Source organism: Sphingomonas sp. P3_C5, assembly GCF_056402635.1.
On sequence record NZ_JBFUHA010000014.1, the window covers coordinates 57,672 to 115,342 of the forward strand.

47 protein-coding genes (2 of these 47 cut by a window edge) are annotated in these 57,671 nt (G+C 64.8%); 20 read left to right on the forward strand and 27 right to left on the reverse strand.

What is annotated here, in order from left to right; all coding sequences use genetic code 11:
* A protein-coding gene (locus AC1DVS_RS24375) for a VOC family protein (protein WP_478027089.1) crosses the window boundary here: on the reverse strand, positions 1 to 101 show its 5' portion. 262 nt of this gene lie to the left of the window's left edge; only the first 101 of its 363 coding nucleotides appear in the window; its start codon is at positions 99 to 101; its stop codon lies off the left edge, out of view.
* Between the two features lie 99 nt (positions 102 to 200).
* Here AC1DVS_RS24375 and AC1DVS_RS24380 point away from each other — a divergent pair, with 99 nt between their 5' ends.
* A complete protein-coding gene (locus tag AC1DVS_RS24380) occupies positions 201 to 860 on the forward strand; it encodes a TetR/AcrR family transcriptional regulator (RefSeq protein WP_478027090.1) in 660 nt (219 codons plus the stop codon).
* Positions 861 to 881: 21 nt separating this feature from the next.
* Here AC1DVS_RS24380 and AC1DVS_RS24385 read toward each other — a convergent pair whose 3' ends face one another.
* Both AC1DVS_RS24385 and AC1DVS_RS24390 read right to left on the reverse strand, forming a co-directional pair.
* Positions 882 to 1,370 carry a hypothetical protein gene (locus tag AC1DVS_RS24385; protein ID WP_478027091.1) on the reverse strand — a complete coding sequence of 163 codons (489 nt, stop codon included), beginning with the start codon at positions 1,368 to 1,370 and terminating at the stop codon, positions 882 to 884.
* Complete coding sequence (locus AC1DVS_RS24390) at positions 1,367 to 1,636, reverse strand: hypothetical protein (protein ID WP_478027092.1); 270 nt, start codon at positions 1,634 to 1,636, stop codon at positions 1,367 to 1,369. The genes AC1DVS_RS24385 and AC1DVS_RS24390 overlap by 4 nt, the downstream gene beginning before the upstream one ends.
* A 127-nt stretch (positions 1,637 to 1,763) precedes the next feature.
* Here AC1DVS_RS24390 and AC1DVS_RS24395 point away from each other — a divergent pair, with 127 nt between their 5' ends.
* From AC1DVS_RS24395 to AC1DVS_RS24425, 7 genes are all read left to right on the forward strand, one after another.
* Positions 1,764 to 2,648 carry an AraC family transcriptional regulator gene (locus AC1DVS_RS24395; RefSeq protein WP_478027093.1) on the forward strand — a complete coding sequence of 295 codons (885 nt, stop codon included), beginning with the start codon at positions 1,764 to 1,766 and terminating at the stop codon, positions 2,646 to 2,648.
* Positions 2,649 to 2,827: 179 nt separating this feature from the next.
* Entirely contained in the window at positions 2,828 to 3,469 is a 642-nt protein-coding gene (locus AC1DVS_RS24400) for a class I SAM-dependent methyltransferase (RefSeq protein WP_478027094.1), read from the forward strand.
* A gap of 9 nt (positions 3,470 to 3,478) precedes the next feature.
* The gene (locus AC1DVS_RS24405; protein WP_478027095.1) at positions 3,479 to 5,095 is read left to right on the forward strand and encodes a tetratricopeptide repeat-containing sulfotransferase family protein; all 1,617 of its coding nucleotides are present in this window, start codon (positions 3,479 to 3,481) and stop codon (positions 5,093 to 5,095) included.
* 123 nt (positions 5,096 to 5,218) lie between these two features.
* Positions 5,219 to 7,690, forward strand: a complete 2,472-nt coding sequence (locus AC1DVS_RS24410; protein ID WP_478027143.1) for a TonB-dependent receptor — start codon at positions 5,219 to 5,221, stop codon at positions 7,688 to 7,690.
* Between the two features lie 155 nt (positions 7,691 to 7,845).
* Entirely contained in the window at positions 7,846 to 11,637 is a 3,792-nt protein-coding gene (locus AC1DVS_RS24415; RefSeq protein WP_478027096.1) for a LamG-like jellyroll fold domain-containing protein, read from the forward strand.
* Positions 11,638 to 11,664: 27 nt separating this feature from the next.
* Positions 11,665 to 13,164 carry a DUF885 family protein gene (locus AC1DVS_RS24420; protein WP_478027097.1) on the forward strand — a complete coding sequence of 500 codons (1,500 nt, stop codon included), beginning with the start codon at positions 11,665 to 11,667 and terminating at the stop codon, positions 13,162 to 13,164.
* On the forward strand, positions 13,161 to 14,780 hold the full coding sequence (locus AC1DVS_RS24425; RefSeq protein WP_478027098.1) for a family 43 glycosylhydrolase: 1,620 nt from the start codon (positions 13,161 to 13,163) through the stop codon (positions 14,778 to 14,780). Before AC1DVS_RS24420 ends, AC1DVS_RS24425 begins: the two co-directional genes overlap by 4 nt.
* 95 nt (positions 14,781 to 14,875) lie before the next feature.
* Here AC1DVS_RS24425 and AC1DVS_RS24430 read toward each other — a convergent pair whose 3' ends face one another.
* The 8 genes from AC1DVS_RS24430 to AC1DVS_RS24465 all read right to left on the reverse strand — a co-directional run bounded on the left by AC1DVS_RS24430 (position 14,876) and on the right by AC1DVS_RS24465 (position 25,895).
* On the reverse strand, positions 14,876 to 17,722 hold the full coding sequence (locus tag AC1DVS_RS24430) for a TonB-dependent receptor (protein WP_478027144.1): 2,847 nt from the start codon (positions 17,720 to 17,722) through the stop codon (positions 14,876 to 14,878).
* Between the two features lie 377 nt (positions 17,723 to 18,099).
* Entirely contained in the window at positions 18,100 to 19,095 is a 996-nt protein-coding gene (locus tag AC1DVS_RS24435; protein WP_478027099.1) for an alpha/beta hydrolase, read from the reverse strand.
* A 3-nt stretch (positions 19,096 to 19,098) separates the two neighbouring features.
* Complete coding sequence (locus tag AC1DVS_RS24440; protein WP_478027100.1) at positions 19,099 to 20,673, reverse strand: carboxylesterase/lipase family protein; 1,575 nt, start codon at positions 20,671 to 20,673, stop codon at positions 19,099 to 19,101.
* A gap of 5 nt (positions 20,674 to 20,678) precedes the next feature.
* Positions 20,679 to 22,007, reverse strand: a complete 1,329-nt coding sequence (locus AC1DVS_RS24445; RefSeq protein WP_478027101.1) for a methyl-accepting chemotaxis protein — start codon at positions 22,005 to 22,007, stop codon at positions 20,679 to 20,681.
* A gap of 64 nt (positions 22,008 to 22,071) precedes the next feature.
* Positions 22,072 to 23,079, reverse strand: coding sequence for a sugar kinase (locus tag AC1DVS_RS24450; RefSeq protein WP_478027102.1), 1,008 nt, complete (start codon positions 23,077 to 23,079; stop codon positions 22,072 to 22,074).
* Complete coding sequence (gene kduD, locus AC1DVS_RS24455; protein ID WP_478027103.1) at positions 23,079 to 23,834, reverse strand: 2-dehydro-3-deoxy-D-gluconate 5-dehydrogenase KduD; 756 nt, start codon at positions 23,832 to 23,834, stop codon at positions 23,079 to 23,081. Before kduD ends, AC1DVS_RS24450 begins: the two co-directional genes overlap by 1 nt.
* A gap of 130 nt (positions 23,835 to 23,964) precedes the next feature.
* Complete coding sequence (gene kduI, locus AC1DVS_RS24460; RefSeq protein WP_478027145.1) at positions 23,965 to 24,804, reverse strand: 5-dehydro-4-deoxy-D-glucuronate isomerase; 840 nt, start codon at positions 24,802 to 24,804, stop codon at positions 23,965 to 23,967.
* A gap of 71 nt (positions 24,805 to 24,875) precedes the next feature.
* Entirely contained in the window at positions 24,876 to 25,895 is a 1,020-nt protein-coding gene (locus AC1DVS_RS24465; protein ID WP_478027104.1) for a LacI family DNA-binding transcriptional regulator, read from the reverse strand.
* A 165-nt stretch (positions 25,896 to 26,060) separates the two neighbouring features.
* Between AC1DVS_RS24465 and AC1DVS_RS24470 the strand changes: the two genes are divergently transcribed.
* The 10 genes from AC1DVS_RS24470 to virB11 all read left to right on the forward strand — a co-directional run bounded on the left by AC1DVS_RS24470 (position 26,061) and on the right by virB11 (position 36,450).
* Positions 26,061 to 26,855, forward strand: coding sequence for a 2-keto-4-pentenoate hydratase (locus AC1DVS_RS24470; protein ID WP_478027105.1), 795 nt, complete (start codon positions 26,061 to 26,063; stop codon positions 26,853 to 26,855).
* A 25-nt stretch (positions 26,856 to 26,880) separates the two neighbouring features.
* Positions 26,881 to 28,185 (forward strand): MFS transporter, encoded by a 1,305-nt coding sequence (locus tag AC1DVS_RS24475; RefSeq protein ID WP_478027106.1) that lies wholly within the window; start codon positions 26,881 to 26,883, stop codon positions 28,183 to 28,185.
* A gap of 420 nt (positions 28,186 to 28,605) precedes the next feature.
* Entirely contained in the window at positions 28,606 to 28,899 is a 294-nt protein-coding gene (locus AC1DVS_RS24480) for a TrbC/VirB2 family protein (RefSeq protein WP_478027146.1), read from the forward strand.
* 3 nt (positions 28,900 to 28,902) lie between these two features.
* Positions 28,903 to 29,187, forward strand: coding sequence for a VirB3 family type IV secretion system protein (locus AC1DVS_RS24485; RefSeq protein ID WP_478027107.1), 285 nt, complete (start codon positions 28,903 to 28,905; stop codon positions 29,185 to 29,187).
* Positions 29,166 to 31,538 (forward strand): VirB4 family type IV secretion/conjugal transfer ATPase, encoded by a 2,373-nt coding sequence (locus tag AC1DVS_RS24490; RefSeq protein ID WP_478027108.1) that lies wholly within the window; start codon positions 29,166 to 29,168, stop codon positions 31,536 to 31,538. Before AC1DVS_RS24485 ends, AC1DVS_RS24490 begins: the two co-directional genes overlap by 22 nt.
* On the forward strand, positions 31,538 to 32,803 hold the full coding sequence (locus AC1DVS_RS24495) for a type IV secretion system protein (protein ID WP_478027109.1): 1,266 nt from the start codon (positions 31,538 to 31,540) through the stop codon (positions 32,801 to 32,803). The genes AC1DVS_RS24490 and AC1DVS_RS24495 overlap by 1 nt, the downstream gene beginning before the upstream one ends.
* Positions 32,800 to 33,651 (forward strand): VirB8 family type IV secretion system protein, encoded by an 852-nt coding sequence (locus AC1DVS_RS24500; protein ID WP_478027110.1) that lies wholly within the window; start codon positions 32,800 to 32,802, stop codon positions 33,649 to 33,651. The genes AC1DVS_RS24495 and AC1DVS_RS24500 overlap by 4 nt, the downstream gene beginning before the upstream one ends.
* Complete coding sequence (locus tag AC1DVS_RS24505) at positions 33,648 to 34,346, forward strand: TrbG/VirB9 family P-type conjugative transfer protein (protein ID WP_478027111.1); 699 nt, start codon at positions 33,648 to 33,650, stop codon at positions 34,344 to 34,346. The genes AC1DVS_RS24500 and AC1DVS_RS24505 overlap by 4 nt, the downstream gene beginning before the upstream one ends.
* The gene (locus AC1DVS_RS24510; protein WP_478027112.1) at positions 34,346 to 35,458 is read left to right on the forward strand and encodes a TrbI/VirB10 family protein; all 1,113 of its coding nucleotides are present in this window, start codon (positions 34,346 to 34,348) and stop codon (positions 35,456 to 35,458) included. Before AC1DVS_RS24505 ends, AC1DVS_RS24510 begins: the two co-directional genes overlap by 1 nt.
* Positions 35,455 to 36,450: a P-type DNA transfer ATPase VirB11 gene (gene virB11 / locus AC1DVS_RS24515; RefSeq protein WP_478027113.1), complete on the forward strand. Its 996-nt coding sequence runs from the start codon at positions 35,455 to 35,457 to the stop codon at positions 36,448 to 36,450. Before AC1DVS_RS24510 ends, virB11 begins: the two co-directional genes overlap by 4 nt.
* Here the strand turns inward: virB11 and AC1DVS_RS24520 are convergent.
* From AC1DVS_RS24520 to AC1DVS_RS24545, 6 genes are all read right to left on the reverse strand, one after another.
* Entirely contained in the window at positions 36,425 to 37,168 is a 744-nt protein-coding gene (locus tag AC1DVS_RS24520) for a DUF72 domain-containing protein (protein WP_478027114.1), read from the reverse strand. The two genes, virB11 and AC1DVS_RS24520, sit on opposite strands and share 26 nt — an antisense overlap.
* 199 nt (positions 37,169 to 37,367) lie before the next feature.
* Positions 37,368 to 38,336, reverse strand: coding sequence for a M48 family metallopeptidase (locus AC1DVS_RS24525; protein ID WP_478027115.1), 969 nt, complete (start codon positions 38,334 to 38,336; stop codon positions 37,368 to 37,370).
* A gap of 10 nt (positions 38,337 to 38,346) precedes the next feature.
* Positions 38,347 to 39,513 (reverse strand): glycosyltransferase family 4 protein, encoded by a 1,167-nt coding sequence (locus AC1DVS_RS24530; protein ID WP_478027116.1) that lies wholly within the window; start codon positions 39,511 to 39,513, stop codon positions 38,347 to 38,349.
* Positions 39,510 to 40,682 (reverse strand): hypothetical protein, encoded by a 1,173-nt coding sequence (locus tag AC1DVS_RS24535; RefSeq protein ID WP_478027117.1) that lies wholly within the window; start codon positions 40,680 to 40,682, stop codon positions 39,510 to 39,512. The genes AC1DVS_RS24530 and AC1DVS_RS24535 overlap by 4 nt, the downstream gene beginning before the upstream one ends.
* Positions 40,679 to 42,685 carry a WecB/TagA/CpsF family glycosyltransferase gene (locus tag AC1DVS_RS24540; RefSeq protein WP_478027118.1) on the reverse strand — a complete coding sequence of 669 codons (2,007 nt, stop codon included), beginning with the start codon at positions 42,683 to 42,685 and terminating at the stop codon, positions 40,679 to 40,681. Before AC1DVS_RS24540 ends, AC1DVS_RS24535 begins: the two co-directional genes overlap by 4 nt.
* Entirely contained in the window at positions 42,682 to 43,575 is an 894-nt protein-coding gene (locus AC1DVS_RS24545) for an O-fucosyltransferase family protein (RefSeq protein ID WP_478027119.1), read from the reverse strand. Before AC1DVS_RS24545 ends, AC1DVS_RS24540 begins: the two co-directional genes overlap by 4 nt.
* Before the next feature lie 59 nt (positions 43,576 to 43,634).
* Between AC1DVS_RS24545 and AC1DVS_RS24550 the strand changes: the two genes are divergently transcribed.
* Positions 43,635 to 44,369, forward strand: coding sequence for a class I SAM-dependent methyltransferase (locus AC1DVS_RS24550; RefSeq protein ID WP_478027120.1), 735 nt, complete (start codon positions 43,635 to 43,637; stop codon positions 44,367 to 44,369).
* Here the strand turns inward: AC1DVS_RS24550 and AC1DVS_RS24555 are convergent.
* From AC1DVS_RS24555 to AC1DVS_RS24600, 10 genes are all read right to left on the reverse strand, one after another.
* Positions 44,333 to 45,466, reverse strand: a complete 1,134-nt coding sequence (locus AC1DVS_RS24555) for a glycosyltransferase family 4 protein (RefSeq protein ID WP_478027121.1) — start codon at positions 45,464 to 45,466, stop codon at positions 44,333 to 44,335. The two genes, AC1DVS_RS24550 and AC1DVS_RS24555, sit on opposite strands and share 37 nt — an antisense overlap.
* Positions 45,467 to 45,474: 8 nt before the next feature.
* On the reverse strand, positions 45,475 to 46,647 hold the full coding sequence (locus AC1DVS_RS24560) for a hypothetical protein (protein ID WP_478027122.1): 1,173 nt from the start codon (positions 46,645 to 46,647) through the stop codon (positions 45,475 to 45,477).
* A gap of 49 nt (positions 46,648 to 46,696) precedes the next feature.
* Positions 46,697 to 48,931: a GumC family protein gene (locus AC1DVS_RS24565; RefSeq protein WP_478027123.1), complete on the reverse strand. Its 2,235-nt coding sequence runs from the start codon at positions 48,929 to 48,931 to the stop codon at positions 46,697 to 46,699.
* 54 nt (positions 48,932 to 48,985) lie between these two features.
* The gene (locus AC1DVS_RS24570; RefSeq protein WP_478027124.1) at positions 48,986 to 49,669 is read right to left on the reverse strand and encodes a polysaccharide biosynthesis/export family protein; all 684 of its coding nucleotides are present in this window, start codon (positions 49,667 to 49,669) and stop codon (positions 48,986 to 48,988) included.
* Between the two features lie 8 nt (positions 49,670 to 49,677).
* Positions 49,678 to 51,099, reverse strand: coding sequence for an O-antigen ligase family protein (locus AC1DVS_RS24575; RefSeq protein ID WP_478027125.1), 1,422 nt, complete (start codon positions 51,097 to 51,099; stop codon positions 49,678 to 49,680).
* A 105-nt stretch (positions 51,100 to 51,204) separates the two neighbouring features.
* On the reverse strand, positions 51,205 to 51,459 hold the full coding sequence (locus AC1DVS_RS24580; protein ID WP_478027126.1) for a hypothetical protein: 255 nt from the start codon (positions 51,457 to 51,459) through the stop codon (positions 51,205 to 51,207).
* A 37-nt stretch (positions 51,460 to 51,496) separates the two neighbouring features.
* On the reverse strand, positions 51,497 to 52,984 hold the full coding sequence (locus AC1DVS_RS24585; protein WP_478027127.1) for a sugar transferase: 1,488 nt from the start codon (positions 52,982 to 52,984) through the stop codon (positions 51,497 to 51,499).
* Positions 52,977 to 54,155, reverse strand: a complete 1,179-nt coding sequence (locus tag AC1DVS_RS24590; RefSeq protein ID WP_478027128.1) for a glycosyltransferase family 4 protein — start codon at positions 54,153 to 54,155, stop codon at positions 52,977 to 52,979. Before AC1DVS_RS24590 ends, AC1DVS_RS24585 begins: the two co-directional genes overlap by 8 nt.
* Complete coding sequence (locus AC1DVS_RS24595) at positions 54,152 to 55,282, reverse strand: glycosyltransferase family 4 protein (RefSeq protein ID WP_478027129.1); 1,131 nt, start codon at positions 55,280 to 55,282, stop codon at positions 54,152 to 54,154. The genes AC1DVS_RS24590 and AC1DVS_RS24595 overlap by 4 nt, the downstream gene beginning before the upstream one ends.
* A complete protein-coding gene (locus AC1DVS_RS24600) occupies positions 55,279 to 56,328 on the reverse strand; it encodes a phosphoenolpyruvate carboxykinase (ATP) (RefSeq protein ID WP_478027130.1) in 1,050 nt (349 codons plus the stop codon). Before AC1DVS_RS24600 ends, AC1DVS_RS24595 begins: the two co-directional genes overlap by 4 nt.
* A 195-nt stretch (positions 56,329 to 56,523) precedes the next feature.
* Between AC1DVS_RS24600 and AC1DVS_RS24605 the strand changes: the two genes are divergently transcribed.
* Positions 56,524 to 57,671: the 5' portion of a B12-binding domain-containing radical SAM protein gene (locus AC1DVS_RS24605; protein WP_478027131.1), read on the forward strand. It continues 250 nt past the right edge of the window; 1,148 of the gene's 1,398 nt are visible here — the first part of the coding sequence; its start codon is at positions 56,524 to 56,526; its stop codon lies beyond the right edge, outside the window.

The window sequence follows — 57,671 nt, forward strand, 5'->3', positions numbered from 1 at the left end:
ATCGGTGCGTCTGCCGCCACCGTGCAGCCGAGATTGTGGACATAAAATCGTTTTGCCCGCGCTTGGTCTCGCACCGGAAGCTCAGCGAACTGAATATGCATGGCGCACTCCGCAACAAACTGGACGGTCCAGTCTAGTTATCGAAACTAGACTCGTGAGTATGGTAATGTCAATCAGGAGCCTTGAGGGACCCGATATCCATGACGAGCGGCACCACGGGGAACGATCAGCCCGCCAACGAAGGCGGCGGACGCACCGCGCGAAAACGCAAGGCGATCCTGGAGGCGGCGGCCACGATCTTCCTCAGGGACGGCTATCTAAGCGCCGGCATGGACGAGATTGCGCTGCTCGCCGATGTTTCGAAGCAGACGGTCTACAAGCAGTTCACCAGCAAGGAGGCGCTTTTCATCGAGATCGTCACGGGCCTGACCAACGAGGCCAGCGACGTGGTGCATGGCGTCTTTCCGGAGTTGGATCCGGGCGATGACCTGCGCGCCCATCTCGAGGATTATGCCTGCCGGCAGCTCGGCATCGTCCTCACTCCCAGGCTCATGCAGTTGCGCCGCGTCGTGATCGGCGAGGTCAGCCGGTTCCCGGAACTCGGCAAGGCCCTGTACGAAAGCGGTCCAAAACGCGCGATGGCGGCTATGGCGACGACGTTCCGGCGCCTGGCCGATCGCGGACTGCTGCGGATCGAAGACGCGGCGGTCGCTGCGTCGCACTTCAACTGGCTGGTGATGTCGCAGCCCTTGAACCAGGCCATGCTGCTTGGCGACTCCGGAATCCCGGAGCCGGCGGCGCTGCGCAATCATGCCGCCGACGCGGTACGCGTATTTCTGGCGGCCTACGGGACGCGCTGAGCCGCGGTCACGGGAAATGCCTCAGCGCTGTGCCTCGAGAGCCGCCGCGATAGCCGATCGCCACTCCTCCGCGCTCGCGGCGTCCTTCTGTCCAAGCGCCATCACCTCGGCGCTTGCCTGTGCGGTCAGTGCGGTGCGTGTATAGCTGACCCGGGCCCGTGTGCCGGCTCCTTCCTGAAACAGGCGCACGTCGATCACCGTGGCCACCATTCCGGGGATGACGGCGACATATTGCATGCGGCCATGATCGAGATCGAACAGGGTGTTGACCCAAACGCTGTCATGGGCGCCGTGCCGGACGGTGAAGACCGCGCCTTCCCGATCTTCGGCCGGGCGCGGATACAGGAAAACCGGATTCCATGACGGTCCAGCCCAGCTGCGCTCGCCCTCGGGCCCGAACAGCGGCGCGGCGCGCGCCAACGGCGCATCGATGGTGAATTCGAAGCTGTTGCTGACATGGGCGGGCATCTCGGCCGGGGCGATGATTACCGGGGGCGTTGCGGGGATCATGGAGCTTCCTTGAGGCTATGGCTGTCCACTGCACGCAGCTGCAGGCCGTATAGGTCGGTAAATTGGGCAATCACGGCGACGCTTTCGGCCGAGAAGGCGCATTTGCCTTCGAATGCGTGGAGCACGATGCCTTCGAGCAAGTCGCCAAGGGACATGTCGTTCAACTCGGCCACGGCTTTGAGCACCTTGAGCAGCCGCTTCTCCAGCCGGACGCCGGTCTGCACGCGCTCCACCAATATGGGGGAATGGGGTTTGTTCTCGCTCATCACGCTATCTTGGTACATTGGTACCAAAGGCATGTCCAGCGAGCTTTGGGCCTGGGCGCAGTTCAGCAAGATCGATCGAGCGCCGTCCTGTGGTAGCGGTCTAACTGGCCGCGCCACGGAGGATGGAATGACGAAAACGGCGCTCGAACACTATCACGCGCGGATGCAGCGTGTGCTCGATCATATCGAGCGCAATCTGGACGATGATCTTCGCCTGGACGTGCTGAGCGGTGTCGCCGCTTTCTCGAAGCATCATTTCCATCGCCAGTTCGCGGCGCTGTTCGGCGTTTCCGTCCATCGATATGTCCAGCTCGCCCGCATGAAGCGGGCATCCTATCGGCTGGCGTTCAGGGACGGCGATGCCATCACCGATATCGCGATGGACGCCGGCTATGAAGCGCCGGAATCCTTCGCCCGTGCCTTCAGGCAGCGGATCGGACAGCTGCCCTCGGACTTCCGGAAATCTCCCGATTGGGAGCCGTGGCTTGCGGCCTTCGGGCCACTCACGCAAGCAAGGAGCACCCGGATGAAGACCAGTTACACCAATGCCGATGTGGCGATTATCGACACGCCGTCGATCAATATCGCGCTGATGGAACATCGCGGCGACCCGGCGCGGATCGGCGATACCATCCAGCGCTTCATTGCCTGGCGCAAGGCGGAGGGATTGTCGCCGCGGACAAGCGCGACCTTCAACGTCTTCCATACCGATCCAAGAACCACGCCTGCGGAAGAGACTCATATCGATCTCTGCGCGGCGACCGATCGGCCGATCACCGGCACCGCGCACGGCGTGGGACAGGGGCTGATTCCGGGCGGGCGTTGCGCCAGGCTCCGTGTGACCGGCTCGAGCGACGATCTCGAGCCGGCCGCATCCTGGCTCTACCGCGATTGGCTGCCCGCGAGCGGGGAGGAGCCACGCGATTTCCCCTTTTACTGCCAGCGCGTCAGCTTCTTTCCCGATGTGCCGGAACATGAGGCGATCACAGATCTGTTTTTGCCGCTCTCCTGATCTGCCACATTTTATGTCAGACGCGATTTGCGCATAGATTGTAAGTAAGATACTGTAAATTAAAGGAATATGTATAATATCTATGCCGTCCGGCGTCGTTGGAACTGTCAAGACCCTACTGACATTTCCAACGCACGCGTCGATTCAATGTATCGCCGCCGCCGCTCTATAAGGCTCGCATGGCAAGCATGGACGCGATCGACTTCATACGAACCAATCTGCCGCTCGCGCCCGTGCCGGGCGTGCCGGAAATTGAACTGCACAAGGCTTCGCCCTCAAGCGGCCTAGGGCGGCTCGCGGCGCAGGATGCTGGATTCGGCTCGCCCTATTGGGCCTATTATTGGGCGGGTGGACTGGCGCTGGCCCGCCATATTCTCGATCACCCGGAGATCGTTGCTGGTCGCCGGGTGCTCGATCTTGGCGCCGGCTCGGGGCTGGTCGCGATTGCGGCAGCGAAGGCGGGCGCAAGGGCGGTAGTCGCGGCCGAGGTCGATCCTTATGCCGTTGCCGCGCTCGGCCTGAATGTCGCGCATAATGAGGTAGCTGTCTCGATTGACCATTCGGACCTGACCGCCGGCCCGTCGCCCGCCGCCGAGGTCGTGCTGGTCGGCGATCTCTTTTACGAGCCCAATCTTGCGGAGCGGGTCACTATGTTCCTCGATAGATGCGTTGCAGACGGCGCGAACGTCCTTGTCGGCGATCCGTGGCGCGCCTGGCTTCCCCAGTCACGCCTGCGGCTGCTCGCCGAGTATGAAGTCGCTGAGACGGACAGCCGCACCAAGGCGAGTGCGGTCTTTGCCTTCGAGCCCAAGCCTGCCTAGGAAGCCGGCATGGCATTCCTCGATCCCAATGAGCCGAACTGGCAGCAGGAAGGCAATCGCTGGCCGCCGCATCTGATCGAAGCGGCGCTTGCGTTGCACGACAACAAGCTTTCGGTCGCCGAGCCGTTGCTCCGCTCCTATCTCAAGGCCGATCCGTTCGACGTCCACGCCATCCGGATGCTGGCCGAGCTGGCCGGCCGGCTGGGGCGCTACAAGGACGCCGAGACGTTGCTGCGCCGCGCGCTCGAACTGAAGCCGGGCTTCACTGCGGCGCGGGCGAACCTAGCCGTTGCGCTGTACCGGCAGAACAAGTCGGCCGAAGCGGTCACCGAGCTCGACCGGGTGCAGAAGGACGAGCCCGACAATATCGGCCATGCTAATCTGAAGGCTGCGGCACTCAGTCGCATCGGTCGCTTCGACGAGGCCGCTTCGCTCTACCGGCAAGTCCTCGAACAGGCGCCGATGCAGCCCAAGGTGTGGACCAGCCTCGGCCATATCCTGAAGACAGTCGGCCGGCAGGCGGAGGGGATCGCGGCTTATCGCCGCGCGATCGAGATCATGCCCGAGCTGGGCGATGCGTGGTGGAGCCTCGCCAACCTCAAGACCGTGCGGTTCGACGATGCCGATGTCGCCGCAATGCAGGCGCAGCTCGCCCGTGACGATATTTCAGACGAGGACCGCTTCCATCTCGATTTCGCGCTCGGCAAGGCGTTCGAGGATCGCAAGGACGCAGCGCGGGCGTTCGATCATTATGCTGTTGGCAACGCTCTGCGGCGGACCAAGATCGTCTATGATGCCGAGGAGACCGGCAGGTTCGTCGCCGATAGTGTCGTCCTGTGTACGCCCGCATTCTTCTCCGCGCGAAAAGGCGCCGGGTGTCCGGCGCAGGACCCGATCTTCGTCATCGGCATGCCGCGGTCTGGATCAACGCTTGTCGAGCAAATCCTGTCCAGCCATCCGCTCGTCGAGGGAACATCGGAACTGCCCGATATCCCGGCAATTGCCCGCCGGATCGCGGACTATCCGAACGGCATCGCGGCGCTCACGCCCGCTCAACTCCGTGAAATGGGAGAGGAATATCTTCAACGTGCTGCGGTGCAGCGCCAGACGGACAAGCCCTTCTTCATCGACAAGCTGCCCAACAACTGGGTGCACCTGCCGTTCATCCACCTGATCCTGCCAGGCGCGAAGATCGTCGATGCGCGGCGTCATCCGCTCGGCTGCTGCTTCTCGAACTTCAAGCAGCATTTCGCGCGCGGCCAGGCGTTCAGCTATTCGCTTGAGGATATGGGGCGCTATTACCGCGACTATGTGCGGCTGATGGCGCATGTCGATGCGGTGCGGCCGGGCCTCGTCCACCGCGTGATTTACGAACGCATGGTCGACGATACCGAGGCTGAAGTGCGCGCATTGCTCGCGGCATGTGGCCTCGAGTTCGATCCCGCCTGCCTCGATTTCCACAAGACCGAGCGTGCCGTCCGCACTGCCAGTTCGGAGCAGGTGCGCCAGCCGATCTTTCGTGAAGGCACTGAAAGCTGGCAGCCTTTCGAGACCTGGCTCGGTCCGCTCAAACTGGCGCTTGGCGATGTTGTCCAGGCCTATCCGGAGGCGCCGCGCTTCGCTTAGGAACGTTGCAAAACTGTCACGATTGCGGACGGAAATGATTTCGCTGCCGTGTTGAGATTGACGAATGTTGCGCCTGCGAACACGTTCTTGTTCGCTCATGCCATGTCGTATCGGGGGCTCACGATGCACGCTACCAATCGCCGTTTCGCAATCGCCGCTTTGCTCGCATCCGCAAGCTTCGCCACGCCCGCCTTGGCGCAGTCAACGCCGTCGGCTGATACACAGGAAGCGACCGCGGGCAGCGAGCGCGACGACATCGTCGTCACCGCGCAGAAGCGCGAAGAGAGCATGCAGGATGTGCCGATCAGCATCCAGGCGATCGGCACCAAGAAGCTCGATCAGCTCAACATCACCAACTTCGCTGAATATGCGCAGTTGCTGCCGTCAGTGTCGTTCCAGGCGCTGGGCGGAACGCCCGGCACCAATGTCGTCTATATGCGCGGCGTCGCGTCGGGCGGTGACGGCAACCATTCGGGCTCGCTACCCTCGGTCGGCGTCTATCTCGATGAGCAGCCGGTCACGACGATCGGCGGTAACCTCGACGTCCATGTCTATGACATTGCCCGCATCGAGAGCCTCGCCGGGCCGCAGGGCACACTCTACGGCGCTTCGTCCGAAGCCGGCACGATCCGCATCATCACCAACAAGCCCGATACGACCGGTCTTTATGGCCGCGTCGACGGCGAGGTGAACACAGTCAACAAGGGCGGCGTCGGCGGCAAGCTGGAGGGCATGATCAACATGCCCTTCTCGCAGGATATCGCGCTGCGCGTGGTCGGCTTCTACCAGAAGGACGCCGGCTTCATCGATAACGTCGCGGGCACTCGGAGTTTCCTGCCCATTCCGGGAGGCATCACCGTCAACAACAATGCCTTCGTAAAGAAGGACTATAACGACACCGAACTCTGGGGCGGTCGCGCTGCACTGAAGATCGATCTGGACGACAATTGGACCGTCACGCCTGCGGTAATCTACCAGGACGAGCGCTCGCACGGCAGCTATGGCTTCGATCCCAGTCTCGGCGACCTCAAGGTCCAGCATTTCTTTCCGGAATTTCGCCGTGATCGCTTCATCCAGGCGGCGCTGACGATCGAAGGCAAGCTGGGCAATTGGGACCTGACCTATGCGGGCGCCTATCTCGACCGCAAGGATTTCTCCTCGAGCGATTACACCGACTATTCAGAGGCTTATGACTCGCTTTACTCGTCGGTTGGCGGACTTGCCGGTTATTTCTACTTCACCAACGCTGCCGGCCAGACGATCGACCCGCGCCAGAAGGTGATCGGCAGCGATCACTTCAAGAAGATGAGCCAGGAATTCCGCGTCGCTTCGCCGCAGGACGAGCGTTTCCGGATTGTCGCGGGTGCCTTTTATCAGCGTCAGAGTAACGACATCCATCAGGATTATCAGGTCGCGGGGCTTGCGCCGGCAATGTCGGTCAACGGTGTTCCGGGCACCTTGTGGCTGACCCAGCAGCACCGCGTGGACAAAGACTACGCCATGTTCGGGGAGGCGAGCTTCGACATCCTGCCGAACCTGACCCTGACGGGCGGCGGTCGTGCCTTCATCTATGACAACTCGCTGGTCGGCTTTTTCGGCTTCGGCCGTGATCCGAACGGCCCGCCCTACAATGCGGCCGGCAGCTCGCGCACCGGCGTCGCGGGCTGCTTCACCACAACGGGCGTGCAGCTGCGCGACAATCCAGGCGGCACGCTGCTTCCGGCCGCGGTGGCGGGTTCGCCCTGCACCAACCTCGGCACCATCTTCAACGGTCAGATTGTTCCCAAGGAGACTCAGGGCCAGGGCTTCACCCATAAGCTCAATCTGACCTGGAAGCCGGTCAAGGACGTGCTGTTCTACGGTACCTGGTCGCGCGGTTTCCGGCCGGGCGGCATCAACCGGCGCGGCACGCTGCCGCCTTATGCCGCTGATTATCTGACCAATTTTGAGATCGGTTGGAAGACGACCCTGTTCGATGGCAAGCTGCGATTCAATGGCGCGGTCTATCAGCAGGAATGGGATAAGTTCCAATTCTCCTTCCTCGGCCAGAACAGCTTCACCGAAATCCATAACGGCCCGGATGCGCGCATCCGCGGTGTGGAAATGGACGCGAACCTCAATCTCGGCCACCTCGTCCTGACAGCGGCGGGCTCCTATACCGACGCGAAGACGAAGAAGAATCTGTGCGCGACCGATGATCCGACCTACGTCTGTGCCGGGGGCATCGCCGCACCGGCTGGAACCCGGCTGCCGATCACGCCGCGATTCAAGGGGAACGCCACCGCGCGTTACACCTTCAATCTCGGCGACCTGAAGCCCTATCTCCAGGCCGTGGTCGCTCATCAGAGTTCCGCGTCATCCGATGTCCGGGTCGTCCAGGCCGCCCTCCTGGGCAGGATTGGGGGATATACGACAGCCGATTTCTCGGGCGGTATCGAGTTCGGTAAATACACCTTCGAACTGTATGTCGCGAATGCCTTTGACGAGCGCGCGCAGCTCTCGCGCTTCGAGGAATGCGGGGCCTGCTCGCAGCGGCCCTATATCGTGCCCAATACGCCGCGCACGATCGGCGCCCGGGTTGGCGCGAAGTTCTGATTTTGGACGGCGGGCTTCGGCCCGCCGCCTTTTTTCACGTCATTGATTCAAGCGAACGGGCATAGCGCGTATATCGCGTTGATACCGGTGTCATTCACTGCCATAGTCGTGCCGGGAAGAGCGAGGATAATCGCTTGCCGTCAGGAGAGCAGCGCGTGAATCAGGCCTTTCGCACATCCTTGAAGGTCGCCTTGAGCGTGTCGGTCGCGCTCGGCGCGATCGCGCCCGCCTGTGCGGCACCGGATCCGACGGGATTGCTGTTCCGAGCCTCCGCCGACAAGAGCCTCGCCGCTGAGACCGCCGGCGGCGACGCGGTGCCCAATTTCCAGAGCGACGTCGCCATCGTGCCGACCGGCAAATCCGGCGGCGCGATCCAGTGGCAGGATGGCGGCTATGTCGCCTGGCGCGCGCCCGGCAACATCTATGCGCAACGCGGCACGCTCTCCTTCTTCTGGCGGCCACGCACCCCGGTTGGCGAAGCGCCGTTCGTCCTGTTCCGCGCCGGCTTTGCCGATCACACAAGCTGGGACATGGCGTTCCTCCGGATCGACTGGAACGGGCACGGCTTCGACGCCTTCGTCACCGACGCGAACCTGGCGCGAAGCCGGGTGTCCTTTCGCATCGACCAGTTCCCCGCCGCCGACCAGTGGAAGCATATTGCCTTCGCTTGGGACGAGGCGGTCGGCGTGCGCCTGTTCGTCGATGGCAAGGAGGTCGCGCGCAAGGACGGCAAGGCTGATCTCGATGCCGGGCTCGACCAGTTCGGCCTCGCCGGCCGCATCATCTCGCCGCATCAGGTTCAGAGCCGCTATAACTTCATGCGCGGCAGCGATGTCGACGAGATCCGCGTCTATGATCATATGCTCGAAGGAGCGGACGTCGCCGCGCTGGCGGAGAACCGCGAGCCAACGCCCGCGCAGGCACCCGCTGAGTCGGCCCGCCGTGTCGAATGGTTGCACCGCTTCGGCTGGGATGCCGCGTCGCCGCCGGTGTTGGCAAGCGACCCAACCCGCATCCGCAAGGTCGAGTTCTCCGATGCGAAGGATTTGAAGGAATGGATGTGGAAAGGCGTCGATGGCATCGCCGAGACGACCTGGCCCGGCGTCTACAACCGTTCGCGCCTGCCCGGCCGCGATGACTATTTCGAGCTGCCGGACTGGAACACCTATGTCGAAGGCGGCAAGAATTACGACCTGACGGTGCCCGCCGGCGAGCGCTTCAACCGGATCGAGATTCGCGGCGCAGCCTACGGTACGCTGAGCTATTCGGCAGACGGCGCGGCCTACAACCCACTCGCGAAGCGCCCGTCCGGCGAAGTCCGCAGTGTCGACAGCTTCACCGAGAAGACCGGCGGCAGGCTGCGCTTTGCCAATGTGGCGCAGGAGACGCCGATCCAGGAAATCTGGGCCTACGACGTGGACAAGGGCGCTGAACCCGAGGGCTCGTTCAAGCTCAGCTACACGGTGCAGTCGAACGCGGCGCCAGCCTATGCAGCGCTCGCTTCGCTCAACACCTATATCGCCGGCCGCTATCCGGCCGATGAGCGCACCACCGTGGTCGCGCTGCCGGCAGGCGCGTCCGCCGGTCGTGCTGCGGCCGGGGCGGGAAATGCTGCAGCTGCGACCGCAGCAATCCGCGGCGAAGATGCCGCGCCGGTCGTCCATATCCTGATCCCCTCAGGCTTTGGCGACGCTCTGCCCGGCAAGCCGCTCGCCCGCGCCTGGAACTATGGCTGGGAGAATGTCCATGACGGGCTCGACGGCATCGCGCTGGATGTCCCGGCGCTGAAGGCGACACCGGGTAAGGACGGGCTCATCCCGCTCAATATCCGTATCAAGGACCCAATCTGGCCCGGCCGCGACATGATCGACGTATCGGTCTCGGTGCGCCCTGGCGAGAAGCGAACGCTGTGGCTCGATCTGCGCGACCGCATCCTGACGGCTGACAGTCTGTTCCTGACTATCGCCTCCGCCGCGTCCGATTTCGGCGCCAATTCGCTCGACGGGATGAACATCCGCCTGGTCTTCAAGGACCGCGCCGCCGCACTCCCCGAGCATATTGCCGACCGCTTCAACCAGGTGAAAGACAATTGGGGCTTCCTCGTCGAGGAACATACCGCCTCCAAGCGCGAAGGCCTGTTCCGCCGCCTCTATGGCGACATCACTGATCTGTTCCGCGTCGATCCCGACAATCTCGAGGCGCGGCGCTACTGGGCCGATATCAGCTATGGCGCGACCGGCTTTCCGCCCTTCACTCAGCCGACCCCGCCCGCCGGCGTGCCGCTCTGGGCCTTCCGCCAGCTTGAGGACCTGAAGCTGGTCAAACAGTTCGCCGACTGGTGGATCGACAAGCGCCAGGTGCCCTATGGCGATTTCGGCGGCGGCATCTCCGACGATGTCGACCTGACCCAGCAATGGCCTGGCCTCGCGCTAATGGGAGTTGAGCCCGACAAGGTGAATGCCTCGCTCCGCGCGCTCTCCGACGCGGTCTACACCAACGGCATGCGCACCAACGGGCTGGGCACGATCACCACTGACGAGCTCCATGCCTATGAGGAGGGGCTCAACAGCGACGCCGCACGGCTCTACCTGAACTGGGGCGAGCCCAAATCGGTCGAGCGGCTGATGGCGACGACCAGGGCGCTGACCGGCGTGATCCAGCCCAATCCAGCCGGGCACATGCACTTCGTCTCAAACTGGTATGGCGGCCGCAAGATCTACCGCGAGGGCGCGTGGGAGTGGCAGAAGCCTTACAGCTTCACTGTGATGCACGGGCCGATCCTGATGGGCCTCTACAACGCCAACCCGACCGCGCGGGGGCTTGTGACGGGGGTGATCGATGGCTGGATGGCGCACGGCAAGCAGGATGCGCAAGGCAACTGGAGCTACCCCAACGAGATCAACTGGCGCACCGATGCCGAGCGTGTCGGCGATGGCGGCGGCGTCTCGACACCGCTGCAATCGGCCTGGGCAGCGTGGCGCTTCACCGGGGACGAGAAATATCTGCGGCCCGTGCTAGGGCGCACAGCGAAGAGCGGCCCGGGCTCGCTGTCGGATCTCAACGAGAATGTCGTCGATGTGCTCGGCCATGCCAAAGACTGGGGCAAGAAGCTGGTCGACAAGGCCGATGATGGTGGCGCGTTCGAGCGCTACTCCGCCTGGAACCAGACTGGCGACGCCAAATGGCTCGAGGCGCTCCACGCCGACGCGATCGCCGACAAGAGCCAGCACATGTACATGTACACCGAGGGCCATTGGTGGTCCGACCGCGTCGACCAGCCCAATGAGATCCTCCAGCGCGAACGCCTCGGCGGCATCGCGCTGCGGCGGAACCAGACCTGGCCCGGCAACACGGTGAGCTGGCGGTTCGCTGAGGCCGGCGGCGCCGAGCAGGTCGCGATTCTCGTGCCTGGCGCGACGCCCGATCACTTCAAGGTTATCGCTCATAATGTCGGCGATCGGCCGCAGCATGCCGATATGTCGGCCTGGAATGTCGCGGCCGGGCGCTGGAAGATGAAAGGCCCAGGCGGCGAGCGCGAGCTCGATCTCGAGCGCAGCGCATCGGTGCCGGTCGATTTCGCGCCGGGTGCAACGACTCTCGAATTCACATTGGTCAAGGCCGGTGCGCCGACAGACCAGCGCGCCGATCTCGGCATCGGGGCCGACGATGTGGTGGTGAAGGGACGGGCGGTTACCGTCACAGTCCACAGCCTCGGCGCGCTCGATGTCGCCGGTGGCACGGCGAGGCTTGAAGACAGCGCGGGGAAGGTGCTTGCCACTGCCGCGGTGCCCGCCCTTGCCGCGCCGCGCGACCTGTTGCCGAAGACAGCGCAGGTGCGGTTGACGATTCCGGCCGGTGGCACTGCGGGCCTGCGCGTCCGCGTTACGCTGGCGGAAAATGCGCCTGAGACGACGATGCTGAACAATGTCGTCTCCTTGCCTCGATAAGCCGCGCGATGTGCGCGCGATAGCCCAGTGAACCGCCGCGAGCTCCTCGCGGCCGGCGCATCCGCGGCGCTGATGGCGCGGGTGCCCGCCTTTGCGGCGGCATCGGACGACCGCGCGCTTCGTGCCGCACTCGATGGGCTCGGCAACGCGACCCCGGAGGCGAAGCTCGATCGCCTCAAATCCTTCTCGTCCGCCTCGCTAACGCTGCCATCGGCGCTCGATCTCCTGACGGTGCGATCGGGGCTGGCGATCGACACGCAGCTTGCCCGGGCCTTCGCATTCGGCAGGCTTGGCCGCAGCCCTTATTCCGTCAGCCTGACGAGCGGCGCCTGGCGCGATTCAGGCGTGACGCCCGCGAAGATCGATGCCGATAGTGCAGCGATCTCGGCGGATGCGGCGAGCGGCGTTGTGCTGCCAACCTTCCTTCTTGGCCGCACGATTGCCGCTGTCCGCAATGCCGCCACGTCGCGCGACGTCGAGGTCAAAGCGGCGATGATGCGTCAGGCGTCGGTGATCGAGGGGCTGGGGTCCAAAAGCAGTGCCACGCCCGGCGTTGGGCGGCTGCGTGACGGCGAGACCTATTTCGCCCTCATGCTCGAACGCCAGTCTGGTGAGCAGATCGACCCGGCCGCCGCGCATCAGCGCTTTATCGACACCGCGCGCGCGCTCCATGCTCGCGCTGACACAATCCTGCGGCGCCTCGGGCTGACGCGCGGCGCGGTCGGCGAGCGGATCGTGGCACTCTATCGCCAAGAGAAATGGCTCTATCCCGACAATGATGCGGGGCGAGATCGCGCGGTGGCAGATATGAACCGCTGGCTGGACCGGGCCCGTGCCCGCTTGCCGGCGTCGTTCGGCACCGTTCCCCGCGAATGCCTGGATGTCAGCGCCCGGCGGATGTCGCCCAAGGATGAGGCTGAGCGCCGTCAGGGTTACCGCGTCGTCGCCGCACCGGGCAAGTCAGGCGTCTATTTCGTAGACCTCGCCGATATCCGCCGCCGCCCAAACTGGAGCCTGGCGAGTGTCGTCCATCACGAGCTGCTGCCCGGTCACATGATCCAGATGCCGATCGAGCAACGCGCTGATCCGCATCCTCTGAGGATCGAATATGCGTCCGGTTTTGCCGAGGGCTGGGCGGTCTATGCCGAGCAGCTTGCCGCCGAACAGGACGCCTTTGATGGCGACGACCTCGCCTTGCTCGGCCATCTGCACTGGCTGTTGTTCCGGATCGCGAGGGCGGCGATCGATACCGGTATCCACATCAGAGGCTGGTCGGTCGACAAGGCCTTGCACACGCTGCGAGAGATCCAGGGAGAGCCGGCCTATTTCGCGTCGTTCGACAGCGAGATCGACCGGGTCTGCGTCGAGCCCGGCGTGCGCGCTGCCGAGGCGCTCAACTGGCTGGCGATCGCGGACGGAGCAGCCCGGGCGCCGCACCGCATCGCCTTTCACCGCGCGGTGCTCGATCCGGGACGACGGCGCATCGAGCATTTCGATTTCCTCCATCGCAACAAGGTGCCCTCATGACTGAACAGGAATCCAGCGGGATCAGCCGGCGCGATGCGTTCGGCGCCGCTTTCGTCGGCACCGCCGCGGCGCTGATCGGCACTGGACCTGCCGCAGCCGAAGCGCCGGCTGCGGCACGCCGCCAGACCGACTGGCGGCGCGGCTATGACAACCAGCGCGTCGCCGATCTCGGCGACGGCCGATTCCTCAACCCCGTGCTCTCCGGCGATCACCCCGACCCCGCGATCCTGAAGGACGGGGACGATTATTATATGAGCTTCTCCAGCTTCGATTCCTATCCGGGCGTACCGATCTGGCATTCGCGCGATCTGGTGAATTGGCAGCCTCGCACCGCTGCTTTGACCCGGAAAATCGGCTCGGTCTGGGCAGTGTCGCTCGCCAAGCACGGTAATCGCTATTTCATCTATATCCCGGCCAAGGCGACCCCGAATTCGATCTGGGTGATCTGGGCCGACCATATCGACGGCCCCTGGAGCGATCCAATCGATCTCGGCCTGCACAACCATATCGATCCCTGCCATGTCGCTGACGAGGACGGCACGCGCTGGCTTTTCCTGTCGGGCGGTGACCGGATTCGCCTCAGCGACGACGGCCTCTCCACAGTCGGTGCGGTCGAACACGTCTATGATCCGTGGCATTATCCTGAAGACTGGGATGTCGAGGGCTTTTCACCCGAGGGGCCGAAACTGGTTCGGCATGGCGGCTGGTTCTACATGATCACAGCGGTGGGGGGCACCGCCGGCCCGCCCACCGGCCATATGGTCATCGCGGCGCGATCCCGAACGCTTCGCGGCCCGTGGGAGAACTGCCCGCACAACCCGCTCGTCCGCACCGTCGATACGGCAGAGAAATGGTGGTCGCGTGGCCACGCCTCGCTGGTCGAGGCGCCGGACGGCAGTTGGTGGTCGCTCTATCATGGCTATGAGAATGGCTTCTGGACACTTGGCCGCCAGGCATTGCTCGATCCGATCAGCTGGACTGACGATGGCTGGTTCAGGATGACCGGCGGCGATCTGTCGATGCCGATCGCCAAACCCAAAGGCGGCCAGTCGCTGCCGCACGGCCAGCCACTATCGGATGATTTTCGCAGCCTCGCGCTCGGCCGGAAATGGAATTTCTTTAAACCCCGCGCTGATGAAAGCGAGCGCGCAAGCGTCGCCGGCGGTGCGCTACTCCTGAAGGCAAGCGGGACCGCGCCTTCCGACTCCTCGCCGCTGCTGGTGATCGCGGGCGACCTCGCCTATGAATTCGAGTGCGATATCGAGATCGCGCCGGGAGGCACCGCCGGCCTCGTCCTCTTCTATGACGAGAAGCTCTATTGCGGCCTGGGTTTCGACGAGCACCGGTTCGTCACCCACCAATACGGCATCGAGCGCGGCCGGCCAGCTAATCCGCATGGCCGGAGGATGCGGATGAGGATCGCCAACAAGCGCCACATCGTCGCCATCCACACCAGCGGTGACGGCGGAAAGACCTGGCACCGGTTCGATCGCGGCATGGAAGTTTCCGGCTATCATCACAATGTCCGCAACGGCTTCCTGATGCTCCGGCCCGGCCTCTATTCGGCAGGTGTGGGCACGGCGCGCTTCAGCGATTTCGTCTATCGCGCGCTGTAATTTCAGCTCGGCGCCGCCTGAGCAGGGGCCCAAAAGAAACGGACGCCGCCCGCTTGGGCGACGTCCGGTTAAGTTTGCCGTCAAGGGAGGCGGGGTTAGATTTTCACGCGGGCGCCGAACAGGATCGTGCGGCCGAAATGGTTGTTCTCGTAGTTCCGTTCCGCCGTCACATCGTTGAAGCGATAGCGATAGGTGTCGGTCAGGTTGTTGCCGTCGAGTGACAGCTCGATGTGCTGGTTCACCTTGTAGCGCACCGAGGCGTCGAAGCTGGTGTAGGAACCATAGCCCTCGAAAATGTTGCTGGTGGCGCTGGTCGAGTCGACGAACGGTCCGCGATAGCTGATCGAGCCACGCACGCTGAAGATGTTGTCGTCATAATAGAGCGTGGCGTTGGCGGCCCGCTTCGACACCCCCAGCAACGTGCTGGTATAGTCCGCCGGAACCCCATTCAGTGTGCAGGCCGCGGCGGCGGTCGCGCGGGTGCACGCGTTGATCGCCGGGCCGGTAATCCGGTAGCTGGCGGTAGACTTGATGAAGGTCGCGTTGGCCTGGAACCCGGTATGCTTCAGGATGCCCGGCAGGAAGGTGAAGGGCAGTTGCAGCGCAACCTCGACACCCTGCAGTTTCGCGCCGGTGCCGTTGACGTTGGCACTGACGGTATAGATCTGCGACGGGTCATTGGCGATATACGCGGGCGAGCTTGGCGGCAGCGCGTCGCGCGTCAGGCCGGCACCGGCGAGCGTCGAGGTATAGGTCGCCGCTACCGGGAAGCTGTTGACGTTCTTCTGGAACAAGGCGACCGAAACCACTGACTGCGGCGCGAAATACCATTCGATGCCGAGATCGAAGTTCGTCGCCCGATAGGGCTCGAGAAGCGGGTTGCCGTAGCTGATCTTGTAGTTGAACCCGTCGATCGAGCCGCCCGGTGTCAGATTACCCAATGTCGGCCGCGTCATCACCTTGGCGATTGCGCCGCGGATGATGATGTCGTGGGTCGGATAAAAGGCGATGTTGAACGACGGCAGCCAGTCGTCATAGCTGCGTGCGACCGTGACGGTCAGGCCGCTGAGGATGCCGGTGGATCGCTGGTCGGTATGGGCATAGCGCATGCCTGCATTGCCGGCATATTTAAGGCCGAAGAGCTCGCCCTTGACGTCGAACTCGAGATACCCGCCCGAGGTCGTCTCCTGCACCGAGCGGATGTTGCCCACGTCCGGCGCGGCGGTACGGCTGTAAAGCTTGGTGAAGGCTGTGGTTGCAGGAAGATTGGCGACGACGAACTGGCTGGTCGTGCCGGATGGCTGCCCGGCATCACCCAGGCTGACGCTATCGGCGAGCGCCGCCGTCACCGGGAAACCATAGACGGTGGATGAGCAAGCCAGCGTGCCGAGCACGAGATCGGGGCCGCTGGTGCCGCACACGGCGGTGTCGCGCAGATACGCCTTGGCGTCGAAGTTGAACCGCCGCCAAACGCCGCCGGCCTTGATCTGGAAGCCGTCGGCCACGTCCCATTCGGTGCGCAGCTGCGCTGTCTTGAACCGGTTGACGACACTCGACGGGCGGTCGCGGATCTCGGCGAGCTGGAAGTTCGCCGGATTGTTGACGTCGATGCCATAGCTCAGCACCGGTGTGGCCATGTTCGAATAATCATATTTGAAGCCGGATGCCGTCCGATTGTCGAACAATATCGTCGTCTCGATCGGGATCTCTGCCGTTGATCTCGAAAGCCCGCCCAGCAGCGTGAAGCGCAGCGTATCGGTTACCTTCTGGTCCCAGTTGCCGCCAAGCTGATAGAATTCGGTGGTCGACTGGCGCAGATAATGCTCGGTGCGGACATAGGCGTTGTTGAACGTCGCGGAGATCATGTTGCCGTTGGAATCATAGGCGGGATTGACGACGTCGATCCCCTTTTCGTTGGAGCGCGCGAGCACCTCGAGCCACTTCTCCTCGCGGGTTTCCTTGAAGCGCGAATAGAGCCCGTCGATCGAGATCTTGGTGCTATCGCTCGGTGCGAACTGAATCGAGCCCGTCAGGCCCAGCCGCTCGCGATCATGCCGCACGATGCCGTACCGCGGGATGCGCGGGTGGAACGACAGCGCAGCCGCGTCGCACGCGGCGCTCGGGCGATAATTCTTGCCGCTAAAGTCGACCGGCACGCCGCCGGTCGCGGCGGGCACCGAATAGAAGCATTTGGTGCCGTTGACCGAGTTGAAATAGGCCTGCGCCCAGCGAACCGAGTTGTTGCCGAGTTCCAGCGTATTGGTCTTTGAATAGGCGCCGGAGAAATTGACGCCGAACGTTCCCGCATCGTTGCGCCAGCTGAGCAGCCCGGCGGCGCGCGGTCCGACATTCTTCGAAAGATCGTTATACGATCCCTGCAGGCTGACGACACCAGTGAACCCGGCCTTGCCGGCAAGCGGGTTGCCGGTGTTGAGATCGACGACTGCGCCAAGCGAACCTTCATCAAGCGAGGGTTCGGCGGTCTTGTGGACGACCAGGCTGCTGAATAGCTCCGACGCGAACACGTTGAAGTCGAAAGCGCGGTCGCGGTTTGCGCTCGCGCCGTCCGATGAGGTGGCGACCGTCTCGAGCCCATTGACCCGGACGCGCGTGAACTGCGCGCCGAGACCGCGCACGGTGATCGCGCGCCCTTCGCCGCCATCGCGCTGGATCGAAATGCCAGGAATACGCTGCAGCGATTCCGCCAGATTCTGGTCAGGGAATTTGGCGATGTCCTCGGCGACGATGGCATCGACAGCGGAAACAGATTCGCGCTTCAGGTTGAGCGCCTTTTCGAGTGACCGCCGATAGCCGGTCACGACGATATCCTGCGCGCCGTCCGGGGTTGCCTGGGCAGCGGGGTCCGCGGCAGCCGGCGCAGGCGAGGCATCCTGTGCATGCGCGACCCCGCCGCTCAGGGCGAGGAGCGACGCGGCACCCATCAATCTGGCGGTCAACAGGGCCCGGTGGCGCCGAGCGCGTGATACGTTACGAACAGTCATGACATCCCCTTGGTCTTTGCGCCGCCATCGCGGTCCTCGATTGTTATGATACCGGTGTCCTCCGCAGACGCCCGCACATGGCAGGCCCGTCTCGATCGGGATCCCGGTTGGAAATGTGGCACCTTCAGCTTTCGTCCCCAAATTGCCCGACCAAGTCGGTGCTATTCTGATCCGATTCTCGTTGAATGGTAACCGGTGTCATGGAATGTGTCGTGAACCATCCCGGCTGTCAAGATGCTGCGGAATCAGCCTTGAGAAATCAGGCGAATTCGTCCCAATCGCGTAGCGATCAAGCAAAGCTCCCTATCGCGTAGCGATCAAGCGAACTCTTGCGTCGCCGCCCAGTTGAGGAAGAGCTCAGGCCAGATCTCGGCCGGCTTGCCGAATGCCCGGCGCAGGCCGAAGCCGTGGCCGCCATTGGTGAAGAGATGCGTCTCGACCGGCACCTTCGCCGCTTTCAGCGCGGCCCGCATCAGCAGCGTGTTCTCGACCGGCACCGTCTCATCATCCTCGGCCGCTGCCAGGAAGCAGGGCGGGCTGTTCGGCTGAACATGGAGATGGGGCGAATGCGCATCCTCGAGCTCCGGCGACGGCGCCTTGCCGACCAGCAGAGTGCGAGACCCGGCATGAGCGAGCGGCGCCCGCATCGACACAACCGGATAGACCAGAGCCGACACGATCGGCCGCGCGGACAGCGTGTCCGCGTCGTCGATCGGGGCATAGGTCTTCGCATCGAAGCGCGCGACGAGGTCAGCGTTCAGATGCCCACCCGCTGAAAAACCGATCGAGGCGATCGCCTCGGGCTTGATCGCATAGTCGCGCGACCGCGACCGGATCAGCCGCATCGCCCTCTGCGCATCGGATAGCGCAACATCGGGGCCGGCCGCCCAGCCATCGCCGGGCAGGCGATAGAAGAGCACGAATGCCGTGAAACCGCGCACGGTGAACCAGCGCGCCAGCTCATAGCCTTCCTTGTCGATCACCACCCGCTGATAGCCCCCGCCCGGAATGAGCAGGATAGCTGCGCCATTGGCAACGCGCGGCCGGAACACGACGAGGCGCGGCCGGCTGATGCCCGTCACGGCGCGATCATTGGCTGCCGTGTCGGTGCTGCGTTCGGTGACCGTCTCGACCGGCGGGTTGGCCGGCATGCCCGGCGCGCCTTTCGGCCAGAGATCGATCGTCTCGTGCGGCTGCGGCAGGCCGAGCGGCAGAGGCTTGCCTGGCACCGTCGGCGGTGCGGTTTGCGCTTCCGCGCCTGCCGCGAGGATCGCGCCCAGGGTTCCAGCAATGGCGGTGCGGCGATCAATCATGGCTCAGGTCCCGGGCTGGATATAGGGGATGCGCGCGAACAGCTCGCGCTGCCATTTGCGTGGATCATTCTCGATATGGCTGCGCGTGTCGAAGATCATCGTCGAGCGCCTGGCAAGATCGTAGACCGGCCATGTCGGCAGGCCGGCATGGTTCGGGTTCCCCGTCTTTGCAAAGGCGATGAAGCTGTCCTGCATCGCGGCGGAGGCGGCGCGGGCATCAGCTGCGGTGCCGGTCTGCGAGCCCTTCGCGTCGAGCGTGCCGAACACAAGCGGGATATCCATGGTGTGGAAGGCGCCACGCCGAGGGTCGGTGCGCGAGGTGAAATCGACCTGATAGACCCAGGACCGGGTGCCCGCTCGCGCCCGAGCCTCGGCTTCGATCACCTGGCCGCGCCAGCTCCGCCCGGCGGTGGTGGCGGCGTAAAAGACGTCGGTCGGCAACCAGTCCGGGAAATGCGCGCGATATTCGCGCACCACCCATTCAGGCAGCACATCGATGCGCAGTTCCGGCGCCATGCGCTCGGCCAGATTGTCCCAGTTGAGCGTCTTCACCTTTGGCAGATCAGGCGAAATGAACGCGCGGGTCTCGTCGTGAACATTGCCGAGCAGCATCGGGATCGCGTTCGATTGCGGATTGGCATCGGGCCAGAAGGGGTGGCGGACCAGCCACTTCATATCCAGCACCGGGCCGAAATAGACGCCGCCGCCGAGGATGGGATCAGTCGCGTCGAGCGCGTCTACCAGCTTCGCCACCGGCATCGCGAGCAGCGGCGCCAGATCATGTTCGGAAACCCCCAGTTTCGCGAGATAAGCCCGGGTTCTTGCCGTAGCGTTGAGCGGTCCCGAGGCGGTGACCTGCTGTCCGCTCATCGTCGCCGCGCGGTGGAACAGACCTTTTGCGGCCGGCATTCCCATCATCGTCGCGATCTTGGCCCCGCCACCCGATTGGCCGAACACCATCACCCGCGACGGATCGCCACCAAAGGCAGCGATATTGTCGCGCACCCATTGCAACGCGAGGATCAGGTCGAGCTGGCCCGCATTGCCGCTGTCGCCGAAGCGCGGATCGAGACGTGCCAGATACAAATAGCCAAAGGCGTTGAGCCGGTGATTGACCGTCACCACCACGACATCGCCGCGCGCTGCCAGGGCCTGGCCATCGTTGAGCGGATCGGTGCTGCTGCCATTCGAATAGGCGCCACCGTGAATGTAGACCATCACTGGCTTCCTGGCGGCGGGATGGGTGCCGGCGGCCCAGATATTGAGGAACAGACAGTCCTCGCTGCCGACGCCGTAGCGATCGTCCTTTTGCGGGGCGACCGGGCCAAAGCTCACTGCCCGGACGATCTCGCGCGTCGGCTTTTCGCGTGTCGGCGCCTTGAAGCGCTCGGCACGACCATAGCGGATGCCGCGAAAGGCACGGACTCCATTCTCGATCGCCCCGGCAAAACGACCCGCGGGCCCCTCGACCAGCACCCCTGAGCTCCTGGCGTATCCAATCTGGGCGGGCAGGGTGGCCATCAGGGCGCCGGCGCCCGCCAGAAGGGTACGCCGATCTATCTCACCCGTACTCGCCATCGCCTCTACTCCGTAACGCGCTGCAGAAATTGCCCCATGGTGGCTTCCATCCGCACCAGCGACTGCCCGGCTTCCTCGGCCATCTGGCCGGCACTGCGCGCTTCCGAGGCGACCTCGCCGATCCGTGCGCTGATACCGCCGATCAGCCGCGCGATGTCGCGCGCGGCGAGCGATGTCTCGTCGATCGAGGCAAGGATTCCGGTGACGGTGGCGAGCTGCGCATCGATCGCGGCTGAGACGCGCTCGGTCCGGCCGAGCATCTCGGTAACGATGCCGAGCGTTGCCTGATTGGTCGCGGTGGTGATTTCAGTCGCCTTCTGGATTTCCCGAACCGTCGAGGTGACTGCCCCTGTCGACGTCGCAGCCTGATCGGCGAGCGTGCGGACTTCGTTCGCCACGACTGCGAAACCCCGGCCGCTTTCGCCGGCGCGAGCCGCCTCGATCGTCGCGTTCAGCGCAAGCAGGCGGGTCTGGGCGGTGATCCCGTCGATGAGCGAGATAATCGATTCGATGGTCGCGACATGGTTCGCCAGCGCAGAAGCGCTTTCCATACCCTCGATCGCAAGGGCATCGGCCTTTCCGGCAACCTCGGCGGCCGCCGCCGCATCCTGCCGGGCACCTTCGATCGCGCCGAGTAGGCGTGCGGTGTCGCGGGCGGAGGTCTCCATCGCGGTCGCCGATTGCTCGGCGGCGGATGCCACCTCGGCCACCGGCGCCGTCATCGCCGAGACGCCCCGCGCCGTCTGCTCGGCGAAGCGAACGATGTCCCGGCTGGCCCGGGCGGTGTCGGCGATCACCGCACCCATCTCGCTCTTTGCCCCGGCGGCGGCGAGCTGCACCGCCTCACGCGTATTGCGGCGCGCGATTGCGACGAGGCGGCTCACGATGATCTCCACTTCAATCACTGCGAGCTGCTGCGACGCACGGGTCAGGCGCTCGAGCTTGGCGCTATCCTTCACCAGTTCGAATATAAGCCCATGAATCCGCGTTTGCGCAGTCAGCATCGAAGCTGCGATCACGTTGAAGTCCATATCACGCGCCGCGATCCGGTCGCCCTCAGCAACGATCCGGTCGACCCAGGCCTGATCGATCGGCTCGGCCAGCTTGCCGCGTGCATAAGCAATTCGGCTTTGGAGCAGCGCTTCGTCGATCGCCTCGCCAGCGCTCAGGCGACGGGCGAGCAGGCCGCGCACAACTTCCTCAATGTGCGGATTGATAACTGCCCAGAGCTCGCCGAGCCCGTTCTGCAGATCGTCGCCAATCGAATAGGCCTGCCGCAAATCCCCGACGCGAGGGCCAGCTGCCTCCGGTTCGACGAAGGTTCCCGTCATCATTTCCATACCATCCCCCCAATTTTCGGGGCGGATTCTCGAAGCTCGTGACGCCGTTGCTTTACGCTTATCGGCGCACGTCGAACCCACCCTTCAGAAATGCTTCCACGTCGCGCGCACCGAACAGGCTCGCGTCCCCCGGGAGCGAATGCTTGAGGCAAGTTAGCGCAAGGCCGGACATCGCGGCCGCTTCGATATCCTGCTCGGAGCGGAGCGCATGAAGGACGCCGGCGGCGAAAGCGTCGCCGGCTCCGATGCGATCGACGATGCCGGAAAGCGCGACTTCCTCGGTCTGGGCGTGGCCGTGCCGGGCATCGATGCGCGCCGAGAGACGGTGGCGATCGACGTCTTCGAGATGGCGCGCGGTCGACGCGATCAACTGAAGTTTCGGAAAGGCGGCAAAGGCCGCATCAGCCGAGGTACGGCGACGATCCTCGCCATCGCCGCCGAAATCCTTGTCGAGCAGCAACGAGATGTCGCGGTGGTTGCCGAACAGGATGTCGGCATGGGCGACGAGTTGCGAGAGGATGCCGCGTGGGTCGCTGTCCCAGCGCTCCCACAGCCGAGCGCGGTAATTGCCGTCGAACGACACTGCCACGCCCCGTGCGGTCGCTGCCTCAGCGGCGGCGATCGCGGCCCTGGCGGGGCCGGGTCCGAGGGCAGGGGTGATGCCCGAGAGATGCAGGCGATCCGCGCCCGCAAGCACGCTGTCCCAATCCCAGGCGTCGGCGGGGGCCTCGGCAAAGGAGGAGCCGGCGCGATCGTAAATCACTTCAGTGGCGCGCATGCCGGCGCCGTTGGTGGCGAAATAGAGCCCCACCCGGTCGCCGCCGAACTGGACGCGCGAACAATCGACGCCATTGGCGCGCAGGCCAGAGATTGCGGCGCGGCCGAGATCATTGTCCGGCACCATGCTCGCCATTGCCGTGTCATGGCCAAGTCGGGCGAGGCCGCTCGCGACATTGGCCTCGGCACCGGCCACCCAGACATCGAACTTCGGCGTCTGCAGCAACAGCTCGCGGCCAGGAGGCGACAGACGAAGCATAACCTCGCCGAATGCAACGAACTTGCCCATCAGCGCGCCAGCCATCCGCCGTCGACGGCGAGGATATGGCCCTGGACATAGTCAGCGGCGGAAGAGGCAAGAAATACCGCCGCCCCGCCGAGATCGCTCGGATCGCCCCAGCGCGCGGCGGGGATGCGGTCGAGGATCGATTTGTTGCGGGTTTCGTCGGCCTGGAGCGCCGCAGTGTTGTTCGTCGCGATGTAGCCGGGGGCGATTGCGTTCACGTTGACGCCCTTCGCCGCCCATTCGTTGGCGAGCAGCTTGGTCAGCCCCCCGATACCGGATTTGGACGCAGTGTAGCTCGGCACGCGGATCCCCCCCTGAAATGTGAGCATGGAGGCGATGTTGATGATCTTGCCACCGCCCCGGCCGATCATGTGACGGCCTGCCGCCTGGCACAAGAAGAACACCGATTTGAGATTGGTATCGATCACTGCATCCCAATCCGCTTCGCTGAAATCGACTGCGTCGGCGCGGCGGATAATGCCGGCATTGTTCACGAGGATGTCGAGCCCGCCGAGTTTTGCCAGCGTCTCGTCGATGACGCGTTGAACCGGCTCGATGGTGGAGAGGTCGGCCGAGATGATTTCCGCTCGTCGTCCGAGGGCGCGAACCTTGGCGACGGTCTCCTCAGCCGGCGTGCGGCCGACGGCGGCAATGTCAGCGCCGGCAGCGGCGAGCGCGAGTGCTATCGCCTGGCCGATGCCGGTATTGGCACCGGTGACGATGGCGACTTTGCCGTTAAGGTCGAAAGGGTTGGTCATCTCTTATTCCTTGTTCCCCTCCCGCTTGCGGGAGGGGTTAGGGGAGGGCCTGTAAAGGCGCTGTCCATGACAGGCCCTCCCCCGACCCCTCCCGCAAGCGGGAGGGGAGATCAAAACGGGAGGGGAGCAATCAAGCCAGCTGGCAAATATCCAGCACTTTCATATCGGTATAATCCTGGTTCTCGCCGGCCATCGCCCAGATGAACGCATAGGCCTTGGTGCCCGAGCCCATATGGATCGACCAAGGCGGGCTGATCACTGCTTCTTCGTTACCGACGACGATATGCCGCATCGCTTCGCCCTCGCCCATGAAGTGCATTACGCGGTCGTTCGGCCCGTCGAGCTCGAAGTAGAAATAGATCTCGCTGCGGCGCTCATGGATATGCGGGGGCATCGTATTCCAGACGCTGCCGGGCTTGAGCACCGTCAGGCCCATCACCAGCTGCGCCGAATCGCATACGCCCGGAATGACCAGCTGGAAGATCGTCCGCTCGTTCGATTCCTCGAGGCTGCCGCGCTCGAGCGCATTAGCGTCGGCGATCGAGAGCTTGCGCGTGGTGAAGCCCTTATGCGCCGGACAGGAAGCGAGATAGAAACGCGCACCGGCGCCTGAGAACACCACGTCCTTCGCCCCCATGGTGACGTAGAGGCAGTCCTTGTTGCCAAGCGTGAAGCTCTCGCCGTCCACCAGCACGGTGCCGTCGACCTTGCCGACATTGACGATCGCCAGTTCACGGCGTTCGAGGAATGGATGGCCGACAGCCGATGCCGGCTCGGTCTGGTCGGGCAGCCGAACGGGTGCGTCCACAACCTCGACGCCGCCGATCACGAACCGGTCGGCATGCGTATAGTTCAGCACGCACTCGCCCGCGCGGAACAGGTCCTGGATCAGATAGCGATCGCGCAACTCGTCGTTCGAGACGCACTCCATCATGTCGGGATGGGTCGCGTAATAGGTCCGGTCGAACATCTGAAACTCTCCTGTCGCGCCGTCTTCGCGCGCTGTCATCGGTTAACCGGTGTCAAAGCTGGTTGCAACTGCTAGTCTCGCGGCGGTGCTACTGAACCGCGCCGGATCAGCGTCGAACGGAACATCGAAGGCTCCGCGACAGGCTCGTCGCCGTCAGCTGTCAGCTTGAGGGCCGCCGAGCGTGCCATCGAGATGATCGGCCAGCGCACCGTGGTCAGCGGCGGCCAGATATGCGCGGCGATCGGCGTATCGTCGAAGCCGATGATCGAGAGATCGCGCGGAACATCGATGCCACGCTGCCGCGCGGCATGGAGAACGCCCGCCGCCATCTCGTCGTTACAGGCGAAGATCGCGGTCGGTCGCGGCATCAGGTCGAGCAGGCGGTCGGCCGCCATCACCCCGGATTCAAAGGTGTAATTCCCTTCGGCGATCATTGAGCGGGGCAGAGTGATCTTTGCCGCCTTCAGCGCCTGTTCGAAGCCTTCACGCCGTTCGCGTGCCGAACGGAAACCATGCGGGCCGAGCACCAGCCCGATCCGCTTGTGCCCCTGCTCGATCAGATAATCGACCGCTGCGGTCACCGCCTCGCAGTCGTTGGAGGCGACCATATGCTCGGCATCGTCGAGCTCGGCCGAGCCCATCCGAACATAGCGGCAGCCGATATCGGCGCAGAGTTCGGCGAGCTGATTATTCTCGCTGACCGGCGGCAGCAGCACCACGCCGTACAGCCGCTGGCGCTCGAGGAAATTGCGGACATCCTGAAGCATCGTCGCCGAGCCGCGGTCGATCGGGCGCACGACCAGCTCGAATTCAGTGCCGTGGAGCGATTCGAGAATGCCCTGCTGGACGTTCATCACCATCTGGGCGTTCGGATTGTCGTGAATCAGCCCGATCAGGAAGTTGCGCCTGAGCGCAAGCGCGCGTGCCTGGGGATTGGGGACATAACCCAGCCCGCTGATCACGCCTTCAACATGCTTGCGCGTGTCTTCGCTCAGCAGGGGCGAGCGGTTGATCACCCGGCTCACCGTCTTCTTGGAGACGCCCGCGATCCTCGCGACATCGTTGATCGTTGGCAGGCCGGTCTTCCGCATTCTGCGGGGCATAGCGCTTATAATGTCCGATCGCCAAGCGGCATCGTTTCGGAAGAGATTCACTGGTCGTGATGAAACCTGCATAGCCGGTCCTTGTCATTGACACCGGTTTACCTTAGGGGGCAGACATCAAGCGCCGATAGCGCGTGCGGGAGGGTTACCAGGGTGGATTCCACCGATTTCGCCCATGAAGTGGGCCATATTGCACAGTCCTTCGTCGAGGCGCGTCGCGCCGGGCGGTCCCTGCCGGGCTATCCCGGCACCGCGCCGACTGCGCTTGCAGATGCCTATGCGGTGCAGGATGCGGCGATCGCGCTCAACGAGGCTGAGATCGGCGGCTGGAAAGTCGGGCGGATCAACCCGCCGATCGACGGTGTCGACCGGCTGGCCGGGCCGATCTTCACGCGCCAGATCTTCGAGGCAGGTCCAGATCTTGTCGCGATGCCGGTGTTCGTCGGTGGTTTCGCTGCGGCCGAGGCCGAATTCCTGTTGCGGATCGCCGCTACGCCGCCGGCCGGCAAGACTCACTTCACCCATGAGGAGGCGGCGGCCCTGATCGATGCGGTCCATATCGGCATCGAGATCGCCAGCTCGCCGCTCGCCGCGATCAACGATCTTGGCGCCGCCGTGACCGTCTCCGATTTCGGCAACAATAATGGTCTCGTCGTCGGCGCTGCGATCCCCGACTGGCGGAATGCCGATATCGAGAGCTGGCTGCTTTCGGTTACGATCGATGGCAAGCCCATCGGCAGCGGCAAGGCGGCCGACATGCTTGACGGGCCGATCGGCGCGGCGCGCTTCCTCTTCGAGCTGATGGCCGAGCGTGGAATTGCGCTCAAGCCGGGACAATGGATTTCCAGCGGCGCGGTAACCGGCGTACATGCGGTGGGAATCGGTGATCGGATCGAGGCGCGCTTCGGTGCCGACCTCGCCGTGGGCTGCATGATTAAAGCCTCCTAGAAACGGGGCGGGTCGGGAGTGAATGATGGCTGAAACCATGGTGCCGGGGGTTGCCGCCGCAGCCCAGCGGGCGGGCAATTATCGCTGGGTGATCTGCGGGCTGCTCTTCGCGGCGACCGCGATCAACTATGTCGATCGTCAGATGCTCGGCGTGCTCAAGGGTACCCTGCACGACGAGATCGGCTGGACCGAGATCGGCTATTCCAACGTCGTCTTCTGGTTCCAGACCGCCTATGCCATCGGCTATCTCGGTTTCGGCAAGCTGATCGACCGGATCGGCGCGCGCTTCGGCTATGCGATTGCCTTCGTGATCTGGACGATCGCCCATATCGCGCATGGCGGGGTGCACAGCGTTACGCAATTCGCCATGGTTCGTTTCGGCCTCGGCATCGGCGAATCCGGCAATTTCCCGGCCGGCGTCAAGGCGGTGACCGAGTGGTTTCCGGCCAGGGAGCGAGCGCTCGCAATCGGCATCTTCAACGCGGGGGCGAATGTCGGCGCGATCGTAACGCCGCTGCTCGTGCCACTCCTGGTCGCCCTCTACGGCTGGCGGATGGCGTTCGTCATCACAGGCGCGGCGAGCCTGGTCTGGGTGGTCGCCTGGGTGGCGATCTATCGCCACCCGACTCAATCGACGCGCGTTTCGGCCAGCGAGCTTGCTTATATCGAAAGCGACCCGGCGGATCCGGTCGAGCCGGTTGGCTGGTTCAGCCTGCTCCGCCTGCGGGAAACCTGGGCCTTTGCGCTCGGCAAATTCTTCATCGACCCGATCTGGTGGATGTACATCTTCTGGCTCCCCGACTTTCTCGGCAAACGCTATGGGCTCGACCTCAAGACCTTTGGACCGCCTCTCGTTGCTGTCTATCTCCTGTCCGATGTCGGGAGCGTGCTTGGCGGCTGGGCGTCGTCCCGGATGATCAAGAACGGGCGCACCGTGAATTTCGCCCGCAAAACAACGATGCTGGTCTGCGCGATCTTCGTCACGCCGATCTTCTTCGCGCAATATGTCGACAATCTGTGGCTGGCCGTGCTCATCATCGGTACCGCGGCGGCAGCGCACCAGGCCTTCTCGGCCAATGTCTATACGCTTCCCTCGGACCTGTTCCCGCGCAGCGCGGTGGGCTCAGTGATCGGCATCGGCGGCACCGTCGGCGCCGTCGGTGGCATGTTCTTCTCGCTCTATATCGGGCAGATCCTGGATAAGGTCGGCACCTACACGCCGATCTTCATCGTCGCTGGCTGTGCTTATTTCGTCGCGCTCGCCGCAGTCCACTTCCTGTCGCCGAGATTGACGCGGGCTGATGAACGCCAGGCTGCCGAAGGTCATTGACGAGAAGCGAGCGGAAACGTCGCGAGGTGATTCAACAGGACGGAAGTTTGCTGCACTGTCGCGTCAGGCAGGGACCTGATCGGACTCGGCTGGGCTCTTTTTCATGAGGATGCGAATGGTCGACGACACGCTTGCGCTCGGGACGGAAATTCCCTGTTCCGACGCGAAATTTCCCTGTTAATCCGGCCGAATTCCCTGTTATTCGCGCGGAACAGGGAAAATTGACCCGGCTCTGTCGCGCAAATCGCAATAATCCGCGCGCTGTCGGCTGCTGATTTTGGCGTCCCGTCGCTGCACTGGCAGCGGAGGCAAAAGCGGTTGGCAAGCGTCCTGCGAACGCGCAATGTCTCGCGGGACGAATCAGACGGTTACGCGGGGATGTACGGGTTGAACGGGAAGAGATTACGCGGGGCCGCTGTGCTGGCTGCGCTTTGGGCATCTGTCCAGGCAACTGCGGCGATGGCGCAGGATTCGCTCGCTGATCCGCAAGGGTCCGGCGCGATCGTATCCGCCGTGCGCTGGCTCGAGGGCACTTTGCTCGGCACGGTCGCGACCGTGGTCGCGGTGATCGCGGTCGCGTCGGTCGGCTTCCTGATGCTCACCGGGCGGATCAACTGGCGCTACGGCGCAACCGTGATCCTCGGCTGCTTCATCCTGTTCGGGGCGGCGAGTATCGTAGCAGGCATCCAGTCCACAGCCAGCGCCGGCTACTGATCCGTGAACGGGCTCGAGCGCGATCCCCTGTTCGTCGCGCTCACGCGGCCGCAGATGTTCGCCGGCGTCACCTACAGCTATTTCGTGGTCAACGGCGTCATCGCGACTGAGTTGTTCCTGATTTTCCACGCTTTCTGGGTGCTGGCGGTCGCACTGATCGTCCATCTTGTCGGCGTGGTGCTGTGCGTGCGGGAGCCGCGCATCATTGACCTGTGGCTGATCAAGCTGAGCCGTTGCCCACGCGTGCGCAACTACGCGATCTGGCGATGCAACTCCTACCGCCCCTGACCCAGAACCCGCGGGCCATCGCCCGCGAGAAGTTCGCCGGGGCTCATCTTCCCTATGCGCGGCACGTCAACGATCACACGATCGAGACGCGCGACGGACTGCTGATGCAGTTCATCCATCTGCGCGGCATGCTGTTCGAGACCGCCGACACCGACGAGATCAACTATCGCAAGGTGCTCCGCGACGCGATGTTGCAGGCGATCGGCTCGTCGCGCTTCGCGCTCTATCATCACGTCGTGCGCAGACGGGCGGATGTCGAGCTGCCGGCTGAGTTCCCCGATGCTTTCTCAGGCCAGCTTGATGCCGCATGGCGCGGCCGGCTCGCTGGCAAGCAGCTCTACGTCAACGACCTGTTCCTCACCCTGATCCGCCGTCCGCTGCAAGGCCGTGTCGGTATCGCAGACCGGGTGCGCGGATTTCTCGGCCGCGCAACGACGCCGGCCGAGGCGACCTCGGCCAATGAGCTCCGTCAGTTGGACGGTGCACGCGATGCGCTGCTGGCCCAGCTCGGCAGCTATGAGCCGCGGCTGCTCGGCGTGTACGAGACGCGGCAGGGCGTATGCTCGGAGCCGCTCGAATTCCTCTCCACCCTCTATAATGGCGAGATGCGGCCAGTCCTGATGCCGCTCCAGGATGCCGGCCAATATCTGCCCTATCGCCGGGTGAGTTTCGGCCAGGAAACCGTAGAGCTCGGCGCGGCCGGCGCGTCGCCGCGCGGCTTTGTCGGGCTGGTCTCGATCAAGGATTATCCGGCGCAGACTGCGCCTGGCATGCTCGACGAATTGCTGCGGTTGCCGTTCGAGCTGACTGTGTCGCAGTCTTTCGGCTTCGTCGATCGCCAGGCTGCGCTCGGCAAGATGAACCTTGCACTCAGGCGGATGCGCTCGGCCGAGGATGAGGCGGTGAGCCTGCGCGGCGAGTTATCGAACGCCAAGGACGAGGTCGCAGCCGGACGCGCCGGGTTCGGCGAGCATCACATGACGGTCGCGGTGCGCGGCGATACGCCGGCCGCGGTCGATGCGGGCGTTGCCGAGGTCCAGGCGTCGCTCTCCGATCTCGGCATCATCGCGGTGCGCGAGGATATCGCGCTCGAACCGGCCTTCTGGGCGCAGTTCCCGGGCAACTTCAAATATATCGCGCGGCGCGGCCTGATCTCGACCGGCAATTTCGCCGGCCTTGCGAGCGGCCACAATTTCCCGCTCGGCCAGGCCGATGGCAATCATTGGGGCGAAGCAGTCACCCTGCTCGAGACGACGGCGGCCGGGCCCTATTATTTCAACTTCCACCAGGGCGATCTCGGCAATTTCACCGTCATCGGCCCATCGGGCTCGGGCAAGACGGTGGTGCTCAACTTCCTGCTCGCCCAGGCGCGCAAGTTCCGGCCGCGGATCATCTTCTTCGACAAGGATCGCGGCGCTGAGCTGTTCATCCGCGCGATCGGCGGGCGTTATGATCTGCTCAGGCCCGGTACGCCGTCCGGCCTCAACCCGCTGCAGATCGAGGACAATCCCGCCAACCGCCAGTTCCTGATCGACTGGGTCGCTCAGCTCGCGGGCGGCGCCGACATCGACGATGTCGCCAAGATCAAGGACGCGGTCGACGCCAACTTCGCACAGCCGCACGAGCATCGCAGGCTGCGCCACCTCGCCGAACTGTTCCGTGGTGGCCACCGTCCACACGCGGCCGATCTCTGGGCGCGGCTCAGGCCGTGGTGGGGCGAGGGCGAGCGCGCCTGGCTGTTCGACAATGAGGAGGATCTGACGGATTTGAGCGCCGAGGCGGTCGGGTTCGACATGACCGCGATCCTCGATGATCCGGCGGTACGCACGCCGGCGATGATGTACCTGTTCCACCGCGTCGAGGAACGGCTCGACGGCTCGGCTGCGATCATCGTCGTCGACGAGGGCTGGAAGGCGCTCGATGATGAGGTGTTCGTCCGCCGCATCAAGGATTGGGAAAAGACCATCCGCAAGCGTAACGGCATTGTCGGCTTCGCAACCCAGAGCGCGCAGGATGCGCTCGAGAGCAAGATCGCCAGCGCCATCATCGAGCAGGCCGCGACCCAGATCTTCATGATCAACCCCAAGGCGCGCGCCTCCGATTATATCGAAGGCTTCGGTCTGACCCCGCACGAATATGAGCTGATCCGCACGCTCCCTGACGATTCCCACTGCTTCCTGATCAAACATGGTGCCGACAGCGTGGTGGCGCGGCTCAACCTTACCGGCGAGCGCGATCTGCTGACGATCCTGTCCGGCCGCGAGCGCACCGTGCGCCTGCTTGATGAGATCCGCATCGAGACCGGCGATGATCCCGTCGCCTGGATCCCGCGCTTGCTGGAGCGTGCCTGATGGCATGCCCGACGCTCTCGCCCGATGGCGCTTTTCTCAGCGTCGTGCTGAGCTATGTCGATTGCCAGGCGCAGGCGATCGGGCAGGGTGGCTATCAGGCGCTCGCGGCACCCGGCTCGATCGTTGCTATCGCGATGACCGGGATGCTGACGATCTTCATCGCCCTGTTCGGCTATCGCATGCTGTTCGGCCAGGTCCCCGATGTGCGCGACGGCGTTGTGGCGGTGGTGAAGCTCGGCGTGGTGCTCGCACTGGCGACCAGCTGGCCGGCCTTTCGCACGCTCGCTTATGACGTGACGATGCACGGCCCGGCCGAGCTTGCCACCAGCATCGGCGGTGCGGCGGGCCTACCGGGCTCAGGCGGTGGGCTGGTCGCGCGTCTCGAGGGCGTGGATAATGGCCTTGGGGAACTGATGATCCTCGGCACCGGCAAGCCGCCCAATGTCGACGAGATCGTCGGCCCGACCCAGACGTTGACGCCGCAGCAGCAACAGGCGCAGATGCAGCATCTCCAGCAAGTGGCGCAGCGTCCGAAATGGGATCCGGCCCGGGATGCAGCCCTGCTCGGCAATGCCCGTACGCTCTACCTGACCGGCGCGATCGGCGCCTTCGCGTCTGTGCGCGTGGTCAGCGGATTGCTGTTAGCGCTCGGCCCGTTGTTCGCGATGTTCCTGCTGTTCGACGGTACGCGCGGCCTGTTCGAGGGCTGGGTGCGCGGTGTCGGCGGCGCAGCACTCGGCGCGCTGGCGACCTCGATCGTGCTCGGCGTAGAGCTCGCGATCATGGAGCCGTGGCTCGCCGCCATTCTCGCCGAGCGCCGCGCCGATATCCCGACCCCGCAGGTCCCGATCGAATTGCTGGTGCTGACCCTGGCCTTCGTCCTCACCCTCACGGCCGCGCTGTTCGCGACCGCGCGCGTGGCGCGGGGGTTCAAGCTGCCGCCGGGGTGGCGTGCCGCGCCGTCGCGGGTGATCGATGCGCTACGTGGTCGCGAGACGCCGGCCATGCTCGCCCAAGCCGAGCAGCCTCAAGCGCCAGACCAGCGCTCGCGCGCCTTCGCCGTCGCCGATGCGGTTGCCGCGAGCCAGCGGCGCGAGGCGGCAACGCCGCCGCCGCCGCCCGCGCAGATCGGCCAGCGTGCCGCCATCCAGGCGATCTCGCGTGACATTCCAACGGCGGCGGTGGTGCCGCTCGGACAGACTTATCGGCGCAGGACGCGCGGCCGTGTATCGGCAAGCGCCGGCCGGCGGGACAGGAACGCATGAACAAGACCTCACGAGAATCGCTCGACGCCTATTACAGCCAGGCGGAAAGCTGGGCGCATGACCAGCAGGATGCGCTCCGCGCCTCGCGCAAGGTGGCGTGGATCGTCGCGTCCGCCGCAGCCGCGATCGCGGTGTGCGAGGCCTTCGCGCTGATTGCGCTCGCTCCGTTGAAGACAGTGGTGCCCTATACGCTGCTGGTCGATCGCCACACCGGCTTTGTCGAGGCGCTGAAGCCGCTCGACGCCAACACCATCGCGCCCGACAAGGCGCTCACTCAATCCTTCCTCGTCCAATATGTCATTGCGCGGGAGAGCTTCGACTATGACGCGCTGCAATCCAATTACCGCAAGACAGTGCTGTGGTCAGCCGATCCGGCGCGGGCGGATTATGTGTCGAGCGTCCAATATTCCAACCCCGGCAGCCCGCTCGCACGCTTCCCTCGGACCACCGTCGTCGAGACGCGGGTGAAGAGTGTCTCGCCGCTCAGCACCGGCGCCGCTCTGGTGCGCTTTGAGACTCAGCGCCGCGATGCCGGCGCGCAGGTCCAGCCGCCGCGCGCCTGGGTCGCGGTGATCCGCTATCGCTTCTCAGGCGAGCCGATGACGCGCGAGGATCGCTTCGTGAACCCGCTCGGCTTCCAGGTGCAACGCTACCGCCGCGATGCCGAAGCGCTGCCCGATCCCGAAGCGACTGCCGTGCCGACACCAGGCACCACGGTCGTGCCGGGAACGACGTCGGGAACGACGCCCGGTACTATATCGGGCGGCGCGACCGTCGCGCCGGCGCCCAATTTTCCGGCACCGAAACGCGCACCCGCCCGTCCGGGCGCGCCGGAGGTTGAGCTTTGAGGATCACGCTGTTCCTGATGGCATTGTTGCTGCCGGGCACGGCAATGGCGCAGGTGCGCCCGGCTCCCGGCCCCGGCGACCCGCGCATCCAGACGATCGTCTATGACGCCAATCAGGTTGTTCAGCTCCAGGTCGCATCCGGCTATCAGCTCGCGATCGAGTTCGCGCCCGACGAGCGGATCGAGAATGTCGCGGTTGGGGAGAGCGGTGCGTGGCAGGTGACGCCGAACAAGCGCGGCGACCATCTGTTCATCAAGGCGCTCCAGGCGGGGGTCACGACCAACCTTACCGTCGTCACTGACGCACGCAGCTACGCTTTCGAACTGCAACCCTTGTTCGGGCCGCTGCCCAATATGGCTTTTACGGTGCGCTTCACCTATCCCGCGCCGGCCAGCGTAGTGGTGGCCGGGGTGGAGCCGACCGTCGAGCCGGGCCGCTACAAGCTGAGCGGAACCAAGGCGCTTCGCCCGAGCCAGATCGATGATGACGGCGTCCACACCTATATCGTCTTCCCCGCCGACAAACCGCTCCCGGCGATCTTTGCGATCGACGAAAAGGGCCGGGAGATGCTGGTCGACGGCGCGATGCGTGATGGCCAATATGTGATCGACGATGTGAAGCCGAAACTCGTGTTCCGCCTCGACAAGGATTCTGCGACCGCTGTCCGCGTGAAGCTGAAGCCGAAGAAGCACTGATGGCGACAGCTCCACCCACTGACCCCCGGATCGGGCGCGGTGCCGAGGAAGATGTGCGCCCTGTCGTCGCGGTGCCGTCCGCGGGCATGCCTTGGTGGATGATCGCGATCGGCATCGGCGTGGCTGCGATCCTCCTCTTCAGCGTGCTCGATCTGCGCCGCCGCTCGCTCTCCGCGCCGACCACAAGGCCGCAGGCGGCCGACAATCTCGGAGGCGCGGCGCCGCAGCCTGCGCCGCTCTATGTCCCGCCAGCGCCCGCGCCGACGCCCATTGCGACGCCGACACCCGCGCCACCACCGCCCCCGCCGCGCTTCGTGCCGCCGCCGCCGCAACCGCGCATCATCTATGTGCCGCAGCCGGCACCGCCGATGCCGCAGCCGATTCAACCACCGCCACGTCTGGCCGGTACAGGTGGCCCCGTTCTGGTGGTCGATACCACGGCCGGTGACGCCGTTGCCGAAGCCGATGGCGCGGCCGGCGCCCCAGCCGCTGGCGGCGGTGCCGGTGCCGGGGCAGTCGCGGCGACCGGCGGGAGCGCGCGTGCGTCGGTGATGCGGCATCGCCCGACGACGGTACCGCAGGGCACGCTGATCCCTGCCGTACTCGAAACAGCGCTGGATTCGACCCGGCCCGGCCTCGCCCGCGCGCTCGTGCAGAGCGACGTGCGGGGCTTTGACGGCAACCGGGTGCTGATCCAGCGCGGCAGCCGGCTGATCGGCGAATATCGCGCCGATCTCCAGCCCGGCCAGAACCGGGCGATGGTAATGTGGACCCGCCTGGTACGCCCAGACGGCGTGACGATCGCGCTCGGCTCGCCCGCAGCCGATCCGCTCGGACGGGTCGGCATCAAGGGCAAGGTCAACAGCCATTTCTTCGAGAAGTTCGGAGCAGCGATCCTGCAGACCGCGCTCGATGTTGGCAGCAACTATGCCTCGCGGCTGGGCGGATCGTCAGTGATCGTCTCGCTGCCGGGATCGGTGGTGAATTCTGCCGCGGCCCCGCTCACCAGCGGCACCCAGATCCAGCCGACCCTGCGCGTGAAGCAGGGCACCGCGATCACCGTGTTCGTCGCGCGCGACCTCGATTTCACCGCCGTCGAGAGCCGGAAATGAGCATACCGGTGCGGGACGAGCGGCCGGTCTATCTGCGCAGCTATCTCGCGCCGCTCGCAGCCATGCTCGCCCGCGACGATGTGACCGACATCTATGTCAATCGCCCGGGCGAGGTCTGGGTGGAGACGACCGCAGGCGGGATCGAGCGCCATGATGCGCCCGGCCTCGACGAGGCGACCCTGTCGCGGCTCGCCCGCCAGATCGCGGCGTTGTCGCACCAGGGGATCAGCCGCGAGCATCCCTTGCTCTCGGCGACTTTGCCCGATGGCGCTCGCGTCCAGGTGGTCGGGCCACCGGCGACGCGCGGGCCGCTTGCGCTGGCGATCCGCAAGCATGTCTCGCCCGATCTGGCGCTCGGCGATTATGTCGCAAGCGGTGCCTTTGCCGGTACGAAACGCGGTGATGTTGAAGGGCCATCGGATATTGACCTCGCCCTGCGCGCGATGCTGGACGAGGGCGATATCGCCGGAATGCTCGCCGGCGCAGTCAAGGCGCGCAAGAACATTCTGGTGTCCGGCGGTACCTCGACCGGCAAGACCACTTTCCTCAATGCGCTGATCCGCGAGATTCCGTCCGAGGAGCGGCTGATCCTGATCGAGGACACGCCCGAGCTTCACCTCCGCCACGACAATGCCGTTGGCCTGCTCGCGGCGCGCAGCGCGCTCGGCGAGGCGCAGGTGAGCGCTGACGATCTGCTTCGCGCCTCGCTGCGCATGCGACCCGATCGGATCATCCTTGGCGAGTTGCGCGGCGAGGAGGCCTATGCCTTTCTGCGCGCGGTCAATACCGGCCATCCCGGATCGATGACGACAGTCCATGCCGACAGCGCCGAACGCGCGATCGAGCAGATTGCTTTGCTCGTGTTGCAGACCGGCACGCGCCTCAACCGCGACGATGTGCTCCATTATGTCCGCAGCACGGTCGATGTCTTCGTTCAGCTCGCCCGGGTCGGCGGGCGCCGGCATGTTACTGAGGTGGTGCTACGGCGCTAAGCCGATCGTCGAGCTCGAGCGCATTGGCGAGCGCAGCGCCTGAGGCGGTGTTGTCGTAAATCGTCCAGACCTCCACGCCGCGGCTGACCAGCGCCTCCACGCGCCGCGCCTGAGCCTTGATGGCGTCGGCCGCATAACTCGACCAATAGACGCGCGGCGCCCCGTGCAACCGGAAATAGGCGATCCCTGGCCAGCCACCCGGCTCGCCTCCTCCCCGATGCAGCGCGGGATCGGCAGCGACACGCGCGACCCGGTGATGCACGAGCAACGCTTCGGCCTCCGGCTCGAACCAGCTCGCATGACGAGGCTCGAGAACCATCGGCCCGCCGACGATCGTCTCAAAGACCGTGAGAAAGCCCGACGCGACGTCGCCCGAAAAGGCGAAGCTCGGCGGCAGCTGGGCGAGAATCGGCCCTCGCTTTTCGCCGAGCCCGCCACTCTCCTCGGCGAAGCGCGCGAGCAGATCGCCACAATCGACCAGACGCTGCTCATGCGTGATTGTCTTGGGCAGCTTCACCGCAAAACGAAAATCGGGCCGGGCGCTCGCCGCCCATTTTTCATAGGTCGCGCGGCGATGAGGCCGATGGAAGCTGCTGTTGATCTCGGCCGCGTTCAGACGCGCTGCGTAGCGGCTGAGATGGCTTCCGCTACCGGGGAATTGCGCGGCAAGCGCCGAACCGATCGACCATCCGGCAATTCCGGTTCTGATGATCCTCATCGTCATCGCCGTGCCCCTTCGGCGAACAAATCGATCGCGCACCGTCCGGGTTCCCGACGCAATGACCCGACTGCTGATTGATTCAACCGCAAGCAGAACCGCTGCAATGAGCAATCCGGACGGAGCGCAAAAACTCCGCCCAGCTCTTTCACATGACGGCCGAAGCTTCGACAGTTCGCCCGTCCCTGTTCTTTCCCTGTTAATCGCCAGGAGCAGGGAGAATGGCGTTGGGCTCGGGCACCGCCCCCGCCGCCTCGAGGGCTTTGATGCGAGCCATCTCGGTGCGGAGGATCACAAGCCGTTCCGAGCCTGATGGATGAGTCGCGGAGCGAAACACGTCCCAGGAACCATGCCACAGATCTTCGCGAAACCGGACGGCTTCATCGAGCGAGAAGCCGGCACGATCGACCAGATACAGGCTCAGGCGATCGGCCTCTATCTCGGTCGCGCGGGTCAGGCGGGCGCTGCGGCCAAAGTCCTGCAGCAGGCCGCGATGGACGCCCGCCGCGTTCAGCCGGTCGCGGTGATGGAGAATATTGTGGGCCAGCTCATGCGCGAGCACGAGTGCCAGCCCGTCATCGCTGTCAGCGCGTTCGACATAGGCACTGGTGATCTCGACATAATGGCCGTCGGCGCCGGCATCGATCGCATCCGAGGGCCGCACCTGGAAGCGCGAAGCGCAGCCGCGTTCGAGCGCTATGTGGAGGCGATAAGGCGTGCCGTCCCGCCTGATATCGAGATCGAGCGCCCCATCGGCGGTGTGACGATCGAGACTGTCCTCGACCGCCGCGATGCGCTGATAGTTACCCGAAACTCGCGGCGTTGCGGGGATGCTCTCTCCATCGATCGCGAGGAGTGCATCCCCGATGCGGAGTCCCGATCGCTCCGCCGGGCTGCCCCGCGCGATGGCCAATATCGTCGGGTCAGAGCCAAGGCCGAAGGCGCGCCGCGCATCGACGCGGCTTGCACCGCCATAGGCGCTCAGATCCTGGACAGCGATACCGGTCAGCGGCACCTGTTCGGGGCAGAGCGTGCCGGCCGAGAGCGCAAGGCGATAGCCGATCGTCTCGACGCGCTGATCGAGCCGCTGAAGCCTGAGAAGATCATGGACGCCGGCGTCATCCGCCGGCGCCGCACCGATCGTGATCAGTGCGAGCAGGATAAGCACGGGCCACGGCTCACCCATAGGGCCGCTCGGCGAGGGCCGAGGCATAGATCGCCTCCAGCTGCACCGCATTTGCCGATGGCCCATAGAGCGCCAGGGCGTGCTCCCGGCCAGCCTGACCCATGCGTGTCATCGCTGCGGGATCGGACAGCAGTTGCGCAATGGCTGCTGCGAGTGATGATGGATCGCCCGGCGTGAAGAGCATGCCAGCCTCTTCGGCGACGATCTCTGGCAGCGACCCGATGCGTGCACCGATCACAGGAGTGCCGGCGGCGAAGGCTTCCAGCACCGTCATTGGAAAGCCCTCGTACCAGATCGAGGGCATGACCAATGCCGACGCCCGTGCCATCGCCAGACGCGCCGCTTGGTTCGGAAGAACGCCCGTGAAGGTGACATTCCCAGGTGCGACGGCGCGCAGCCGCTCCTCGTCCGGCCCGCTGCCGATGACGGTAAAGGCGACACGCGGCATCAGGCGAGCCGCGTCGATAAGCGTGTCCACACCCTTTTCCCGGCTCAGGCGTCCGACGAACAGGATGCCGGCGCGCTTGTCCGAGCTTGCAGCCGGCTCCGCCACATCAATGAAGTTCGGCTTCACGACGATCCGCCCCGCCGGCAAACCGCCACCCACAAATTTGTCCCGGGCGAATTCCGTCAAAGCGATCAGGCGTCGACCCGGCCGATCCCAGATTTTTCCCCAGCGGGCGGCCTGCTGCATCGCCACCACGGCCGCCGAGCCGGCAACAGAACCGCGATAGCAACCATGCCTGATCGCCGGCCAGCCGATACGCCCCACGCACGCCTCGCAGATGGAGCCATCACGGAGCAGCAGTCCGTTGGCGCAGATCGTCCGGTAATTATGCAGTGTCTGGACGACACCAGCACCCGCGTCCGCCGCCCCGTCCAGCACCGAGGGCGAGAAGCGGGGGAAGGCATTATGGACATGGACGATCTGCGCCCCGGTCCGGCGCACCTCCCCGGCAATCCAGCGACGCCGCGCCGGGTTATAGGGTGTCACGATCGCGGTGCGGACCTTTTCCAGTGGCCCGAGGATCGCATCATTATCGGCTTCGATCAGCGAAACCTCATGCCCCCGGTCGAGCAGCAATTGATGTTCCGCCGCAACCGCCACATCCTCCCCGCCTGAAATCTGATAGCGGTTGTGCAGGATCAGGATCCTCACGGCGCGGCTGCGCGGGCGTCGACCATGCGGGTCGAGCACAGAGCGAAGATCGCCAGGCAGTTGAACGAGATCAGGAAGAAATTCTCGGCCGTCATCGCGAGCGTCATGAACAGCAGCACGGCAATCGCCGGAATGCCGCTCCGGCCGATGCGGGCGAAGAAGATCAGCAATATGATCAGCCCGACAATGCCGAAATCATAGAGCCAGCTGAGATACTCGTCATGCGGCAGCAACAGGCCTGCATTCAGCGAACGTTCGGTCGCCACGATATATTCGACCATGCCGGCGCCGTGCCCGAGCACCTGCTCGCGGATCGTGCTTCGCTCATATTCGCCGATGATGAAATCGTAGATCGGCGCCCGGCCGACGCTGATATATTCGGCATTGTAACCGCGCACGAGATTGGTCGCGATATAGCCGAAGATCCGGCTCAGATAGAGCGCGAGCAGAGTCGAGACCGGCACTGCCACATAGAGGATTCGCCTGAACAGCTGGACATTGTCGCGCTGCCTGAAGATCTGAATGGCGACGATCGCGATGCTCACCACGAACGCCATGACGATGGCATTGCGTTTGAAAAACAGCACGCAGGCGAGATAGGCGAGGGTCGCGAGTGTGTAACGTGATGAAGCGACCAACCAGACGGTGATGCCGCCAAAGGTCGCGCCCAGGATCGATTCATAGGGCGAGTCGGTCGAGAGGAATCCGCCGCCGACCAGATCGCTTGTCTGGGTCGTGTAGATCAGCGCGGCGAAGAACAGCGCAACGAGGAAGATCGCGAACTGGCGCGGCGTCGTGTAGAAGCGGAAGGCGGCCGGGGCCATGCCGACAAGCGGAAGGGCGATCTTGCGTAGCGCGAAGCTGTCGATGTTCTGGCTCAGCCCCACGCTGATTGCGCCGAGGACGAAATAGACGAGCATGAACAGGATCACGTCATGGTTCAGCGCGGGCAGGCGACGGTCAATCAGCGTGAAGGCGGTTGCTGCGATCAGCACGATCGAGATCGGGAAGATCGGCGCGTAGATCCGGCTGTCGTCCTTGATCATGACGAAGAAATAGATGGTCGTCGCGATATAGGGCGCACCGAACAGCCAGAAGTTCAGCACCGGCCGCGACACCGCGGCGGCCGGCGCTGCTTCTGCAGGAGCGGACATCGTCGCGGCGGTCATGCCGGCCGATCCCAAAGCACGCGCCAGACGAACTGAGGCGCCAGCACCAGATAGCGCCGCCACAGCCGCCTGGGTTCCGAGAGGAGCCGGTGCAACCATTCGAGCGTGGCTCGCTGCATCCAGAGCGGCGCGCGCTTCACCGCACCGGCATGGAAGTCGAAGGCGGCACCAACGCCGATCAGCGTCACGCCAGCCAGTTCGCCGCGATGGCGGCGCATCCAGCGTTCCTGCTTCGGCGTGCTGAGCCCCACCCAGACGATGTCCGGCGCCGCCGCCATGATCGTCGCCATTTCGGCGCGCCGCACCTCTTCGCTCACCTCGCCAAAAGGCGGTGCGGAGGCGCCAGCAACCGACAGGCCCGGATAGCGGCCGGCGAGCATGGTTGCCATTTTGCCGGCAATCCCCGTTTGGCCGCCATAGAAATAATGGCGGACTCCGGCGATGCGGCCGAGATCGGCGAGCGTCTCCACGAAATCGGACCCTGTCACCCGGCGGATCGATGTGTGGCCACGCCAGCGCGCGACATGAACAAGCGGCATGCCGTCGGGCAGGATCATATCGGCTGCCTGGTGGATCTCCATCAGCCCCGGGTCGCGTTGCGCGAGCATGATGCCATGGACGTCCCGCACGCAGACATAGCGGCTCTGCCGCTCGCGGATCCAGCCAAGGACTCGCGCGGCGGCGCGATCATGGTCGGTGATCGTGACCGGCGTGCCGAGGATATTGGTGGTTTCGGCGTTGGTCGCTGCTGTCCCGAGCGTCCGGCGCGCCGATCTCGAGACCGCGAGCACGATCAGCAGTGAGGCAATTGCCGCAAAGACGGAAAAGCCGGCAAGCGGATCGAGGAAATGCGCCGATATGATCCAGCCGAGGCCCGCGACAAGGCATGCGATGATCACCCGGTGCGCCAGCCAGGCGCCGTCGAGCACGAGATAGGCGATCGAGGCGAAGCAGCGATAAAAAGCGATCGTCCCGAAATAGATGAAGCAGGGCGCAAGGATCAGCCAGCCGGCCGGCGCTTCGAGGCCAAGCCAGTAGCGCGCGTAAAGCGGCCCGACCACGCCGAGCCCCGCCGCCATTGCGAAGAAGGCGAGGATGCCGGCGGCAATGGCCGCCTTGATCGCATCGCGCTGGCGCTTCGCGCTCGCACCGGCCCATTTGACGCGTATGAAGCCGCCGAGCGGGACCATGATCATGAGGATCGGCGTGAAGCACATCGAGAAGAGCCGGTTCTGCGTCGCCACCCAAGAGGTGACCGAAGGAGAGGCCGAGATCTGCAGCCAGATGACCACCAGGCCCAGCGCTCCCATGAGCAGCCCGTCAGCGGTACCGAAGGAGAAACCGGCGCGCAGCATATCGCGGAAGTGGGTGATGCGGCCGCGCAGGAGATAGGGTCGCGATCGGAGTAGCAGCGCGCCATTGGTCAGGCTCGCCAGGATGGTCGGCGCATGGAACACCGTCGCGGCGAGCAGGATATGAGTGTGGAATGCCGGGCTGGTGAGGACCAGGACATACCAGAGAATCTGGAAGCTGAGCGCCAGGCTCGCGGTCCAGTAATGCTCGTTATAGGATAGGCGGGCATTGTCGAAGGTGACGTTGAACGCGGCCTGGACAAGCGGAAGCAGCGCGACACAGGCAATGGTCAGGCTATGGCCCCGCGCAAGCTCGATCGCGAACACCATCGTCATCAGGATCGCCGACAGCGAGAAATTCGCGGCACCCAGGCTGAGGAACGCCGATGCGGCACCTTGCCTGTCATCCTGCGATGCGGCCGATCCGATCAGCCTTATGCCGAGGACTCCAGTGCCGCTCATCGGGAAACTCGCCAGTGTACCGAGCGCGAGCGCGGCGAACAGGGCGGCGTAGCGCTCGGGACCAAGCCCGGTGAACAGTCGCGGCAGGATCAGGAAAACCAGCGCGAGGCCGGGAAAGCGCGTCATCATATTCGCAAGCAGCGACAAGACCAGCTTGCGGCGTTCGGGGTCGAGAAAGAAATGCTTCATGCGAGCGGATCCTCGAGAGCGCTCATATCGTCGCCGATATGCTGCGCCAGGACCCAGGGATCGACCGGACTTTCCTTGGGCATTTGCTGCACCCGCCAGATCACTGGCATGTTGCCGAGAAAGGCTGCCCAGCGCGAGAAAGTCGAATGCGATCCGACCAGGACCGACGCGCTCGCCATCGCGACGAGATCGTTGACATCGTCAGATGATCGCGCGCGGCTGACGCCGTCGATCGCGAGAAGATTAGCCATTTCCTCGTCGGCACCATCGGAATGAATGCGGATCGGCAGGTCCGGCCGCAGCGCGCGCAGCCGTTCGATCACGCTGCCATACCAGGCGATCGGCAGCCGCAAATTGCCGGCCGCTCCCGATTCCAGCAGCGCCGGCTCCGCTGGATCGAAATCGCCCAGCCGGACATGGACAGCGATGTGGCGCTCTTCGCCCCAGCGCCGTGCTAACGACGGCGGACGTCGCATGATCTCGATGAGCCGGTGACGCAGTCGCTCTCGGTGCGGATGCAAGCCTTCAAAGGTGAAGCTCGCGCTGCGCACCACGATCAGCGGTCGTTTTGATCCATGGGGCAGGGCGCCGGGCGCAATCGTCTGGATATCGGCGAAGGGAAGCAGTGCGGCGAGTGCCGCAGCTTTCGCTGCGCCACCGACTTCATCTGGATGGGCGCGGACCATCTCGTGATAGCGGCGGATCGAGCCGTCTCCGCGCAGTTTGCGGTTGATCGGAAGCGAGCGCCAGGCAGGCGCGATCAGCCGGCGGCCCTCTTTCTCTGCGAGGATGACGGCGTGGAAATAGGCGAACAGGCAATTGCCGAAACCGGCCCCGTTCAGCCGGAGCAGGCCGAGGTCGAGCGGTGCCGGCAGCGCGGGATAGATCATCGCGTGCACCCCGCGCGGATTGCCTTGCCTAAGCCCGGCTTCCCTGCGACGCATTGGCCATGCGCGCGTTGATCGATCAGGCCCGCCGCCGCCTGGCGCGCGAGAAATTCCATCCGACCTGGCTCGGCAGGATCGCCCATCCCTTTTACATCATCCGCAGACGCCTCGCGCGGGCGATCGCCGGCAGGGCGAGCGAGATCCATGGCCGGGTGCTGGATTTCGGCTGCGGCTCGCAACCCTATCGCAGCGACTTCGCCCATATCTTCGACTATGTCGGTCTCGACATCGCCGTCAGCGGTCATCCCCATGCGAACAGCAAGGTCGATGTCTATTATGACGGCCGGACTTTGCCCTTTTCGGACCACGCCTTCGACGCCGTCATCTCCTTCGAGGTGTTCGAGCACGTCTTCAATCTCGACGAGATCCTCGACGAGATACGGCGTGTTCTGAAGCCGGGCGGAAAGCTGCTCTTCTCGATCCCCTTCGCCTGGGACGAGCATGAGCAGCCCTTCGACTATGCGCGCTACACCAGCTTCGGCGTCAGGGCGCTGCTTGAGCGGCATGGCTTTGACGAGATCGAGATCGAGAAGACCTCGACTGACGTAGAGGCGATCGGCCAGCTGTGGATCGCCTATCTCCACCAGCATATCGGTGCGCGTCATCGGACGACACGCGCGCTGGTGCAGCTCGGTCTCCTTGCGCCGCTCACGATCATGACCCTGATCCTGAGCCGCATCCTGCCGGACCGCCGCCATATCTATTGCAATCTGCTGGTATCGGCGCGGAGCACATAGGCCACCATCTCCCGATAGATTTTCGCCGAGGAGCCGATACCGCGCGGCGCCATCGACGCCCGCGCGCGCTCCGACATTGCCGACCAGGCGCGGGCATCCCGGAGCAGCGCCGCCGCCGCTTCCGCCCAGCGATCGACCTCGAGCGGGAGGACACGGCCATTTACTCCATCGAGCACGAGATCGTCCGCTGCGCCGACATGCGGCGAGACCAGGCACGGCGTGCCGCATTGCAGGGCCTCGTTGCAGACCAGCCCCCATGGTTCGCGCCTCGAAGGGAGCAGGAGCAACTTCGCGCCCGAAAGCGCTTCTACCATCTTTTCCCAAGCGACCGCCTCGTCGTGCCGCACATCAATGCTGGCAGCGACGAGTCCGTCCAGCATCGCGCGCTGATCCGGACCACGCCCGATCACGCGCACGCTCAGATCGGGGAGCAGCTGCTTGAGCGCGGTGGCGACCTGCACGAAAAACCCCGCATTCTTGATTGCGTCGCTGATCTCCGCGACCCAGATCAGGTCGACGTCGCGTGCCTGGAAATCAGGGATGGATGCCGGCGGATCCCAGGCCGGCACCAGCGGCATGCGGAAGATCCGGGCATCCTCGAAACCCGCCTTGCGAAAAAACGCCGCGCCCTTCTCACCGGACGTCAGCGCAGCACGGCACTGCTTCAGCATCATCGGCCGGAAGAGCCGGTGATAGGGGGTTTGCGGCATATCCTCCTCGCCCCCGTCGACGCGAAGCGCGACCGGCGTTCCGGTCCACCGGCTCCAGGCCAGGCCGAGCAGCATTGAGGGATAGAAGCCGGTCAGGACGATCATCTTCGGCCGCAAGCGCGACAGCGTCCGGAAGATGCCGCGGTTGAGATGGGCGAAACGGCGCGGCCCCACCTCCAGCTCGACCCCGGGCAGGATTTCGTGGGCGTAGGGTTTCGCGGCTGGAAGGTTCCAGGATCGGTTCCGTTCGGCGCGCGTGCAGGACACGACCGCGAGCTGCAGGCCGTCCTTCTTCAGCCGGCTGAACAGCCGGTCGGTATATGGGGTCACCATATTGTTGAACTCGACGGCGTCGAACCCGGCAGGCGAGGGGTGGGGATCAGTCATCGGCCGCCTCAGGCCGCCCGGCGCAGGGCGAGATCGGTGATCGAGACGCTCGCTCCCACCGGCGTCCCACCCCGGGCCCTGATGTCCAGCGTCTGGCGCGTGCAGTCCGTCGGGATCTGCAAGGTCGCAGAATAACGCAATTGATCGAGCCGGAGCTGCTGAAGACGCTGGTCCGCGAACGGGACCTCGCTCTTGTCAGCGACGCAGTGCAACGTGAATTCGAAGCCGGCCATGTCCCGCTCGCTGCGCGCAAAGATTCTGGCGCCGATCCGATATGTCCCGGGTTCCAGCAGGAGTTGTTCGGTGGCCAGCACCACTGAATCTCCAGGATCGGTGCTGGCGCGCAGCGCGACCCCCTGGCCGTTCGGTGCCGCCTCGACGCTCGCGAGTCCTGAACCGCCGGGATCGACGGTCCATTCGAAGCGCGGGATCGAGCTCACGCCCTGGCGTTTGCCCGCGACCACGAACGTGCCGTCATAGAGCTGACTGTCGTCGGCCCATCCCGCCCGAGGCGCCTTGCTGCGCCAGAAGCGATAGGCCTGGTCGGCGCCGCCCAGCTCGGTCATCCGCTCCAGAATAGGAAAAAGCTCGAGGTCGGTAACGGGGCGGCGTGTCCGATCGATGTCAGTGATAAGCTGGACGGCGGCCGGAATTTCGGGAGCGCTGGCGCGTCGCAGATCGAGGAACATCAGGCCGCGCCAATCGGGCTGGTCCTCGAGGCGCGCGATGAGGCTCCGCCTGAAGCTCGGCTCCGCGTTCATCGCACGAAAGGCGGCGAACACCTGGTCGGCGATAGTGTCACGACGGATCAGGGCATCGGCCCGTTCCAGCGCTGTGCCATAGTCGCCGCTGATCAGCGCCATCTGCAGTGCCCAGATCTGGGTGGAGTTATCCCGCCAGCCGCCGCGCGCAGCCGCGTTCATCGCATCCACGCCGGCATCGTCATGGCCGCGCGCGAGCTCGGCCTCGCCGATCACCCGGATCGCGCGGGTGTTGAGCGGCGCGATCTGTAGCGCGGCACGTGCCGTCGCGATCGCGGCGTCATTCCGTCCGGCGAAGAACAGGTCCTGCGCCCGGCGCGACAAATGGTTGGCGTCAGGTGCGAGCGCTGTGGCCATCGCGTAATCGCCACTCGCGGCGAGGCCCGCGGCGATCCCGTTGGCAGTGACCACCCCAAACATGGCCGCCCCACCAAGGATTGCTACTCCCCATCTGAGCCAACCCGGCATTTCAGAAGCGGTCCGAAACGAAGCTCGGGATCAGGCGGCGCGAGCGCGGCTTGTCGCCATATTCATAGCTATAGCCATAGTCGCCAAAGCCGACCGTCTTGGGATCGAACATCGTCAACACGACGCCCAGTACGCGGCCCTGCGCCCGTTGCAGCCGCCGGATGGCGGTGCGCACCCGACCCCGATGCGACTGGCTGGTATCGACCAGGAAGATAACCCCCTCGACTGCGGCCGCCAGCAGCGGCGCATCGGCAAGGCCAAGCACCGGCGGACCGTCAATCACCACCATGTCGAAATTGTCGGAGAGATGCTCGATGACAGCCCGGGACTGGCTGCGCCCGTACAGGTCTGCCGGGTTGGGCGGCAAAGGGCCGCTCGGCATGAAACTCAGATTGGGTGTGGCAAGCGCGATCGTCTGGTCGGCGGCCTTGGCCGTGCCGGTCAGCACGTTCGAGAAGCCGGTCGGGTGCTGGACGCCGAGCAGGTTCGCGAGCGACGGGTTGCGCAAGTCGCCGTCCACCAGCAGCACGCGCTTGCCGACCAGCGCGAGACTGCGGGCGATCGCATAGGAGGTCGTGCTTTTGCCCTCCGACGACTGGCTGGAGGTAACGAGCATCCGGCGTGGCACTCCGGCCTTGCCGGCGAACTCCAGTGCCGTACGCAGGGAGGAATAGGATTCCGACAGGATCGAGCGCTGCGTGGCGAGCGCTTCGACCGGTGTCATCCCCGCACCGACCCGCGGAATCGTCCCGAGCAGGGAGAGGCCGAGCTTGTCCTCGACATCATCCGGTGTGCGCACGGCGTCGTCGAGCATCTCGCGCAGGAAGACGAGTCCTGCCGCGACCATTGCGCCGAGGAGAAGCGCAAGCGCGACGTTGAGCGATGGTTTGGGCCAGGACGGGGTCAGCGCCGGCTCGGCCGTATCGACGATGCTGATATTATTCGCCGTCACGCCAGCCGCGGCCCCGACTTCCTTGAAGCGCTGTAACAGCCCGTCATACATTTGCCGGTTGGTATCCACCTCACGGCGGAGGATGCTGTACTGGATGCCCCGATCCTGCTCGCTCAGCGTGTTCGAGCGCAGCTTCAACATATCCTGCTGGACGGCACGTTCCTGCCGCGCCGCCACCTCATAGCCTTCGCGGATCGAATCCCGGATCGAGAGCGCCAGCTGGCTGATCTGCGCATTGGTCGTGTCGAGTTCAGCCTTGGCCTGACGGACGGTCGGATAGTCCGGCAGCCTCGTTTCCAGCTCCTTCTGATAGGTCGATGCGAGGTCGGCGCGGCTGCGCGTCAGCTCCTGGATAGCCGGATTGCCGAGCACATCCGGCAGGCTCATCAGCGGGGTGTTGCGTGCGCGCTCCCACCGCTCCTGGGCGCGGAGCCGTTCGGCGGTCAGGGCGGTCAGCGTGTCGTTCATGCCGACGAGGCTCGAGGTCACCAGCGAGCGGGCTCTTTCGCCAGGCGCGCCGGTCGCCGGGCCGGTGTCGATCAGGCCGGCATTGCGCGCATACAGAATGGCTGCGCGTTCGGAGCTTTCGAGCTTGCCCTTGGCCTGTTCGAGCTGGCCTTCGAGAAAATCGCGCGCATAGGATGATGCCTTGAACCGGCGCTCCAGATTGTCAGCGATCAACGCCTCGGCATAAGCATTCGCCACCCGCGCGGCGATGTCCTTGTTTCGGCTATTAAACGAGATCGAAGCGACGCGCGAGTTGCGTGGAAGGGAGATCTGAAGATTGCCCTGTAGTGCGCGGATCGTCCGTTCCCGCAGCTTGCGGACCTGCTCCGCCGGTGTGCCGACGGGCTTCACGACGATCCCCATCGCCGTCAGGAATTCGGACCCGTGGAAGAGCTGCAGCCGCTCGGCGACGCGGATCGCGAGTGAGCGGCTGTTCAGGATATCGACCTGGGTCTGGAGGAAACGCTCGGCATCGAAGATGTTGGAATCGCCGGGCTGGGGCTCGTCGCCCTTCAACACCCGGGTCGATTGCTGCTCGAGCTGGATCGAGGCGGTGGCGCGATATTCCGGCGTGGCGATGGCGGTCAGGAAAATCGCTGCCAGCGGGAAGAAGATCATACAGGCAAGGATGATCCAGCGATTCCGGCGCAGGATGAGCCGCATCCGCTGAAGGTCTACGTCTCGCCCGATGCCGCGCCGCGGTTCGGGTCCCGTGTCGCGCCCGGTATCGCGCGCCGTCTCCGGCCCGGCCTCGAAAGTCCGGCCATCGGTTGCCAAAATCAATTCTCGTCTAAACATGGTAACCCTGTTCGGTTGGGCGACGCGCCGGGATCAGAGATTGTTGAAGGCGGCGAAGACGCCGAATGCGGGCAGCGCCGTGATGAGGTCGCGAAACGCACCCTTGCCGTTCGAGAAGGGCACGACGACCACATCATCACCCAGGATCTGCGGATCGGGCATCTCACCGCGGCGGATTGCGTTCACGTCGAAGACCGCCAGTTTGCGCTCCCGCTCGATCGTCCGGAAGATCACCACGCGGCCAAGTCGCGCGGTGCGGTTGGGGCCCTTGGCCAGCGCCAGCGCCTGCAACAGCGTCATCTGGCCCTTCACCTCGAACACGCCCGCCTGGGTAACCGAGCCCTCGACCGTGACCTTCTGGGATACAGCCGAGGTGACGATGACCGAAACCTGCGGATCGCGCAGATAGCGTTTGGCCAGCCGGTTCTGGATCTCGGTGGAGAGCGCCGCCGAAGACAGGCCGGCCGCGTGAACGCTGCCGATCAGCGGGAGCAGGATATTGCCGCTCGCATCGACCTCGACATGATCGAGCGTCAGGTCCTTCTCCTGGAACGTGTTGACGCTCAGAGTGTCACCCGGGCCGATCTCGTAATCCTGGACATGATCCACCGCGCTCGGTGGCGGAAAACTCGCATAGGATTGTTCGCTTGGCACGCCTGCCGAGGTCGAGGCGCATCCGCCCAGCACGAGGAGTGCTGCGGCGCAAAGGCTGGGCATCAAAGGTCTCATCGCGAATATCCTGCGGTGGTGAGCACGGGTTCGAGGACCCTTTTCTGGGTGGCGGGGCGGCGCGGTGAGCTCTGGTGCGCGGCCATGTTCAAGATGACGCACAAGGCTGCCATGGCGGTCGAGAGCGCCTCTGTGCGCAAGGGATAGTCGGTCGCGGAATGGGCGAGCAGGATCATGATGCCGGTGGCAGCGAACCAGCCGGTCATGCCGCCACGCCCGCGGGCCAGGCGCACAAGCTGCAGCACGAACCAGCCGAAGAAGGCGAGCAGGATGAGCAACGCCGGCGCACCACCCTCGATCGCAAGCTGCAGATAATCCTCATGGGCCGCGTTGATGAAGAGGGGGGTCACCCCGGCGAGGCTCTCGATCGGCGGATAAACCTGATCGAACGTGCCGAAGCCGGTGCCGACCGGCCAAACGCTTTTCGCCAGATACCAGGCATCGGGCCAGATCGTTTGGCGAAGGTCGACCGAGGCCTGGAAACGCGACAGGAGCTGATCGAACCCAGCCCAGCCGAGAACGATGAAGATCAGTACGACGACCGCGACCATGGCGAGATTGCGCGGGGTGATCTTGCGCGTGCGGGCATCGATCAACGTGATAATGATCGTGACCGCGGCCGAAGGCACGAACAAAGCCGCGCCCATCCGGGAGGCGGTGCAAAGGACGCCAAGGCCAAACAGCGCCACGGCGAGGCTCGCGATCAGCACGCCGCGCTGTCGAAGGACTTCGACGCGTGGGCTAAGCGCATATAGCAGAGCCCCGGCCATCAGCGCACCGAGACACAGCGCATCCGCCTGATGATTGCGGTTGGAGAACAGGCCGATCGACAGGCGTTCGTGCTGGTCGCCATAGACATAGAGAGCGCTCTGGGTGCCCCCGAGGATCTGCAGCCAGCCAAGCAGAAGGGACGCGCCGGCGCAGGCGAGGATGGCGACGATGACCTTCCTCAACCCTTGCCTGTCCAGCATCAGACCGGTGACCAGCATCGCCAGTGCGGGTAGCAATGTGAGTGCCGACTGGAGCGTCGCGCCGGGGTCTTCGCTCAGGGCATGCCAGGGCGTGCCGATCCGTGCCGCCTGCAGGGTGGCCACGGCGACCTCGCGGCCCGGCAAGGCGGACCAGATGGGGTTGGGAAGGGGGAGGAGCTGGATCAGGATCAGTGCCAGCGCAGCGCCGGCAATGGCAAGCATCGGCATTGCGCCAGGCGCGAGCGATGCGCGCGGCGCCGACACGCATAGAAAGGCAATCGCCAGCACGGCGACCGCTTGCGGGATCGACTGCACGAACATCGGCTCGACGCTCTGGCCGCCGAACAGGAAACTCGAACCGACAAGAGCGAGGGCTGCGACAGTGGCGCGCTGAGCGAAGCGCGCACTTTCCCCACGCTCGTGCGGGATCGCATGAGCGAATGTCATAAACGCTTACACCGATATGGCCGAAATCGCTTCCGGCGGCGAACGATGCGGGACCGAGGACCGTAAGGCGATGGCGCCGCGCCGACCTCGAATCCCGCCCCTAACCTAACGGCTTGCCTTGTTGTCGCCCTTGGTGGCGAGATAGAGCGCGCCACCGCCAGCGGCCGCACCCACCAGCACGATCGGCAGGGTCTTGCTGTCCCTGTTCGCGCCGCGAAGCCTTGCCGATGCACGGCTCACCTTCAGGCTAGATTTTGCGATCGGCCGTGCCTTGGCCGGCCGAACCGCACCCGCATAGGCAATTGCTGATGAGCACAGAGCGATCGCCCCGAGGCCCAGAATGGCTGTTCGTAACTTCATTCCACTTCTCCCTTCTTCCCGATTAAAAGCTCATGATTCAAAAGGCATTGTCGTGAACAAGGACGCGGAAGGTGCGCCCGATGATCGCGAGATCTCTCCAGATCGTCCAAGCCTGCAGATAAGCGAGGTCGGAATTGATGCGGCTCGCGAGCTGGCCTTCGTTGCTGATCGAGCCGCGAAAGCCGCGCACCTGCGCCAGTCCTGTCAGCCCTGGCTTGGCCGCGTGGCGATCCCAGTAGCGCCGCTCCAGCTCCCAGAAATGCGTGTTCGCAGCGCGCGATTCGATGGCATGCGGCCGTGGCCCGACCACGCTCATTTCACCGCGCAGGATGTTGATGATCTGCGGCAGTTCGTCGATGCTCGTCCGGCGGATGAACGCGCCGACCCGGGTGACGCGGCGGTCGTTCCGCACGGTTGACGTGGTCCCGTCATGATCGCCGGTCTCGGCGCGCATGCTGCGGAACTTGTACATCCGGAACAGGCGATTCCCCTGGCCAATCCGCCGCTGAACGAAGAAGACAGGGCCGCGGCTCTCCAGCTTGATCGCCAACGCCGCGACCAGCATCAGCGGCAGCGTCACCGGTAGGCTCGACAGGACGATCCCGAGATCGAGCGAGCGTTTCAGCACCCGGTCGCCATGGCCGAGGGGGCCGGTCGCCACCACGGTCGTGGTGTGGCCGTCGAACATATTGATGCTGATCGCCTGCATTGCGTCGAGCTCGGGGGTCAGGACCTCCACGATCACTCCGGCGCCACGCAGCGCGCGCGACCACAGATCGCGCCGCTCGGGCCGGCAGGCGACGATTACCCGGTCGGCGCCCTCGATGCGCCGGCCGAGCATGTCGAGCATTGCCGGGTCATCGAGCCGCGGCGAGAGGTTCAGCTGGACGGCGTTGAGGATGGTCGCGCCGGGCGCGAAGGGAACGTCGACGCCGTCGACGATGATCGTCTCTTGCTGGATTGATCCCGGAAGCCAGCGAGTCGAGAGCCAGGCGAACAAGCCCCGCGCGAAAGCGAGCGCGAACAATCCGGACACCAGTGACAGCGCGAGCGCGCCACGCGAGAAATTCTGACCCACTTTCAGATAGAAGACGATACCGAGGATCAGTCCGGTCGAGATCAGGAATGCCATCAGCGCACGTCCGCGTCCGATCGGCGCGCTGCCATGGATCGCCTCACCCAGGCGGAAGGCATGGCCATTGGCCGCGACGAGGAGATAGATCGGCAGGATGATCACCATCAGCTGTCCGAGCTCCGACGCAAAGTCCGCACCGAAACGCACCAGGGTCGCGCCGAGGATCGCCGCAGCGATCGCCGAGACGTCGAAACAGACGAGCAGCAGCCCGAAGCGAAGCCGGAGACGACGCTTGTCGTTCACAGGCCGCGCTTCGAGCGGTACCGCCGCAGGCCGAGCTTCATATCCGAGAGAATCGCAATCCGTCGGTTCGGAGGACTCAGGCGACGAGAAGCTGCCCTCCTCCTCGCGGAGTGGGAAATCATGGTGCGTGGCCGAATGCCTAAACATTCGCACCTCCGCGAGTCTGCGGGAGGATACCGGCGCCTGCACTGCACGCCGGGATCACCGTGTGGCGTCGGGCGGCAAGTTCTGTGTACAATCGCCGGAATTTGCGGGAGGTGGCGTCCGCATCCTTGCCGATGGCGCGCCGCTGGGCGGCATGAGCGATGCGCAGGCGTTCTTCCTCGTCGGTCGCGAGGCGGAGAATGGCGTCGGCCATCGCGTCGCTATCGCCGACAGGGACTGCGATCGCTGCCTCGGGCGCGAAATCCGCGATATGACCGACTGACGTACCGATCGTCGGTACGCCAGCGATCGCAGCTTCGAGCACCACCAGCGGCCCGCCCTCATGGATCGAGCTGACCAGCAATATGTCCGCGCGCTCTGTCCAGAGTCGCAGCCCGGCATGCGGCATGAACCCATGAAACCGGACGTGATCGGCGAGGCCGAGTTCGGCGGCATGTCGCTGGATGGTTCCGCTGAGTGTGTCCCCACCGATCACATCGAGCACAAAAGGCTGGTCGAGATCCCGCAGTCTCGCCGCCGCTCGCAGCATGGTCGCCTGATCCTTCACCAGGTTCAGGCTGCCGATATGGAGGAGCTTCAGCGGCGCGCGCTGGTCGCGACGCGTAGGTGCACGCTGCGGCCACTTGTCGAGCGCCACGCCGTGAGGAATTCGGACGGCTTGAATCCCGACTGCGCTCGCCTGCTCGCACATCGCCGGGCTGGGAGCAGTCACCGCCGCTGCCGACGCGGCGGCGAACCGGATCTTTAGCCGGCTGCGCAGCCGGATCGCACCGCCATAACCGATACTCGGATGGTTCGCGAGGTCACCCCCCGGCAAGGTCAGGACTAGCGGAACGTGCAGCAGATGCGTGGCTATCGCCCCGGCGAAGCCGGACGGCAGCGCCCAGAAGGCGTGGAGTATGTCGAACCTGCCGCGGCGATGCTCTGCGAACAGCATCTTCAGCAGTGTCAGCAATTGCGGCTTGCGCCCTGCGTTGTGGATGGTTGCGCCGAGCAACGGCCAGTGGCCGGGCAGGGGCTCCTGATTGAAGGCGAAGACGTGTACCTCGTCACCGGCACACGTCAGCCGCTCGATCTGCCAGAGCAAATGGGGGATGACACGCTCAGTACCGCTGCGATCGACACCGCCGGGCGTGAGGATCGCGATCTTCATGCCCGCACCGCCGTGCGCGCGAGCGCCGCATAGGCCTCTACCAGGCGGGCACCGACCACATCCAAGGCGAGGTTGCGCTCGAAATGCCGCAGTATCCGGGCGCGAGACCCCTGGTGCATTTGCCGGGTCGCCAGGACGATGGCCGCAGCGAAGGCATTGGCATCGCCCGCCGGGACAAGGGCCCCGACCCTGTCCTCGGTCAGCGCGCGAAAGGGCGGAATATCCGTGATGACCGGGGTGACACCACAGGCCAGCGCTTCGAGCAACGCATAGCCCGAGCTCTCCCGGCGGCTGGCACTGACGAAGATATCGCACGCACGGCACAGTGCCTGGACGCGGCCGTGCGGAACCCGCCCGAGCAGATGGACATGCGCCGCCAGCACCTCATCCTCGCGCAACATTGCCTCTACCTCAGGCAGCAGACCGGTGTCGATGAACGCGCACCAGAGCTGCAGGCCAGGCAATGCTTCCAGCGCCTTTCTCACCGCCTTGAGGACCGTGAGTGGATCCTTGCGGAGATCAAGATGGCCCACCCAGAGCAGGGCCGGCGCGCCGAACACGCCTGTCTCGCGGCGGGCTTCGTCGCGATCGCCTGGCGTGAAATCGCTTGAAGATTCCGGGACTGCCACGACCGGTATGTCTCGTGGGAGGTGACCGCTGCGAACAAAAGGTTCGGCCTGCGCGGGGGAGGTAAAAGCGGCGGCCCTGACCTTGCCATGCCCCCAGCGCCGGAAGCGGCCGATTCGCCCCTCCACCCGGCTGGAATGGTCCTGAATCAGCACCGGCACGCCGAGGTCGCAGACGGCTCGGGCGTGAAAGGGGAAGTCGAGGCCGTTGAAGTGAACGACGTCCGGCGCTTCCCGCCGAACCGCCGCCGCGAGCCGCCACGGCAGGATTCCGGCGCCACCGCCGCGACGCAGACGGGGCTCGGGGACGAAGCGATAGGTCACGTCATCGCGCCGGTATTCGGCTGGGGCGTGGCTTGCCTGCAGCACGGTCACGGTCGCACCGGCCCGCTCTGTGGCGGTCGCGATAGCTGCCACGGTCGGCCAGGCTTTCAGCAAGGCCTCAGGATCGCGCCGCTCCGGGTCGATGACGCAGTTCACCTGGACGACGCGCAACGTCATGCCCGTGCCTCCCGGTCGGGAGCGGGGAGGGTGTGGGCGAGCAAGGCGATCGCCTCGCTAGGGCGCGGCGATAGAGTCAGGCGCCATGCACCGTCGCGAGTGAGCATTTCAAGTGCGGCCTCGATCGGAGTCCGCAGCAGGTCGAACCCGGCTTCGAGCGGGCCACAGCGGCGGAGCGCCTCGGCCTGGTCGATCCGCTCGAGTGCCGCGCTTGGGCCGAAATCCAGGACGCACAATGCCGCCCGGTGCGCGACGGGCGTGCTCTGGGTCGGGCGAACGCGCACCGCAAGTTTGAGCTTGCCGTTGCGGAGGCGCGCAGGACCAACGCCAGAGATGGGCGCGTCGGCCGGGAAGACATGGATCGGGCTCGGGATTCCCCAGACACGCAGACTCGGTGCGGTGCTCACATAGACGGTGTCGTCGGACAGCAGCCTGAAGCCCGCCTGATGCGCCGCCAGTGCAAGGCAGCTCTTGCCGGCGCCAGCGGGGCCGGCGAGCAGGATGGCGAGATCGCCCGCAAGGAAACCGGCGGCGTGGATCGGTGTCCGCCCGCGCCGGGTCACGAGAAACAGGATCACCGGGTCGAGTAGCTTTTGGCGCAACGCGTCACGATCGAGGAGGTAGGTTGCGGAGACCCTGCAACGGGCATGGCCGGTCCGGGCATCGGCCGAGGCAGCGATTCCGCCGCCCTCGATCCAGAGGTGCTGGCCCTCAACCTGAATATCGGGCTCGCCCATCCMGCAGAGCTGCTGATCGAGCACCAGTTCGAGATGGAGACTCCGCACCGCAGGATCGACATCGTCCTCCCAGCCGCGGCACGCCTCGGCGACAGCGTCGAGCAGTTCGGGATCGTTGGTCTCGACCTCAATCGGAATCCCGAGCGGTCGGAAAAATCCCAGCTTCGGCGATCGAACAGCGACGGGCGCGGCCCAGGCGAGGGGCAACGCACCGCCGGATGCGCCCCCCTGCATTGCCTGCCGATGCCCGAAGCTGGTTATGCCGTCCTCCCACCCGCGGTGACCGTTCTCGGTTGGTGGCTCGCGCATCCGAAAAGGTTCAACGCGCTTCGGCTTGATGCGCACTTTTCTGCGTGCGGCTGCGTGCTCGGGAAATTTCCTCGCGATTGATTTGAACCCCGTGCCGCCGTGCCGCCACTAACCGTGGTCAGGCGGGCTGAACCTCCTTCGATAATTCGGGGTCTCTCGCGCTGAAATCGACGGGTCGCTCAGAGGGGTGCATTTGTGATTCTGGTCGCTCATTCCTTCTTTCTGCAGCGCGACCCGAAGCAGTCCGAACGCCTCAAACCCTATCCACCGCTCGCCACGCTGCTCGCCGCCGCGATCCTGCGCGAAGCAGGCCATAGCGTCGCGCTGTTCGATGCGACCTTCGAGCCTTCCGTTGAGAGTTTCGAGGCAGCGCTCGATACGGCTCAGCCAAGCATCGTCCTGTTGATCGAGGACAATTTCAACTTCCTCACCAAGATGTGCACCGAGAGCCGGCGCGGCGATGCGCTCGCCATGATCGCGGGCGCTCGCAAACGCGGTTGCCATGTCGCGGTGAACGGCCCGGACGCATCGGACCATCCTGAACTCTATCTCGGCGCCGGAGCCCATGCCGTGCTGACCGGCGAGGGCGAGTTTGGCGTGGTCGATCTGGTCGCCGCCTTTGCTGGTCACGGCGACATCGTTCAAACCACCGGCCTGATCCTTCCTGCGGTGGCCGGTCGGCCCCGCCGCACCATCCCGCGCCGGCAAGAGCAGGATCTCGACGCGGTGCCGTTACCCGCCTGGGATCTGGTCGACGCTCAGGCCTATCGGCGCGCCTGGATCGGTGCCCACGGCTATTTCTCGTGGAACGTCGCGACCTCGCGCGGCTGTCCTTATAGCTGCAACTGGTGCGCGAAGCCGACTTTCGGCCGCCGCTACAGCCAGCGCTCTCCTGCCAATGTCGCCGAGGAGATGCGTCGGCTCAAGGCCGAGATCGTGCCGGACCATATCTGGTTTGCCGACGATATCTTCGGGATGACCGAGCAATGGATCGTCGATTTCGCGCATGAGTTGCTCCAGCGCGACGCGCACATCCCGTTCATGCTGCAGTCGCGCGCCAATCTGATCGATCCCCGCGTCGCCGAGGCGTTGCGCGCAGCCGGTGCCGAAGAGGTTTGGCTGGGGGTCGAATCGGGCTCGCAGAAGATCCTCGATGCGATGGACAAGGGCACGCGCGTCGACGCTGCCCGACATGCGACCCGGATGCTCAAAAGCAACGGCATCCGCGTCGGCTGGTTCCTGCAGCTCGGATATCCGTCGGAGCAGTGGGAGGACATCGTCGCCACCCGCGACCTCATCCATGATGAGGCGCCAGACGAGATCGGCGTGTCGGTCGCCTATCC

Excerpts from the sequence above, each read along its gene's own strand:
- AC1DVS_RS24380 (WP_478027090.1), top strand. The coding sequence starts at position 201 with ATGACGAGCGGCACCACGGGGAACGATCAGCCCGCCAACGAAGGCGGC.
- AC1DVS_RS24385 (WP_478027091.1), bottom strand. The coding sequence starts at position 1,370 with ATGATCCCCGCAACGCCCCCGGTAATCATCGCCCCGGCCGAGATGCCC.
- AC1DVS_RS24390 (WP_478027092.1), bottom strand. The coding sequence starts at position 1,636 with ATGAGCGAGAACAAACCCCATTCCCCCATATTGGTGGAGCGCGTGCAG.
- AC1DVS_RS24395 (WP_478027093.1), top strand. The coding sequence starts at position 1,764 with ATGACGAAAACGGCGCTCGAACACTATCACGCGCGGATGCAGCGTGTG.
- AC1DVS_RS24400 (WP_478027094.1), top strand. The coding sequence starts at position 2,828 with ATGGCAAGCATGGACGCGATCGACTTCATACGAACCAATCTGCCGCTC.
- AC1DVS_RS24405 (WP_478027095.1), top strand. The coding sequence starts at position 3,479 with ATGGCATTCCTCGATCCCAATGAGCCGAACTGGCAGCAGGAAGGCAAT.
- AC1DVS_RS24410 (WP_478027143.1), top strand. The coding sequence starts at position 5,219 with ATGCACGCTACCAATCGCCGTTTCGCAATCGCCGCTTTGCTCGCATCC.
- AC1DVS_RS24425 (WP_478027098.1), top strand. The coding sequence starts at position 13,161 with ATGACTGAACAGGAATCCAGCGGGATCAGCCGGCGCGATGCGTTCGGC.
- AC1DVS_RS24430 (WP_478027144.1), bottom strand. The coding sequence starts at position 17,722 with ATGGGTGCCGCGTCGCTCCTCGCCCTGAGCGGCGGGGTCGCGCATGCA.
- AC1DVS_RS24435 (WP_478027099.1), bottom strand. The coding sequence starts at position 19,095 with ATGATTGATCGCCGCACCGCCATTGCTGGAACCCTGGGCGCGATCCTC.
- AC1DVS_RS24440 (WP_478027100.1), bottom strand. The coding sequence starts at position 20,673 with ATGGCGAGTACGGGTGAGATAGATCGGCGTACCCTTCTGGCGGGCGCC.
- AC1DVS_RS24445 (WP_478027101.1), bottom strand. The coding sequence starts at position 22,007 with ATGATGACGGGAACCTTCGTCGAACCGGAGGCAGCTGGCCCTCGCGTC.
- AC1DVS_RS24450 (WP_478027102.1), bottom strand. The coding sequence starts at position 23,079 with ATGGGCAAGTTCGTTGCATTCGGCGAGGTTATGCTTCGTCTGTCGCCT.
- kduD (WP_478027103.1), bottom strand. The coding sequence starts at position 23,834 with ATGACCAACCCTTTCGACCTTAACGGCAAAGTCGCCATCGTCACCGGT.
- kduI (WP_478027145.1), bottom strand. The coding sequence starts at position 24,804 with ATGTTCGACCGGACCTATTACGCGACCCATCCCGACATGATGGAGTGC.
- AC1DVS_RS24465 (WP_478027104.1), bottom strand. The coding sequence starts at position 25,895 with ATGCGGAAGACCGGCCTGCCAACGATCAACGATGTCGCGAGGATCGCG.
- AC1DVS_RS24475 (WP_478027106.1), top strand. The coding sequence starts at position 26,881 with ATGGCTGAAACCATGGTGCCGGGGGTTGCCGCCGCAGCCCAGCGGGCG.
- AC1DVS_RS24490 (WP_478027108.1), top strand. The coding sequence starts at position 29,166 with ATGCAACTCCTACCGCCCCTGACCCAGAACCCGCGGGCCATCGCCCGC.
- AC1DVS_RS24495 (WP_478027109.1), top strand. The coding sequence starts at position 31,538 with ATGGCATGCCCGACGCTCTCGCCCGATGGCGCTTTTCTCAGCGTCGTG.
- AC1DVS_RS24500 (WP_478027110.1), top strand. The coding sequence starts at position 32,800 with ATGAACAAGACCTCACGAGAATCGCTCGACGCCTATTACAGCCAGGCG.
- AC1DVS_RS24510 (WP_478027112.1), top strand. The coding sequence starts at position 34,346 with ATGGCGACAGCTCCACCCACTGACCCCCGGATCGGGCGCGGTGCCGAG.
- virB11 (WP_478027113.1), top strand. The coding sequence starts at position 35,455 with ATGAGCATACCGGTGCGGGACGAGCGGCCGGTCTATCTGCGCAGCTAT.
- AC1DVS_RS24520 (WP_478027114.1), bottom strand. The coding sequence starts at position 37,168 with ATGAGGATCATCAGAACCGGAATTGCCGGATGGTCGATCGGTTCGGCG.
- AC1DVS_RS24535 (WP_478027117.1), bottom strand. The coding sequence starts at position 40,682 with ATGACCGCCGCGACGATGTCCGCTCCTGCAGAAGCAGCGCCGGCCGCC.
- AC1DVS_RS24540 (WP_478027118.1), bottom strand. The coding sequence starts at position 42,685 with ATGAAGCATTTCTTTCTCGACCCCGAACGCCGCAAGCTGGTCTTGTCG.
- AC1DVS_RS24545 (WP_478027119.1), bottom strand. The coding sequence starts at position 43,575 with ATGATCTATCCCGCGCTGCCGGCACCGCTCGACCTCGGCCTGCTCCGG.
- AC1DVS_RS24550 (WP_478027120.1), top strand. The coding sequence starts at position 43,635 with ATGCGCGCGTTGATCGATCAGGCCCGCCGCCGCCTGGCGCGCGAGAAA.
- AC1DVS_RS24555 (WP_478027121.1), bottom strand. The coding sequence starts at position 45,466 with ATGACTGATCCCCACCCCTCGCCTGCCGGGTTCGACGCCGTCGAGTTC.
- AC1DVS_RS24560 (WP_478027122.1), bottom strand. The coding sequence starts at position 46,647 with ATGTTTGGGGTGGTCACTGCCAACGGGATCGCCGCGGGCCTCGCCGCG.
- AC1DVS_RS24570 (WP_478027124.1), bottom strand. The coding sequence starts at position 49,669 with ATGCCCAGCCTTTGCGCCGCAGCACTCCTCGTGCTGGGCGGATGCGCC.
- AC1DVS_RS24575 (WP_478027125.1), bottom strand. The coding sequence starts at position 51,099 with ATGACATTCGCTCATGCGATCCCGCACGAGCGTGGGGAAAGTGCGCGC.
- AC1DVS_RS24580 (WP_478027126.1), bottom strand. The coding sequence starts at position 51,459 with ATGAAGTTACGAACAGCCATTCTGGGCCTCGGGGCGATCGCTCTGTGC.
- AC1DVS_RS24585 (WP_478027127.1), bottom strand. The coding sequence starts at position 52,984 with ATGTTTAGGCATTCGGCCACGCACCATGATTTCCCACTCCGCGAGGAG.
- AC1DVS_RS24590 (WP_478027128.1), bottom strand. The coding sequence starts at position 54,155 with ATGAAGATCGCGATCCTCACGCCCGGCGGTGTCGATCGCAGCGGTACT.
- AC1DVS_RS24595 (WP_478027129.1), bottom strand. The coding sequence starts at position 55,282 with ATGACGTTGCGCGTCGTCCAGGTGAACTGCGTCATCGACCCGGAGCGG.